Genomic DNA, 57,671 nt, shown 5'->3' with positions numbered 1-57,671 from the left:
GCACTTGGCGGCCCGAGCCGCCGGATCGGGCCGTCCGCGTGAGCAGCGCGCTGGCCTGCACCGGGACCTTCGCGCACCTGACCGGCGAGGCCCCGATCTCCCGCGCCCGGGCCGGCTCCTAGCCCTGCCCCCGGGCCAGTTTCGACGGCCACCAGATGCGGCGGCCGACGTCCACGGTCAGCGCCGGGACCAGCAGGGACCGCACCAGGAACGTGTCCAGCAGGACGCCGAACGCGACGATGAACGCGATCTGGGCGAGGAACAGGATCGGGATCACGGACAACGCGGAGAACGTCGCGGCCAGCACGACGCCGGCCGACGTGATCACGCCGCCCGTCAGCGACAACCCGCGTAGCGTGCCGGCGCGGGTGCCCCGGGTCAGCGCTTCTTCGCGGACGCGCGTCATCAGGAAGATGTTGTAGTCGATCCCCAGCGCCACCAGGAACACGAACCCGAACAACGGCACCACCGGGTCCGCGCCCGGGAAGCCGAAGATGTGGTTGAACACCAGCGCCGACACACCCATCGTCGCGGCGAACGACAGCACCACCGTCGCGATCAGCAGCAACGGCGCGAGCAGGGACCGCAGCAGCAGGGCCAGCACCAGGAAGATCACCAGCAGCACGATCGGGATGATCAGCTCCCGGTCGTGCACGGACGTCTGCTGCGTGTCGAGCTGGATCGCCGTCGGGCCACCCACCTTCGCGGCCGCACCGGGCACCGCGTGCACGGCGTCGCGCAGCCGGCCGACGGTCGCGACGGCGGCTTCGGAGTCCGCCGGGTCGTTCAGCACGGACAGGATCTGCACCCGGCCGCCGACCACCTTGGGCTGCCCGTCGGGGCCGGGCAGCGGGAGCGACTGGGCCACACCATCCACTTTGGACGCCGCGAGCACGGCGGGCAGCGCGCCGGCGTCGGCGATCGTGATCGCGGGCGCGCCGAGGCCGCCCGGGAAGTGCCGGCCGAGGATGTCCTGGCCGGTCCCGGACTCGACCTGGGTGAGGAAGACGTCCGACTGCGCGGTGCCGGACGCCTTGAGCTGCGGCAGGAACGCGACGCCGATGCCGAGCACGAGCGCCGTCACCACCCAGACCGTGCGCGGCCGCTTGCCGACCAGGCCGGCCACCCGGCCCCAGATCCCGGCGGTCTCCGGGTGCGGCGAGCCGAGCGCGGGCTTGAACGGCCAGAACGCGCCGCGGCCGCACAGCGCGAGCACGGCGGGCAGGAACGTCGTCGACGCCAGCAGCGCGGCGCCGATGCCGATCGCGGCGACCGGGCCGAGGCCCTTGTTGGAGTTCAGGTCGCTGAACAGCAGGCACAGCACACCGAGCACGACGGTGCCCGCCGACGCGGCGATCGGTTCGAGCGTGGCGCGCCAGGCGATCCGCAGCGCGTCGAACCGGCTCGGGGTGTCGCGCAGCTGCTCGCGGAACCGCGCGACCGTCAGCAGGGCGTAGTCGGTCGCCGCGCCGAACACGAGGATCGAGAGGATGCCCTGGCTCTGGCCGTTGAGCGCGAGGATGTCGTTCTTCGCCAGCAGGTAGACGACGAGGCTCGCGAGCCCGAGCGCGAACACCGCCGAGACCAGCACCAGGAACGGCAGCAGCGGGCTGCGGTAGACGACGATCAGGATCAGCGCGACCACACCGCCGGCGACGAGCAGCAGGATGCCGTCGATGCCGCCGAACGCCGTGACCAGGTCGGCGATCTGCCCGGCCGGGCCGGTAACCAGCACGGTCAGGCCGTCCGGTGCGCCGGCGAGCTGAGCGCGGACCTCCTTGACGACGTCGGCGGGGTTGCCGTCGGCGAGGATCGGCACGGCCAGCTGCACGGCCTGGTCGTCGCGCGGTGCGGGCTGCGGCGCGCCGAGCGGGCCGACGACGCCGGGCACGGTGCCCAGCTGCCGGGCCTTGTCCGCGAGGAACTGCCGGTCCGCGCCGGTCAGGCCGCTCGTGCGTTCGGCGACGACGGTGGCGGGCAGCACCTGGCGCGGGGTGAACGCCTTCTGCTCGTCGGAGACCTCGGTGGCTTCGGCCGACCGGGGCAGGAAGGCGGCGTTGTCGTTCTTCGCGACTTCGCTGAGCTTCCCGGCGAACGGCCCGCCGAACCCGCCGATCGCGAGCCAGCCGATCACCAGGAGGGCCGGGATCAGCCAGCGAAGACGGCGTGGGGTGGTCTCGTTCATGGTCGCTAAAGTCCTTCCGAGCGCGAACACGCCCAATTGTTCAGCAGGCTGAACATTCTGCACGACGACCGGGAGTGACGGTGAACACAGCCCCCGAACCGGACCTGAGCACGTGGCCGACCGGCCGGCTCCTGGCCGTGGCCGCGCGGCTGGTCGAGCAGCGCTGGGTCGCCGTGCTGGCCGGCATGGGCCTCACCCACGCGGGGCTGATCGCGCTGCACACCCTGCGCGAGGGGCCGCTCCCCCAGCGGGCGCTGGCCCAGCGCTGCCAGGTGACCGACCAGACGATGAGCCGCACCCTCGACCGGCTCGCCAAGGCCGGCTTCGTCACCCGCACGCCGGACCCGGCCGACGCCCGCCGTCACCTGACGCGGCTGACCGCGCGCGGCCGCACGGTCCACGAGCGCGCGGTGCGCGCCGAACGCGAAGACCCGGCCCTGCTCGGCGGCCTCGGGGACGACGACGCCTTCCGCGCGCGGTTGCTCTCTTTGATCGGCGGTCTGTCGGCGGCCGGTTGAGATCAACCGCGGCTGGGTAACTGAGCAGGCATGTGGATCGCGGTGAGCACCCCAGTCGCCCTGTTGATCGCAACCGTGCTGATGGAGCGGTTCGAGCGACGATGCACCCTCGTGCCCACCGCGAAAGCCGAACGACCACCGGTCGGCAACTGACCTGGATTTCCTTGCGGCCTGGCACTTTCCCGCGAAAGTGCCAGGCCTTTCGCGTTCACCCTTTCGAGTGATCCACACCTCTTCGAGAACCTCCGCTCTTCCCCTCACGACTTACGGGGTAGATCCGGCGACACCGGATCAAGGGAGGAGATCACCATGCGCGGCACCACGAAGCCGAAGCGGACGCTGCTCGGCCTGGCCCTCGCGGCCGGGCTGATCACGGCCACGAGCATCGGGATCGCCGGCGGGGCGTCGGCCGATTCCGGGACCACGGAGGGGAAAACCATGACCGAAGCACACCCGCAGCCGCCGAAGGGGGCGCGCGCCACCGTTCAGGTGAGCCCGAACCCCACGACCAAGCGCGGCGAAGAAGTGACCATCACCGGAAACTGCGGCGGCGGCACGGGCCTGAAGTCCGTGCTCGGCGGCTTTCCCGAGCATCCGATCCTGGAGAACATCCGGATCCTGAAGTCCGGACCGGACGAATTCGAGGCGAAAGCCACGCTGTCCGAACAAATCGGCAACGGCGTCGGCCCCGTTTTCGTCGACTGCGGCGGCGAAGCAGGGGTGACGTTGCTGGTCACGCACGTCTGAGCGAGCGGCCCGTCCACCGGTGCCGCCGGTGGGCGGGCCGGTCTCTCCAGCCGTCAGTGGCCGTCATCGCGCCGCAGCGAAAACGGGGGCGTCGCGCCCGCCAGCAACGCTTCCGCGTCCACTGTCACGGCCTTGCTCCCCCCGCTCACCGAACCGCCGGGCCACCAGGGCGCCCGGCTCGTCGACGCGGTCCGCGGCCGGCCAACGCCCGGCGCCCGCCAGAACCGCCTTCAGAACGGAGGTCATCACCGGCCCGCACCTATCGCACGCCGAAGCGAAGCGCGGTTCACCACTGGCCGGTATCGCCCCGCAGCGAAACGCAGGCCATCACTGGCCTGCGCCGTCATCGCGCCGCAGCGAAAACGGGCGCGTCGCGCCCGCGAGCAACGCTTCCGCGTCCACTGTCACGGCCTTGCTCCCCCGCTCATCGAACCGCCGGGCCACCAGGGCGCCCGGCTCGTCGACGCGGTCCGCGCGCCCGGAAAGGAACGCCCACTCGTGTTCGTCGGAGCCGAAGTACAGCACGGTGCCGAACACCTCGCGGAACCGCCGCCACGACGCGAGCAGCGTCTCGTTGCGCCACAGCGTCGGGCAGCCCGCCTGGCAGGTCACCACTCCGCCGGGCGCCAGCAGGCGGGCGCAGCGGCCGAGGAAGTCCGTGCCGTACAAGCGGTTGTGCTGCGCGTCCGGGTCGGTGTTCTCGTCCGGCAGGTCGATCACGACCACGTCGTAGGTGTCACCGCGCTCTTCCGCGGCGGCCAGGAACGCCCAGCCGTCCGCGAAGGACAGCCGGACCGGCCCGGACCCGCGTTCGGCTTCGGCGAGGTCGGCCGTCGTGTAGCCGTAGGGCAGGTGCTCGGCGCAGGCGCGGACGGCCTGCTCGTCGATGTCGACGTGGTCGACGACCTCGGCGCCGGCGGCCAGCGCCAGTGCGCAGGCGACTCCTTCGCTGGAACCGATCACGAGCACCCGGCGCACCTGCTCGGCCAGCAGCAGCGCGGGCACCATCAGCGCCTCGTGGTACAGCAGCTGGCTCGCCTCGGTGCTCTGGCGCTCGTTGTCGCAGAACAGCGAGACGCCCTGCGTGGTGCGCCCGATCAGCACCTCCTGGTAGGCCGTGCGCGCGCTGAACACGACGTCTTCGACCTCCCAGACGCGGGTCAGGCCGGGGCCGAGTGGTTCGTGGATCGCGGGCATCAGGCTTCTCCCCGGCGGACGACGGACAGGTGGACCGAAGCGGCGTCGAGCGACTTGGCCAGCAGCCGCACGGCGTGCTCGGGGTCGGCGCGCTCGCCGCAGGTGAACACGTCCGCGAACAGCGACCCGTGCTCGGGGTAGGTGTGCACGGACGCGTGCGACTCGGCGAGCAGCGCGATCACGGTGGCGCCCTGCGGCGCGAAGCTCTTGGCGACGACGTCGACGACCGTCGCGCCCGCCTCCGTCACCGCGGCGCGGAGCAGTTCCCCGAGCTTCGGGGCGTCGTCGAGCAGGCCCGGGTCGACGCCGTGCAGCTCGGCCAGGACGTGCCGTCCGGTGAACCGGCCGAATTCAGGCATCTCCCCACTTCCCCAGGCAGTAGGTGCGCAGCGGCTCGATCCCGTTGAACTCCACCGAGGCGTAGGACGCCGTGTAGGCGCCGGTCCCGGGCAGGTCGAGACGGTCACCGGCGCACAGCGACAGCGGCAGCTCGTACGGCGTCCGCTGGTAGAGCACGTCGTCGCCGTCGCAGGTCGGGCCGGCGAGCACCACCGGCCCGGCGGGTCCGGCGGGCGGCTCGACCGGCTCGAACCGGTAGGCGATCGCCTCGTTCTCGGCCTCGGCGAGGCCGTTGTAGCGGCCGATGTCGAGGTACACCCAGCGCCGCTCGCCCCGGGCCGCGACCAGCACGACCTCGGTGCGCAGCAGGCCGGCGTCGGCGACGAGCACCCGGCCCGGCTCGAGCAGCAGCTCCGGGCGCTCGTCGGGGAAGTGCGTATCGAGGGCCGACGCGATCGTCGCCGCGTAGGTGGCCAGCGGCGGGACACCGGTGCGGTGGGCCGTCGCGAAGCCGCCGCCCAGGTTGAGCCGCGTGATCGGCACGCCCTGGGCCGCGGCCTCGGCGGCCAGCTTCGCCGCCGTGGCGATGCCGATCTCCCAGGCGACGGGGTCGGGCTGCTGCGAGCCGACGTGGAACGCGATGCCGGGCCGCAGGCCCAGGCCGGCCGCCCGCAGCACCAGGTCGAGGGCCTCGGCCGGGTCGCAGCCGAACTTGCGGCCGAACGGCGTCACCGAGTCGGGCGCGTCGAGGACCACGCGGATCGACACGGCCGAGCCCGGCGCGTGGCGGCCCAGGTTCTCGACGTCGGCCGGCGCGTCCGAGGTGAACTCGCGGACCCCGCGCTCGTACGCGAAGGCGATGTCCCGGGCCTTCTTGATCGGGTTGCCGTAGGCGAGGTCCGCCGGGTCGGCGCCGCGCTCGAGGCACCGCGCGACCTCGGCGGGCCCGGCGACGTCGAAGCCGATCCCGGCCGCCACCAGCGCGTCGAGCACCGGCGGGGCCGGGTTGGCCTTGACCGCGTAGCGGATCAGCGCGGCGGGGAACACCGCGCGGAACTCCGCCGCCCGGGCCGCGACGACGTCGGTGTCGACGACGAGGCACGGGGTCGGCGGATCCCGCTCGTCGAGGAACCGGCGGATCCGGCTGAAGTCGGCGCACACCTCGCCAGTCTCGCAAACGGCGTCAGACGAACCGCCACAGGTGGTCCGGGGAGCCGTTGTCGTCCCACTGCGTCACCTGCGCGCCGTCGGCGGTGGACTGCTGGTCGACCGCCATGACCTTGCCGCTGCGGACGTTGACGATCTTCGACCAGCCGGCGCCGGCGTCGACGATCCGCCAGTTGTGGTCCGGGGTGCCGTTGTCCTGGTACTGCTGCACGTGCGCGCCGTTGTCGAGGCTCTGGTCGTGCACGGCCAGGATCTTGCCGCTGTTGCGGTTGACGATCCGGACCGTGCCGTCGCCGTTGTCGACCACCGCCCACAGGTGGTCGGCGCTGCCGTTGTCGCTCCACTGCGTGACCTCGGCGGTGTCGGCCAGGGACATGTTCGACACGGCGAGGACCTTGCCCGACCGCTGGTTCTGGAGCTTGCGCCACACCGTCGCCGAGCCGGCGGGGCGGGTCAGCAGCGCCAGGTAGCCGCCGGCGACCGGGCGGGCCTGGAAGCCGCGCTGGGTGGCGTCGGCGACGACGTACCAGTCGGTGAACGGCACGCGCTGCGGCGTGGTGTTCGCGAAGCTGTAGACGCCCTCGACCATGGTGTTCCGGATGTTCGGCTGGTCGGTGAGCCAGGCCGCCGTCCACAGCTCCCAGTCGGCCTTCGTGTAGTTGTTGCGCGGGTCGAGCAGCACGCCGTGGGCTCCCGCGCGGGCCTGGTACCAGGCCGCCTCCTGCGCGGCGACGCCCAGCGGGACCAGGTCGAGGCCGAGCACGCGGTCGGCGAAGCCGTTGTACTTGAGACTCCACGTGCCGGGCTGGTCGTAGGCGAGCTTCAGGTGCTGGCCGGACGTGTCCTGCGCGAGCGTCACCCACTGGCTGACGTAGCTGCGCGACACCGACCGGTAGCGCTGGGCGTCGGCGGTGTTGCCGGTGGCGCTCGCGATGACGCCCATCGCGCCGACACCGACGATGCCCTTGAGCGCGAGGTTGGCGCTGTGGGCGATGAACCCGGTGAAGTCGTCGGTCTGGTTCTGGAAGCCCGGGTCGAGGGTGTTGCCGACGAGGTACTCGGCCCACTGCCGCAGGATCCGGTAGTGCGTGGTGGCGAACGCGCTCGCCTCCGCCGCCGGCAGCCGCTGCACCAGCGCGGCGGCCATGATCAGCATGTTGGCCGACTCCTCGACCGGCATGCTCTCCTCGTTGCCGTCGTTGTGCCCGGTCGCGTCCGGGTAGTGCGTGCCGACGTCGTGCTCGGCGAACTGCATCGGCCAGCCGCCGTGTTCGGGGTAGTCGAGCAGCGGCTCCAGGATGAGCCGCAGGTAGGCCGGGGACAGGTAGAGGTAGGCCGGGAACGCCGGGTACGTGACGTCCACTGTGGACATGTTGCCGCTCGAGGAGATCTCCTTGAGGAACGCCCACGGCGCGCCACCGCGGTCGACCAGCTCGGTGCCGCCGAACGCCTGGCGCAGGGCGAGTGCGCAGATCCCGGCGTAGTGCTCGCCGGTGGTCCCGCCGCCGGCCGCGGCGACGGCGTCGTCGTGCAGCCGCTGGTCGATCGCCGTCGCGGCCGACAGCGCGGCCGCGTGGTCGGCCGCGAACCAGACGGCCATGTCCTGCCAGCTGCCCCAGTAGTGCGTCCACCAGGGCTTCAGCTCCGCGCCGAGGTAGCGCACCGCCGGGGTCCGGACGTGGCCGATCGAGAGCGTGAACGGCGCCGACGTGCCACCGGCCGCGACCGTGCCGAGGTTCTTGTTGAACGCGAGCACCGGCCAGCGGTCGTTGATCGCGCGCGGCTGCGCGGTGTCGCCGGTGTTCGGCAGGGTGCCTTGCCCGGCGGACGCGGCGCGCACGACGGTGTCCTGCCCGATCTGCCAGGTCGTCCCGGCGGTCGGTGCCGCCACGACGAGGGAGCCCCAGCTGGCCTGTTCGCCGTTCTCCTGGAGCACGCCCGGGCTCGCCGGGGTGCAGCTCAGCAGGGTCTGGCCGCCGGACTGCTGCTGCGTCCAGGTGACCGGGGTCGCGGTGTTGCCGTGCACCCACTCGGCCGAGGTGTCGAAGTGCAGGTCGACGGCGTGCGCGCGGCCGTCGGTGCTGGTGGCCTGGATGGTCACGTAGCCGAACGGCACGGACTGGCGTTGCAGGTTCGCCGGGTCGACGGGCGAGAAGAACGTGACGGTCAGGTTCACCCCGCCGCCGCCGAGGACGTAGGTCGAGCGAGTACCGGTGACCTGCAGGCTCACCTGCGTCATCGGGGTCAGCGCGGGCCCGGACGGCAGGGCGGGCGAGCCGGCGAAGACGTAGGCCACGCCGTCGATGCGGGCGAGGCCGCACAGCGCGGTGGTGTGTCCGTTCCAGAAGCTCGCCCAGGTGCCGGGCAGGTTGTCGGACGGCTGCCAGGTGGACAGGTACGGCGAGCGGACGATCAGCGGCGTGGCCGGCGGCCGGAGCGGGCTGAAGGTGCCGGCGGCGGCCACACCGGGCAGCCACAAGGCGGCGGCGACCGCGGCGGCCGTCCCGCCGGCGAGCCGCAGGAGGTCGCGGCGGGTCAGGTGATCGCGTGCACGGGAGGACATCGATGGCCCCTTCTACGGCGTGTGACCGGAGCGACGAACAACGCAGGGACACTTTTACATCGTTGATACAACGTTGTAAATCCGCCGATGGTCGGCGTCCGCGGTTGCGCCGGGTGCCGACCGGACCACGCTGCGCTCAGGTCCGGTGCCACCCGCGTCCGGCGCCCGGTCGGTGCTGACCTGGCCGAACAGTGGTTCGGGGTCGCCGCGGACCGCACGCCGGACAGCCCTCCTCAGGCCGCTCGGCGCGGGTCGGTGTCTGGCCGGTTCCTGTCCACTCCGGGCATAATCGGACCCTGCCCAGCCGGCCCGTGGCCGTCACCGGTGACCGGATCACGGCGCTCTGCCGCGGTCCGGAGCAGCGGATCGGCCTCGCCGCCTGCACTGCGGGTTCGGCGTACGTCAACCGCCTGGACGACACCGGCGCGGCCACCGCGCGGACCTGGTCGTGCTCGACCGGGATCCCTTCGACGGCCCCGAAAGCGGGATCGGGGCCGTCGAAGGTCGCGATGACGTTCACCGGCGGCCGGTGCGTCCACGAGGCGTGCGGACTCAGGGCGCGACGCTCACCCGCGGGTGCAGGGGCAGGCTTTCCAGCCCCTCGACGTCGAGCACCAGGAACCAGTGCGCGTTGGCCGGGATGTGGATCTTGAACATCGGTGCGGTGGCCACCCCGCCGTGCATCCGGTAGTACTGCCGGCGCCGGTAGGCCTCGAAGTTGACCGCCGTCAGGAGCCTGACGTTGGCCATGGCGGCCAGCCGGACGGTGACCACCGCATCTCTTCGTACCTTCCCCAGGTCGAACACCTTCGGTTGCATTCCGTCCCTCTTTCACGCGTGTGTTTTCACCCAGTTGTCCTACGTCGGCGCCTGCGGAGCGCCCGACGACGCGAGAGATCGGAAGCCACCTAACCGGGCCCGGCCCCCGGCTCGGACGGCCGCTGGAGCGTTGCGAAGTCCCCGATCGGTGGGGTGCAAGCACGGGGCTCGGCGGTCTGGCCATCCGAGGCGAGGAAGGCTGCCGGGGTGGCGGAACCGGAGCCGCCGGCGGAATCGGCCGGCGGTGGGACGCTGCCAGGGTGACCAGGCTTTTCGGCCGGGCGCGGGCGACGCTGCTGCTCTGGTCCGGCCGGTCGCGCCGAGGTGGCCGTTCGCGGCGTGGCTCGCTTCGGCGCCGCTGCCTTGGCCGACGGTCCGACGGACGCCGGTTCGAACGCGGACAGCGCGGGCGGGGCGGGATCGGCGACGGCCGGAGACGGCTTGGTGGGCACCGGCCCGGCCCGGGAACCGACCGGCCGGGCCGGGTCGCCGGCTACCGGCTCCTGCGCCGCGGGCGCCGGCGCACCTTGATCGCCGATCACCGGATCGAGTACCCCGGCAACCGGACGGACCAGGTCACCGACCACTGGTTCGACCGGCCCCGTCACCGGGCGCACGATCTCCGTGACGACCGGGCGCACGAGTGCCGAGACCGGCCTGGTCACGCCGGAGAGAACCGGCGCCACCAGGACCGAAACCGGCTCGGCCACGTTCGAAGCAACGGGCGTCACGACACCGGAACCGACCGCGGCGGCAACCGGCTTCGTCACCCGTGAAACGACCGGCTCCACGATGCCCACGGGCGGCAGCGATGCCGGAACTGCCTGCGTCACCGAAGTTTCCCGCGGATCGGAGCGCGGCTTTTCCGGCGCCACAACGGTTCCGGGCGCCGGCCGACCCGAGACCAGCTCCGCGACCACCCGCCGCGCGTCCGGCACCGTCGGGTCGCCGTCCGCCGAAACCGCCTGGGCGCGGCCCGGTACCAGCCACGACAACAGCCACAAGGCCGCCACGGCACCCGCCACGACCAGCACACGGCGTGCGGTCATGGCCGCACTGGCCGGTGGCGCAACGCTGCGTGCCCAGGTCACGGTCGGCGAACCTCCAGATGCGGGACCGAATCTGGACGTACCCAGCCACGCCGTACGCCACGCACCGCAGGCCGCTTCCACTCGTCCGGCCTAGTTCTTTCGGGCCGCTGGACCGGGTTAACCCGCCAGTCGGCCGAGCCCGATCCACCACCCGTCAGGGATCTTGGCGCCGGGACTCCGCCAGTGAACCGAGGGCCAGGACGCCGTGCTGGAGTCCTTCACGGAACGTCGTGCGCTGGCCCGGGCTCAGGTCGGCGAGCAGCTCCCGCTCGACCTCCCCCACCGCGGGCGCGCAGCCGGCGAGCAGGGCCCGCCCGGTGCCGGTGAGGCTGGCCAGCAGGACGCGCTTGTTGTCCGGCTTGGGCGTCCGCTCGATCAGGCCGCGCTTCTCCAGCGCCAGCACCATCTCGTGCATCGTCTGCGGCCGCAGGAACGACCGGCGCGCGAGCTGGGCCGACGACAGCGGGCCGCTCGCCTCCAGCACGGTGAGCGCGGTGTACTGCAGCGTGGTGAGCCCGAGCTCCCGCAGGGCGTCGTCCAGCAGCGCCCGGATGGCCAGCTCCAGCCGCTTGACCAGGTACAGGGTCAACGGCGCGCCGGTGGCGGGCTGCTCCGCGGAGGTGCTCACGCGCCCATCATGGCACCTCGGGGCGATGCCGGCCGGACGCTATGCTGCGATCATGGACCACGGTCGGCAGGCCCGCGTGCGCCAGGCGTTCGACACCTTCTTCACCGCACCCGGGCCGGCGCCCGCGGACCGGGTCCTCGACCTGTTCCGCCGGACCGCGGAGACCGTGCCCGCGTACCGGAAGTTCCTGGGGGACCACGGGATCACGCCGGAGTCGGTGACGACGCTCGAGGACTTCCGGCGACTGCCACTGGTCGACAAGGCGGGCTACCACCGGAAGTACCCGCTGCCCGAGCTGTGCCGCGACGGCACGTTCGCCGGCCTCGACATGATCGCCGTCTCCTCCGGCTCCAGCGGGCACCCGACCATCTGGCCGCGCGCGCTGGAAGACGAGCTGCACGTCGCCCGCCGCTTCGAGCAGGTCATGGTCGACGGCTTCCACGCCGACGAGCGCAGCACCCTCGCCGTCGTCTGCTTCCCGCTCGGCACCTGGGTCGGCGGCCTGTTCACGACGGCGTGCGTGCGCCACCTCGCGGCCAAGGGCAGCCCGATCACCGTCGTGGCGCCGGGCAACAACAAGGCCGAGATCCTGCGGGTGCTGCCCGAGCTGGCGCCGCACTTCGAGCAGGTCGTGCTGCTCGGCTACCCGCCGTTCGTCAAGGACGTCGTCGACACCGGCGTGGCCGAGGGCGTCGACTGGCCCGCGTACGCGATCAAGCTCGTGCTGGCGGGCGAGGTGTTCAGCGAGCAGTGGCGTGACCTCGTCGCGCAGCGGGCCGGGGTCGCCGACCCGGTCCGCGACATCGCGTCGCTCTACGGCACCGCCGACGCCGGTGTGCTCGGCACCGAAACCCCGGTCTCGGTGGGCATCCGCCGGTTCTTCGCGGACCGGCCCGAGCTGGCGCGCGAGGTCTTCGGCGACGCGCGGCTCCCGACGCTGGTGCAGTACGACCCGGCGAGCCGGTTCTTCGAGGTGCACGACGGCACGCTGGTCTTCACCGCGGACGGCGGGATCCCGCTGATCCGCTACCACATCGCCGACGACGGCGGCGTCCTGCCGCACGCCGGCCTGCTCGCCTACTGCGCCCGCCACGGCTTCACCCCGCCCGAGGGCCCGGAGCTGCCGTTCGTGTACGTCTTCGGCCGGTCGCTGTTCACGGTGTCGTTCTTCGGCGCGAACGTCTACCCGGAGAACGTCACGGTCGGGCTGGAGCAGCCGGGCATCAGCGCCACGGTGACCGGCAAGTTCGTCATCGAGTCGGTGGAAAACGAAGACCGCGACCGCCGGCTGCGCATCACCGTCGAGACGGCCCCGGGCGCGACGGCGGACGCGGGCCGCATCGCGGAGTCCGTGCGCGAGCAGCTGTTGCGGCTCAACAGCGAGTACGCGCACTACGTCCCGGCGGAGCGGCAGCTGCCCGACGTCGTCCTGCGACCGGCGGGCGACCCGGAGTACTTCCCGGCCGGGGTGAAGCACCGCTACACGCGGCCGTCCTGAGCCCAGGTGACACGATCGATGATCCGGAAGCCGGGCAGCTCGAAGCCGGGCGCCCCGCCGAGCACAAAGGTCCTGCCACACGCACCGGTGAACGTCGGTGCCGGCACCCGGCACCGCGCCGATCGTGGCTCGCCAAGTGAAGACCCGGTCCCCGATGCGAAGCCTCCGCAGCCTCGTCCGCACGCCGGCCGTCCTAGGGTTTGACGAGCTTGCGGAACCGCTCGCGGCGCTCGTCGGACGACGAGCCGTCGGCGATGTCGTCGTCGAACCACGAGCACAGCGCGCCCCACAGGTCCGCGCGGGCCGCGAAGTCGTCCTGGGTCTGCTCGACTTCGGCGATGTCGGCCACGAGCTGGTCGAGGCGCAGGTCGCAGAGGCGGACGTACTCGCGGACGACGATGTTCGCGTCCATGCCCGTCCGGCCCTTCGCGCCCGCCGCGCCGCGCAGCTGGGCGTGCAGGCGTTCCTCGTTGTAGAGCGGGAAACCGCTGATGGCGCCCGGGTAGGCGCAGTCGGCCGACCACTCGCGGAACGCGCTGATCGCCTGGTAACGGGTGTACCAGTCCTGCTTCCCGGTGGCCAGGTCCGCCAGCCGGCGCCAGGCGTCGCGGTCGGTGGCGCGCCAGCGGTCGAGCACCCGGCCGTCCTGCACCGGGTCGGGGTCGAGGGCCCGCAGCCGCCAGAAGTGCGCGCGGCAGCTGGCGATCTCGCAGACGAGCCGGCGGACGTAGCTGACCTGTTCCCAGACGTGCGCGCGCTGCGGGCGCAGCGGCGCGGCGCGGTCCGGTGAGAAGGTGACCATCTCGAACACGCGGAACAGCTCGTGCCCGCGCAACGCGGCGAGGTCGGGGTCCTCCCCCATCACCCACGACCGGCGCTCGGGCAACCGTCCACTGTGGCTGATCGTCGCGGCGTGGTAGAGCTCGCGGACGGCGCGGCGGGCCACCTCGTCGCGCGTTTCCCCGGTCAGGCGCGGGTTCCGGGCGCGGTCACGCAGGTCGCGCTCGCCGCGCGGGCCGACTTCGAGCATCGCGACGGCGTACACGCTCGCCGCGTTGTAGCACTCTTCCCACGACTTGCGCGGCCCCGCCGCCTCGACGGTGTCGTCGAGCGCCTGCGGGTCCGGGGGCCAGCGCCGGTCCGGGCAGACGTCGGCCAGCTTCACACGGCTGCCGGGGTAGGCCGGGCGGGGTTCGGGGACGGCGCCGGACATCGGCTCGACGTCCGCCATCGCCCGCCGCAGCACCGCCCAGACCAGCGAGAGGTCGAGCGCGCGGTTGGTGAGCTGCTCCCAGCTGCGGCGCCAGCGCCTGCCGAAGTTGCGGTAGTCCGCGACGAGCCGCTCGATCTCGTACTGCGACAGCGCGCAGAAGTACGACCGCATCTCGGCGGCGCGCTGGTTGTACTCCGCGAGTTGCTCGAGCGTGGCGTCCTGCACGACCAGCTCCGGCACCGACACGCGCATCACGCGCCGGTGCAGCTCCAGCCGCTTCTCCCGCGGGATCGCGTACGGCCGGGTCCGGACGTCGAGCTCGACGTAGCGGCGGAACCGCAGCTCCAGCGCGGCCCGCAGTTCCGCGCGGCGCAGCGCCCGGGCGTCACCGGGGACGCCCGCGGTGGTCCGGCGGACCCACCACGAGCCGGCGACCGAGTCGCCGTGGCCGAGGACCAGTGCGTGCCGGTAGCGGGCGATCAGCAGCGCGACGTCCCGGCTGCGGCCGGCGTGGCGCGGCTGGCGGGCGAAGTCCTCGCCGATCCACCACCGGGCCAGCTTCGGCTTTCCCCTGCTGCACAGGGTGATCACGTCGTCGTAGGTGGCGAGCGCGTCGAGGTGCAGGTCCAGTTGTTCCTGCAGGGCGGCGATCTCGAGTCTGATGTAGACGTTCGACGGGTCGAGGCTGAGCGCGCGGTAGTACTCGGCGAGGGCCTCGTCGTAGCGGCGGTAGGTGATGAAGTGGTTGGCGCGCTGGTAGGCGTCGAACAGCTCGTACGGGATCTTCGCGTCGCGCCAGGCGGCCCAGTGGATGTTCGTGCGGACGTAGGCGCTGCGCGGGATGACGAGCGCGGCGACGGCGTTGGCCGCGCGGTGCAGCACGCGCGGCCAGCTCTCGTCCTCGATCACCAGCGGGCTGGCGGCGAAGCGCGGGCACCGCACGAGCTCCAGGATCAGCTGGTAGCGGCCGGCGGTGTTGCCGGGCCGGACGGTGCCGGTGACGGTGAACGCGGCGGGCGGCTGCGCGAGCCGGATCAGCTTGGTCGCGGCCTTCCACCAGCCGTCCGCCGACTCGCCGGCGTGCTCGACGATCTGGATGAAGTCGTAGGAACCGCCGACGCCGGGCACGGAAGTCGGGGTGTAGAGCCGCGAATCGTTCAGGATCCGCTTGAAGGCGGCGGTCAGCTCGACAGCGGAGTCGATCTCGCGGTCGTGGCTGGCGTCCGGCCGCTCGTCGGCGAAGAGGCGGATGTCGATCTGGTTGGCCCGGAACGCCGCGGCTTCGAGCCGGGCCTTGCCGGTGAAGTACAGCGTGAGGACGGCCGAGATGACGACCACCGACGTCTGCAGGACGGTCCAGGTGATGACGCTCGCGACCTTCGGGTCGCGGATGAAGGTCAGCTCCTGGAAGAACGGGAGGTACGGCACGATCGCGAAACCGGCCGCGACGAGTCCCGCCGTCACCGCCGCGAGCCACCACCTGATCCGGTGTGCTTCCGGAAGCTCCGCTTGATCGAACCCGCCGTGTCGTTGCCCGGCCACCCGTCGACCACCCCCTCGTGTCAGATTACTCGCCCAGGGGGTGCGTTTCGTTACGGCCGGTGATCTGCGATTTCCGCGATGACCGGGGCGTGGCACCGTCTCATCGGGACGCCGACGCGTGGTCCGCCACCAGCTCGTCCAGCCGCCGTCGTGCCGCGGCCACCCGCACCGGATCCGGGCCGGTCAGCTCCGCCCGCGACGGCAGCACCGCGGTCAGGCCCAGCCGCGGCCGCGGGCCCACGTCGCGTCGTCGACGTCGAGGGCCTTGCGGAACTCCACGCGGCCGTCGGCGGACAGGACCGACCACGCGGCGATCAGGTCGCACGCCGGGTCGCCCACCGCCAGGGTGCCGAAGTCGATCACCGCGCTCAGGCGGCCGTTGCGGGACAGCAGGTTCGCCGGGGCCGGGTCACCGTGGACCCAGACCGGCGGGCCCGCCCACGGCGCGACCGCGCGGGCCGTTTCCCAGACCGCGGCCACCGCGTCGAGGTCCACCAGGTCCGCCAGGGCTTCGATGCGCGGTGCCAGCCGGGCCGGTGCGATCGCCGAGTCGCGCTCGTCGGTCATCGAGACGCCGCGGAAGCCGTTGCTCCACTGCGGCGGTGGGCCGCCGGTGGCGTCCGCGCCGCGCAACGCCGTGAAGAACGCGGCGAGGTCGGCCGCGAGGCCGTCGACGTGGTCCGGGTCGACGGCTTCGCCCGGCAGCCAGCGGTAGACCGACCACGGGAACGGGTAGCCCGCGCCCGGTTTCCCCTCGGCCAGCGGGACCGGGACCGGGAAGGGCAGGTGTGGCGCCAGTTTCGGCAGCCACTCCTGTTCGCGCGTCACCTGCCCGGTCCACCGCGCGAACCGCGGCAGCCGCACCGACATGTCCGGCCCGAGGCGGTAGGTCGCGTTGTCGACGCCCTGGGCCGGCGCCGGCTCCACCGCGAGTCCCGCCCACCGCGGGAACTGCGTCTCGACGAGGCGGCGGACCACGGCGGCCGTGATCGTCGCTTCGGCCGAGGAAAGATCACCGATGACCACGAAGGACGTCCCCCATTCGGCATGCCCGGCCGGGGTACGGCGGACACGGCCGATCACAGCGGGTACCCGTGCGCCCTGTCCAGCGAATTTGGCGGCAGTGGTTCACGAAGATCGAGTGCAGTACGATGAGGATTAACGGCTGAGCCGGGCCTTCACGGCTCTCCGCAGCCCCGAGGAAAGGTGTGCCGCGATGGTTCCCGAACCACGACCGGCCGACCACGAACTCGCCGCCGCCTGGGTGGACGCCCACGGCAGGCTCTCGATCGACGTCCGCCACCCCCGGCCGGGCACCGTGCTCGTGCGGGTGGCCGGCGAGATCGACCTGAGCACCGCACGCAAGCTCGACGAGGTCCTGCAGTCCCGCGTGGCCCCGGAGATCGACGAGGTGATCGTCGACCTCGGTGACATCACGTTCTTCTCCGTCGCCGGGCTGAACTCGCTCATGCGGGCCCAGCTCCTCGCCGACACCGCGGGCGCCCGCCTCACGATCGACGCCGAGGGCTCGCGCGCGGTCCGGCGGCTGTTCGCCCTGCTGCCGGCGGAAAGCCTCTCGTCCGCCCGGTGACTCACTCCTCGATCGCGCCGCCGACGGCCCGCAGGTGCGCGCGGAAGGTGAGCGCCGGGTCCGTTTCCCGCGCGGCCAGGAAATCCGCGAACCGGACCTGCTCGCGCAGCGACTCGCCCGCCCGGATCCGGTCGGCCTGACGGCGTTCGGTGTCGCGGATCCCTTCGGCGAGGGTGAACAGCTCCTCCGCCCGGTCCGCCGGAACGAACAGGACGCCGTCGTCGTCCCCCAGCACCAGGTCCGACGGCCCGATCCGCCACGCGCCGACGATCGCCTCGGCCAGCCCGCCGTCCACGCGGGGGCCGAGGCTCAGCGGCCCGGTCGGGAGCGAGCCGAGGCTGAACACGGGCAGGCCGATCTCGCGGATGTCGGCGGTGTCGCGGTGCAGGCCCCAGATCACCACCCCGGCGAGCCCGGCGGCGCGCGCTTCGAGGACCACGAGGTCGCCGACGCAGCTTTCGTCGACGCGGCCGCCGTTGTCGACGACCAGCACGCCGCCGGGGACGGCGTGCTCGAAGGCCTCCAGGAAGACGTCGACGCTGCCGACGTGCCGGGCCGGGACCGCCGGCCCGAGCAGGCGGCTGCCCGGCACCACCGCGCGGGTCGGCGCGGGGGCGCAGCGCACGGGCAGCCCGGCGCGGACGCAGGCGTCCGCGAGGTGGGCGGTGGTCAGCGTCGCGAAGCGCTGCCTGAGATCGTCCATTCCCTGACCCTAATCAGCGAAAGGCGCGCTCAGCCACGTGTTTCCGCGGTCAGCCAGGCCAGGTACGCCGCGCTGCCGCCCTCGATCGGCGTGGCGATCACCTCGGGCAGGTCGTAGCGGTGCAGCTGCGCGATCCGCGCGGTCAGCGCGGCCACCCGGTCGGTCGTCGTCTTGATCTCGACGCGCCACTCCTGATCGGTCTGGACCGCGCCCTCCCAGCGGTAGACGCTGGTCACCGGCCCGACGATCTGCGCGCACGCGCCCAGCCGCGCCTCGATCGCCTGCGCGGCCAGCTCGCGGGCCGCAGCCTCGGAGTCGGTCGTGGTCGTCACGATCACGTGCTCTGCCACCATGTCCGCGAGGTTACCGGCGCCGGCTCATCACCGGCGCGCCAAGCAGCGGCCGACCGTGCGTGGGCCGGCGGTTCGGGTGATCAGCACGCCGACACTCGTGATTGCGGGGTCGACTCGCGTGTTTGAAGGGACGACACGCCGCCCGGCCCGGAGCCTGGGCGCGGGCCGTGCCCCCCGACGGTGCACGGCCCGCGCCCCTTCCGGACTCCCCCTGGCTCAGGGCGTGGGCTTCGCGCTCGTCGTGGTCGTCCAGCTGGTGGTCGTCGTCGGAGTCGTGGTGTGCGTCGGGGTCGTGGTCCGCGGCGGGGTCTTGCGGTGCGTCGTGGCCGGCGGGTTCGTGTGCGGCGGGGCTACGGTCGCGTGGGTCGTCTCCGGTGTCTCCGACGGCGACGGGATACTGACCAGCGTCGGCGTCTCGCTCGTCGATGCCGGCGCCGACGTCGGGTCGCCGGCCGAGCCGCCACCGCCGGAGCTGCTCACCGCCACGGCCACCCCGCCGATCGCCACCACCGCGACCGCGCACAGCCCGACCACGACCCCGCGGCGCGACGCGCGACGTCCCGGGCTCGCGCCTTCGCCCTTGCCGCGACCGAGCGACGGCGGCGGCGCGCCCACACCGGGCGTGGCCATCGCGCGTGTCTCCTCACGCGGCGCGGGCGCCCGCCGGGCATCAGGTCGCGCCGGGACGCCGTTCGGCGGCGTCCGCGGCACCGCAAGGCCGTTCGGCGGCGTGCGCGGGGCCGGTGGCCGGGGCACCCCGGGGAGCGGCAGCTGGGCCTGCGTCGCCTGCACCAGCCCGGACCGGCCGGACGCCAGCGCCGCGGCACCGAGCGCGACGCCGTACTTCGGGTGGATGTCGACCGCGGTCGGGCGGCCGAGCTCGGCCGACACCAGCTGCGACACCAGCGGGATCCGCGACGACCCACCGACGAGCAGCACCGCGCCGAGGTCGACGGGCTGGAGGTTCGCCGAGCGCAGCGCACGGTGCAGTGAACCGATCGTCGCGGTGATCGACGGGCGGATCATCTCCTCGAACTCGCCGCGGGTGAGCCGCACCTCGGTCTGCACCGACGGCAGCAGCACCGGCACGGCCGTCTCGGTGTCGGCGGAGAGGGCTTCCTTGGCCAGCACGCATTCCTGGCGCAGCCGCACCACCGCGGCCACCGCGCCGGGGTCGTCCGGGTCGATCTGCGACAGCTTGCCGTCGAGCGCGCGGTCGACGTGGCCGAACACGGCCTCGTCGAAGTCGACGCCGCCGAGGCCTTCGATGCCCTCGGGGGTGCCGAGGATCTCGAAGCCGCCGCCGCGCTTGCGCAGCACGGTCGCGTCGAACGTGCCGCCGCCGAGGTCGTACACCGCGACGACGGCGCCGTCCTCCAGCCGTTCCTGCGCCGCGTAGTGCGCGGCCGCGGCCTCGGGTTCGGTGATCAGGCCGACACGGTCGATCCCGGTCAGCTTGGGCACCTGCTCGAACAGCTCCCGCTTGTACGGGCCCCAGTTCGCCGGGTGCGTCAGCGTGATCCGGTCCGGCCGCCCGCCTTCCTGCCCGGCGACCGTCCGCACGACGTGGCCGAGCAGGTGCGCCATCAGCGACGCCACCGAGTGCGGCGCGCCGCCGAGCAGCACCGGCGTCGGGTCGCCGAGGCGCCGCTTGAACTCCCGCGCCACCCGGTCCGGCTCGATGGCCGCCCGCCGGTTCGCCGCGTCGCCGACCAGCACGCTGCCGTCCGCCCGCAGCAGCACCACCGACGGGATGGCCGCCGTGCGGTCGCCGAGCGACACCATCTCGACGTGGCCGGCACTGTCGACGGCGGCGGCCGTGAAGGTCGTGCCGAGGTCGATGCCCAGTCCGTAGCCCATTGTTGTCAGCCTCCGCCGTCCGCGTGCGCATGGTGATCGAAGTGGTGGTGCTCGTCCGCGTCCGGAACCGGCTGCGGCTCCTCGGGCGGTTCCTCGTGGTCCGGCGGGCCGGGTGGCTCCGGCGGCCGCGGGTCGTGCTGGTCGTGCACGTCGCGCGGTTCCGGTGGCTCGTCGGCCGTGTCCGCCGGCTCCGGCTCGTGGTGGTGGTCCTTCGGCGGCTCGAACGGGTGCTCTTCCCGGGGTTCGGGCCGCGACCCGGTCACTTCCCCGGCGTCGTGGTGCGCCCGCTCGGGCTCGGTCGCGAAGCTCGGCTTTTCCGTCGCGAAGCTCAGCGGCTTCGACGCCGGGTGCTCGGCGAGCGCGGACGACGTCGCCAGCGTCGTCGTCTCGACCGCGACCGGCGCGGCGGCCGGAGCGTCTGCTGTGGACGGCGGACGGCTGAAGGTGACGACCGGCGCCGACGGCGGACCGGGCACCGACGGCGCGGGAGCGGTGACCGACGTCGTCACGGATGTGCCGCGGGCCCGGTCGCCGACCGTCTCGGTCTGGTGGATGGTCGGCCCGGCCGGCTCGCCGAAGGGATCCTCGGCGGTCGCCTTCTCGTCGGCGGTGATGCCGACTTCGATGCCCGGCGGGCCGGTCTCGGCCGCGTCGAGCACGACCGTCTCCTCCTGGAAGACCTCGATGTCGCCGTGTCCCGGCGCGTCGGGCGTCAGCGCGTAGCTCAGCGAACCCTGGTGCTCGACGCTGATCGTGCCGTCCGGGTTCTCGTGCACCACGACGTCGGCGTCCTGGAAGATGTCGATGTCCGTGTCGCCCGGGGTGCCGTCGCCGGGCACGACCAGGTGCTGGTGGTCGACGTAGACCTCGTCGTGGCCGTGGTTGTGGACGACGAACCGTTCGGTGGCGTCGATGACGAAGTTGCCGAACGCGTCCTCGTGGACGTCGATCTGCTCGAACTCCTCGACCGTGGGCAGGTCCGCCAGCGGCGTGCCGTCGGTGGTCTCCGGGTGCCAGGTCGTGCCGGTCTGCGCTTCGACGGAACCGTCTTCGCCGCGGGTGACGGTGGTCGTCTCGACGTGCGGCACGTACTCGTGGCCGGACGCGTCTTGCGCTGTCCCGGCCGCGGCCGGTTCCGGCTGTGGCGGCGGCGCGCTCGGTGACCCCGGCGTGAGCGCGTTGCCCAGCACCTCGGAGACGGTGGCGCCGGCGACGGCCGTGACCGCCTTCTTGATCTTCCCCGGTACGTGGTCGCTCACGACAAGACCTCCGCCCGGGCTTCGCTGAGCAGGATTCCTTCGCAGGTCCGCACGAGGACGCGGGCCGCGTCGCGGACGTCGCGGGGTGAGGCCGGGTGCTCGGCGCGCCGCTGCCACCTCAGCAGCTGCGCGCCGAGCGCCTGCCGGATCGCCGCGCGGCCGGCGTCGGCCGGCAGGCCCAGCCGGCTCGGCACGTCCACCCCGGCCGCGCCGAGCAGCCGTTCCGCGTCGCGGGCCTCATCGGTGGTGAGCAGCACGACGCCGAGCCGGATCGAGTCGATCAGCTGGATCTCGGCGAACTCGTGCGCGCCGGCGACGATGCGTTCCCATTCGTGCAACAGCCCGCCGGTGCGGTCCGGGTAGGCCCGCAGCACCAGTTCCACCGCCTGCAGCGCCGAACGGGCTTTGAGGACGTCGGCCCGCGCGGCGAACTGGGTGGTCAGCAGCGACCGGAGGCGGTGCAGGCCGCTGCGGGCCAGCAGCTCCCCCGACAGCGCCCGCGCGCCGGTCACCAGGCCGCCGCCGGTCAGCTCGACGGCCAGGCGGACGCCGAAGAGGCCGTAGCGGTTGAGCAGGTCCGCGCGCTGCATCGCCGGAACGTCCACTGTGGACTCCGCGCGGGCGAACCGGTCCGCCGACGTCAGCAGCCGCGCCAGCTCGTCTGGTGGCGCGGCGGCCAGCAGCCCGAACGCGCGGTACTCGGCTTCCTTCAGCGTCGCGGCGGAGCCGGCCAGCAGGCCGGCCACCGGCACGACGGTCTGGCAGAGCCCGCGCACGCGGGGGTCCCGGGCGTAGCGGGCGGCGACCTTCGCCGCGGAGTCCAGCGCGTCCGTGCGGGCGTGCCCGACCTCGTCGGCCCGCGACAGCACACCGATCGTGTTGACCGGGCGCCGTTCGGCGGGGTCGTCGTGGAAGGCTTCGAGGAACCGGACGTCGTCGCCGTGCACGTGCCGCATCAGGTAGATCACAGCGTCCGCGGTGCCGACGCCGTCGCGGTCCGGCACCAGCGCGACCTCGGTGCGCTCGGAGACCGACGGTCGCGCCGAGCCCAGCCCGGGCGTGTCGATCAGCGTCATGGCCCGCAGCGCGGCGGACGGCCAGTCGACGACCAGGCGGTCGACGTCGTCCGGCGCCATGCCGAGCTCGAGGCCGAGGGTGCCGCTGAGCCGGCCGAACGGCAGCTGGCGCGGCATCCCGCGGACCGGGTGCAGCATGATCCGGTAGGTCGGGCCGTTGCGGTACCAGGTGACGACGCGGGTGCACTCCCCCGCGTCCGTCGCGGCCAGTTCCTGCCCGACCAGCGCGTTGAGCAGAGTGGACTTCCCGGCCTTGACCCGGCCGGCGATGGCGACGCGCAGCGGCTCGGCCAGCCGGCCGGCGATCTGGCGCAGCGCCGGCTCGGCGGGCGTGCCGGCGTACCCGGCGCACGCGCGGGCGACGAAGCCGCGGACCTGGACGTACAGCGTGGTCATCGCGTCACCGCCGCGACCGGTTTGGGCGTGCTACGCAGGGTGAGTTCGTCGGCGCGGCGGCCGAGCACCTCGAGGGCTTCGATGTCGGCCTCCAGCCGGTTCAGCTCGCCTGTCTCCGATTCGTCTTCGACCACGGCCTTCTTCGCCGCGGCCAGCGCCTCGGTCAGGGAGCGCTGCAGTTCTTCGACGCGTGCGCTGTAGGCGTCGCGGAGTTCTCGCTGGACGGTCCGCATCGCGTCGCGGGAGTCCTTGCCCACCTGGAGGTTGAACTCGTCGACGAACCGGCGGACCGCGGTCTTGGCCAGGCCGCGGCGCTTCTCCAGCTGCCGCTTGCGCTCGTCGAGGAACCCGGAGCGGCCCATCAGCAGGCCGGCCGCGATGCCGAACGGGGTCGGGATGGCCAGCGCGGCCATCTTCGTGAGCATGGAGAACATCAGGAACCCGCTGTAGGCCTTCTGGAACGCGGCCATCCCGGTGGTGCCGCGGGTCTTGACGCCGGTGAACGACGAGTCGATGTCGATCTCTTCGACCACGGTGACGGGCGCCTGCACCTCGCGCGGCAGCACGGCCTGCGACTCGGCGAGCTCGAAGTGCTCGGCGACCCGGCCGGCCAGGCCGCGGGCCTGCTTGATGAACGTCGCGTAGTTTTCGAGGGTCTCGTTCGCCAGGCGCTGCCGCAGCCACTTCTCGAACTCGGGCCAGTTCTTGGCCGGGTCGCCCTCTTCGATGGCCTCTTCTGCTTCGTGCAGCACACCGCGTGAACGGGCGCGCAGGTCGTAGTCCACATCGGACGAAATGTCGGCGAACCCGTCGAAAAGCAGCTGCTGCCACTTGGAAGACTGGCTGCGCAGGGCGTCGACGCGGTCGTTGACGCGGGTCAGCTCGGCGATGAGCGCGGCGGACTGCTCGGGGTGCGCCAGCGAGGTGCGGCGCGACCGCAGCGCGGCGTGCAGCTGGCCGACGGCGGACCCGACGTGCAGGCCGACGGCGTTGAGCGCCGAGCGTTCGGCGTCACCGACCACGCCTTGCAGGTGCTTGACCAGCTGCGGGAAGCCGGACTCGACGTTCATCTCCTGGTCGGCCGAGCGGGCCGCAACGGTCCGCAGCTCCGAGGACACCGCGATGGTGTCGATGGTGATGCCGCAGGCGTCGAGGTGGCCGGCGTTGAGCTCGAGGATCCGGCGCCAGTGCGGGTAGAGGTCGGTTTTGGTGAGGACGAAGAACACCGACGGGCAGAGCTCTTTCACCGTCCGGAGAAACCGCAGCTCGGCGGCGGTCAGCTCCTGCGAGGCGTCGGAGAGGAACAGGACGGCGTGCGCCCGCGGCAGCGAGCTGACGGTGACGGCGTTGTGCAGCGAGCCGAGGCCGCCGACGCCGGGGGTGTCGACCAGCACCAGCCCGCCGGAGAGCAGCTGGCGGCTGATCGACGCCGTGACGGACTTGAGCTTGCGGACGTTGCCGGGGTTCCCGGCTTCACTCACGTGTGACGGCAGGTCTTCGAGGGAGATCCGCTCGGTCCACGGCGGCGACGACGGATCGGCCGGCTCGTAGGTCGCCAGGGCCCCGGACTCCGGCGCGAACCGGACGGCCGTCGGCACCGCGGTCGCGATGTCGTCGTCGACCGGGCAGATCTTGGCGGTGAGCAGGGCGTTGATGAGAGAACTCTTGCCCTGCTTGAACTCCCCGACGACGTAGACGGTGATGTCGGGCTCGGACAGCAGGCGCCGGGCGTCGGTGAGGCGCTGGACGAGGTCTTCCCGTCCGTAGGCCTTGGCGCCCTTGACCGCGAGGTCGAGGGTGTCGAGGGCGATGCGCCCCCCGCCGCTCGGCTCCTGCATGACCGCTCCCTTTCCCTCAAGCCGGCTCAGATGTGGTGGTCGACGTCGTGGTGGTGATCGACGTGGTGATCGTGCTGCGCGGCGTCGTGGTGCTGCTCGTGTTCGTGACTGTGGTGCTCGGTGGCCGCCTGCTCGTTGAACTGGCTGCCGCCGCCGTGCCCCTGCTCGTTCTGGAAGATGTTGCCGTGGCCGCCGGACGAGGCCTGCTCGTTGAACTGGTTCCCACCGTGCCCGCCCGAGCCCTGCTCGTTCTGGAAGATGCCGCCGCCGTGACCACCCGTGGAAGCCTGCTCGTTGAACTGGTTCCCGCCGTGGCCACCGGAACCCTGCTCGTTCTGGAAGATGCTCCCGCCGTGACCACCGGTCGACGCCTGCTCGTTGAACTGATTGCCCCCGTGGCCGCCCGAGCCCTGCTCGTTCTGGAAGATGCCACCGTGGCCACCGTTCGAGGCCTGCTCGTTGAACTGGTTGCCCCCGTGCCCACCGGAACCCTGCTCGTTCTGGAAGATGCCACCGCCGTGACCACCGGTCGAGGCCTGCTCGTTGAACTGGTTCCCACCGTGGCCACCGGAACCCTGCTCGTTCTGGAAGATGCCGCCGCCGTGACCACCCGTGGAAGCCTGCTCGTTGAACTGATTGCCGCCGTGGCCTGAACCCTGCTGGTTCTGGAAGATGCTGCCCGAGCCGCCCGTCGACGCCTGCTCGTTGAACTGGTTGCCCCCGTGACCGCCCGCGCCCTGCTCGTTCTGGAACACGTCGCCGCCGTGACCACCCGTGGAGGCCTGCTCGTTGAACTGGTTCCCACCGTGCCCACCGGAACCCTGCTCGTTCTGGAAGATGTCCCCGCGGCCACCGTTCGACGCCTGCTCGTTGAACTGATCGCCCCCGTGCCCACCCGAACCCTGCTCGTTCTGGAAGATCGCGCCGCCGACGCCGCCGCCGGAGGAGGCCTGCTCGTTGAACTGGTTCCCACCGTGCCCGCCCGAACCCTGCTCGTTCTGGAAGACGTCCCCGCCGTGGCCGGCCGAAGCCTGCTCGTTGAACTGGTTGCCACGTCCGGCACCTTGCTCGTTCTGGAAGATGTCCCCGCGGCCACCGTTGGACGCCTGCTCGTTGAACTGGTCGCCCCCGTGCCCACCCGAACCCTGCTCGTTCTGGAAGATGTCCCCGCGGCCACCGTTCGACGCCTGCTCGTTGAACTGATCGCCGCCGTGCCCACCCGAACCCTGCTCGTTCTGGAAGATGCTGCCCGAGCCACCGGCCGAGGCCTGCTCGTTGAACTGGTTGCCGCCACCGGAACCCTGCTCGTTCTGGAAAACGTCGCCCGACGAAGTCGTCATCTCGTGCACTCCTGACATTCGGATCGGTGAAGCCCGTGCCCCTCCGTTGTCACCAGTCTTGGGGCGAACCGGCCGCCGGTCATGAGTAGCGGGCTACTCGGCTTCCCGGCCGGGAACCGTGCGGACTACCTACGGGGCGTCGGCGGGACTACTCCCCACCTCGGGCCGGCCCACCACCGAAGCCAGCTCGCGGCGCCCGGAGATACCCAGCTTCGCGTAGACGCCGTGCAGCACGTTGTCGACCGTCCGCACCGACACCACGAGCCGGTCGGCCACGGCACGGCTCGTCAGGCCCGTCGCCACCAAGCGCGCGATCTCCAGCTCCCGGTCCGTCAGGTCCAGCGGCGTCTCCAGCAACGCCAACGCCGGCGTCGCGGCGTCCTCACAGGACGCCAGCCACGACCGCGCCCGCTGCGCCGACGTCCCCGCGCTGCCGAGCTTCCCCTCCGCCCGGTACACCCGCGCCGCCTGCGCCGCGGCCTCCGCGGCGAGCAACCGGGCCCCGGAGTCGGCGAAGCCAGTCGCGACTTCGTCCAAGGAAGCCGCGTCCGCAGCGCGCGCGTGCTCCGCGTACAACGACGGAAGGCGCCCCTCCAGATCCACCGGAACCACCTCGGCGCCGAACCGGAGCACGTCGTGGCGCATCTCCGCCGCGAGCGCGAGCCGGCCTTCGGCGACAGCCGAGGCGGCCGCCGAAGCAGCGAGTTCGGCCGCCCGCGTCAGCTCGCCCCGCGCGGCCGCGACCCAGGCGTGGGCCCACGTGCCGAGCGGCCCCGGAACATCGGGCGCGTTCGCGACCTTGCCGGTCATCGCCGTCGCCCGGGCCAAGGCCGCGACCACTGCGGGGCGGAACGCGTGCGGCTGGTCGTGCGCCTCCGTCGCGAGGGCTTCACGCAGCCAGCGGATCGCGCCGCGGAGGTTGCCGTAGGCGAGCGCGACCGTGCCCAGCGACGCCGACGCGCCGGCGAGCGCCGGGCCCCAGCGGTCGCGGATCGCGTCGCGGTAGCCGTCGCCCGCCAGGTCCTCGGCCTCTTCGACGCGCCCCGCCCCGCACAGCGCGACGATCCGCGCGTGCTCCAGCCGGGCCCGCGCGCCGGGAGCGTCGGCGTCGGAGATCCGCCCGGCGAGCGCCAGGCCCTCTTCGACGACGCCGAGGCACGCCTCGACCCGCCCGCTCTCCGCCAGGGCTCCGGCCGCGACGACCAGCGCCGCCAGCCGGAGCGGGTCGCCGCGACGGTTGCGGTCCAGCACCGGTCCGAGCAGGTCGAGCGCGGCGCCGGCCGCACCTGACGCCGCCCGTAGGGCCGCGCGCGCCGTCGCCAGCTCGTCCACGCCGGACGAAACGGCCGTCTCCGCCGTGTCCAGCACCGCTTCGGCCTGCTCGGCGCGGCCCAGGCCGAACGCCAGGTTCCGGGCCCGGGTCGCGGCGACGCGGGCGTGCTGCACGTCCGACACCGTCTCGCCCGCCAGCTCGGCCAGGAGGGTGTCGGCGTCGGCGTGCCGGCCGCCGGCGATCCGCACCTGGGCCAGCAGGAACTTCGCGGCGAACCCGCCGCCCAGCCGGACGGCCTCCTTCGCCAGCTGCTCGGCTTGGGGGAAGTCCTTGCGCAGCAACGTCTCCGCCGCCGCGCGGACCAGCTGCGGGTCGGTCGGCAGCCCGGCCGCGAGCCGCCACCGGACCAGCCTCGGCTTGTCCTCGGCCCGGCGCGCGCCGGTCATGTCGAGCGTCTGGGCGAGGATCCGGAACGTCTCCCGCTGGCGCAGCGGCGACGTCCGCCGCCGGATCACCTCGGCGTAGAGCGGGTGCGCGAGCCGGACCTCGAGACGTCGCCCGGTGCGTTCGGACACGACCAGCCCGGCCTGCTCGGTCGAGGCGAGAACGCGCCCGGCGCCGAGCCGCACCAGCGGGTCGCTGCCCAGCGTCTCGCCGAAGGCCAGCAGTTCCAGCAGCCGCCGCTCGTCGGCGTCGACGCGGTCGGTGCGGGTCTCGATCAGCTCGACCAGGCGTGGGGTGGCACGCAGCGCCCCGCTCCAGCGCCAGACGCCGTCCTCGGCCGACAGCGAACCGCTGTCGAGGCCGCCCTGCACGAGCTCGCGCAGGAACAGCGGGTTGCCGAGGGTGAGGTGCCACAGCCGGTGCTCCGCGCCGTCGTCGAGCCGCCCGCCCAGCGCCGCGGTGAACAGTTCCCGCGTTTCCTGGCGGGTGAGTTCCCCGATGTCGAGCCGTTCCGCGACGCGGTCCTTCCACATCGCGAACACCGGATCGGGCACGCTCACCCCGTGTGGCGCGATCACCAGCACGAATGCGGCCGCCGTCGCCGCCAATTGGTGGACGAGAGTGGCGGACAAATCGTCGAGCAGGTGCGCGTCGTCGACGCAGAGCACCAGCCGTCTGCCTTCCGCGCCGCGGGTGAGATGCGCGGCGACCTGGTTGAGCCGGTGCGCCCGGTCGGCGGTACCGGTCGCGCCGCCGGGCAGCAGGTGGGCGAACGCCCCGAAGGGGATCGTCGAGGCCGACGACATCGCCCGCACCCAGTGCGTGCGGGCGCCCCCGGCCTCGAGTTCGGCCAGCAAAGCCTTGGCCAGCCGGGTCTTCCCGGCCCCGGCCCGCCCGGTCAGCAGCAGCCCGCACACCTCGGCGTCACCCAGCGCCCGGCGTGCGAACGCCAGCTCCCGTTCTCGGCCGACCAGCGGCCAGTCCATGCCCACGCGTGTTGCCTCCCCACCCCTCGCGCGGCTTTCCGGTGTCCGCGCACACCTCTTCTCCGGATAATGACGACGCCGGGGGCGCCCAAGTACCGGATTCGCACGACAATTTCGCATTAATCGCCGAGCGGCCCGGCAAATGCGACAGAACGGACAACGGATCCGCTATTCCGTGAGCATTTCCCGAGCATTCTCCCGACATCGTGATCAATGGTTTCCCGGTGATTCTTTTTCCCGGCACACCATGATCCCAACGACCCGTGGCAGGACGACGGCGTTCCAGCCCGCCATCCCCGTGACGAGCCCGGGTTCCGGGCCACCGGTCCACACGCGCACCTGCCCCGCCCGCAGGTCGCTGCCCAGGACCCGGCCCCACGGCACCTTCCCGGCGAAGAACCGGTGCCCGCGCAGCCCGCCGGCGTCGGCGTCGATCCGCGGCTGCCCGCCTCCCCCGAAACGGGCCGTCCCGCCGGCCGTGATGACCTCGGCCATGGTCGACGCGATCCGCGGGCAAGCCGCCGACTCCACCAGCTCGACCAGCCGCCGCCAGGTTTCGCGCGCGTCGTCCAGCTCACCCGGCGCGGCGTCGAACCCGAACCGGCACCGCGCGAGGCCGCTGGCCAGGCCGATCGAGTAGCTGGCCCGGTGCGGCCGGGCCGCCGCGTGGTAGGCGACCCGGTCCACCTCGCCCAGCCGGAAGACCCGGTCACCGATCGCGATCTCGTCGCCCGCGGCGGCGAGCGTGCGCCCGCCGCTGCAGATCCGCAGCTCGCCGGAGCCGGTGAACGCGAACTTCCCGGCCGCCATCGCGCTACTTACCGGTCTTCGCCAGGCACAGCACGACCCCGGTCTCGCCCTCCTTGCCCTCCCAGAACACCTGGTCGGCGTCGGGGTAGGCGCTGCACGCGCTGACCTGCGCCTCGGTCTGGGTCTTGTCCTCGACGCGGGCGACGACCTTCAGCGTCGCGGTGCTGTCGCCGCAGTCGACGATCTTCACGTAGTTCTCGCCGCTTTCGGTGACGCAGTTGCCGACCTGCGCGTTCTCGCCGTTGGACCGGGTGGCCACCCAGACCAGCGCGAGGATCGCGGCGACCACGATCAAGAAGATGGTGAGCACGATCTTCTGGCGCCGCTTCGGGTTCTTCGCCTTGGGCTGGGGTGCGCCGCCGGGCGGCGGCGGGCCGGGCATCCCGGCCTGCGGCGGCACCGGCCCGGTCGGCTCCGGGTATTGGGGTCCGTTTGCCTGGGTCATGACGTTTCCTCCCTCGGGAACCTGCTGTCACCTCCTGGGCGTTCCATTCCGTTCCACCACGTTCCACCCGAAGTTCGAGACAGCGCCCGCACCGGCCCGCCAGGATGGGACGGCTCCCCGTACCCGAGGTGAGGACCCGAGGATGACCCGTCTGCCCGCTCTGGCCGTCTCCGTTCTGACGGCTTCCGCGCTCCTGACCGGCGGAACGGCGCACGCCGCGAGCCCGCCGTTCACCGGTTCGGTCTTCCGGGCCACGCACAACAGCTACTCGGGCAACGTCGACGGCGCCAAGAACGCCCTGGCCTACCAGCTCGACCACGGCGTCCGGTTCATCGAGCTCGACATCCACGACAACGGCTACGCCACCTCGCACGACTACGGCGTCGGGCACGACTCGCCCGGCAACCTCGTCGACCACAGCGGCGGCAACCCGGCGTCGAACAACCTGCGCGACTGGCTGGCCACGGTGAACACGTGGTCGGCGGCGCACCCGGCCGCCGCGCCGATCGTCGTCATGCTCGACCTGAAGGACAACCTGACCGACAACGCGAACTTCGCCGCGGGCAACCTGACCGCGCTGAACCAGGAGCTGGAGTCGGTGTTCGGCAGCCGGATGCTGCGGGCGAAGGACTACCCCGCGGGCCAGCCGACCGTGGACGCGCTGCGCGGCCGCGTGCTGCCGCTGCTCTCCGGCGACGCCGGGACGCGCGCGGAGTACAAGCGCGACGTCGGTTACCACCCGGCGGTCGCGCTGAACGGCCGCGGCCAGGTCGTCGAGGTGCACGACTCCGGCGGCGGCGGGCTCTGGTACTGGACCGGGACCTACGGCGCCGACGGGCGGATCACCTGGCTGCGCCACGGGAAGTACGACAACGGGCAGACCCCAGCCGTCGCGCTGAACGACAACGGCGACCTCGTCGAGGTCCACCAGTCGCAGACCGCGACCACGCTCTGGTACCGCGTCGGCAAGCTGGGTGCGGACGGCGAGATCACCTGGCAGGCCAGCCACCAGTACGACAACGGCGTGCTGCCGAGCGTCTCATTCACCAGTGGCACGCAGCTGCGGGAGATCCACCGGAGCCAGGGCAGCAGCCAGAACTGGAGCTGGAACGGCACGCTCTCGGGCACGACGGTCGCGTGGTCCGGCAACGCCAAGACGTCCGACGCGCGGTTCCCGATCGCGACGGCCACCAGCGGCGGCCGGACGGTGACGGTCCGGACCGCGGCCGACGGCCCGACCCCGGCGCAGACGCTGCGGGCGGACACGCCCGGCGTGACCGGCGACCGGATCCGCTACCGCCAGGTCGCCTTCGACGAGTTCCAGAAGGGCGACAGCGCGGAACTGCAGGACGGCGCGCTGTTCTACGGCGCGCCCGCGACGGAGTCGGCGTTCATCACCGCGGCCCGCCAGTCGGGCAAGCTGGTCCGCGGCTGGGACTTCGACTCGGCGGGCGACGCGACGACACCCCTGGCGAGCTATCCGGCGTCGAACCACCCGTACGACGCCTGGTACGACACCCTGCTCACCCAGAACGGCGCGGTCCAGTAGCGAAAAGCCGTGAAGGCCTCCTTACCGGCTCTTATGGCCGGGAAGGAGGCCTTCACGGCTTTCCGGGACCCGCTCAGCCGGGGCGGTAGCAGCAGCGGTTGCCGGTTTGGACGCCGTCGCGCAGGACGTCGCCGATCACCGCGTCGGCCGTCGCGATCCGGGTCAGGGCGCGGCGGATCGCCTTGCCCACCGCGATCCGCGCCTTCTCTTCGGCGCCGGCGAACTCGCGGACGCGGCCGGCCAGCCCGGCCGCCGCCGAGAGTTCGCCGACCAGCCAGTCACGCTCGGAGCGCACCCGCTCGGCGCGGCCGTCGTCGTGGTTGGCCTCGTGCTCGTCGAGCTCGGCTTCCAAGGTGGCCAGCCACTTGCGGTAGTGGCTGGTCGCCGCCGGGTCCAGCACCGGCTGCCCGGACGTCGCCGCGGCCGTCACGCCGGGACCGGCGGCCAGGTCGGCGGCCGACAGCTCGTAGCCCGGGTTGTCCAGCAGCGTGGCGAGGTAACCCATGCCGACGCTGTGCTCGACCAGCACCGACCGGCCACCCAGCGCGAACAGCCACTGCCGGCCCTGCCGGCGGCAGGTGACCCGCCCGGCCGGGCGCGCCGGTGCAGCGGGCAGCGTCATCCCGAGTTCCGTCGCCTCCCGGGTCGCCGTCGCCAGTTCCCGGGCGGCATCGGGTACACCGAGCAACGCCAAAGCCTGCGCGAGCCGGGCCCGCGAGAGCGCGACGGCCGGCCAGTGCGCCAGCGCCAGGTTGTCCCGCACCGCCGCCCGGAAGTGGGTGACGGCCCGCTCGGGCTCGCCCGCGGTCAGCATCGCGACGCCCAGCGCGTGCTGCACCGAACCGAAGCAGGCGACGGCGAGGCTGGCCGTCATCGGCAGCCGCGCGAACGGCGTCAGCAGCGCGTACGCGGCGAGCGCGGACTCGACGTCCGAGACCAGGCACGCGGACTCGACGATGCCGTACATCGACACCAGCCAGCTGCTCGACCGCGGCAGCAGCGCCAGGTCGCGGCCACGCAGCCGCGCCAGCGCCCCGGCGGCCTCGCGCTCGTCCCCGGCCGAAGCGGCGGCGACGGCCAGCCCGGCGACGAGCGCGTTGTCGACCGCGCTGAGCGTCGGCGAATGCACCGTCTCACGCAGCACCGGCAGCAGCTCGGCGACCCGGCCCTGGTACCAGCGGATGGCACCGAGCTGCGCGGTGTACCAGCCGGTCGCGTCGGCGTCGCCCGCCAGCTCACCGCGCCGGGCGCAGGCCGCGGCCCGCTGCTCGGCCTCGGCGAACCGGCCGGCCCGGATGCAGAGCATGACGTCGATCGCGTCGAGCACGAACCCGACCGCGAGGTGGTCCTGCTCGGCCAGCAGGCTCCGCAGGTCGGCGAGCCCGCGCTGGGCGTGCGCGTCACCGTCGAGGAACAGGTCGACGGTCCGCCACAGCAGGCCCATCAGCAGGTCGCTGCGCCGCGACGTCCGGAAGCCCTCGGTGATCAGCTCCTGGGCCAGCGCCCGGCGCTGCCCGCCGTGGTCCGGCCCGAGCAGGCAGTGGTGGGCCAGGCTGGCGGCTTCGGCCCAGGCGACCGGGTCGCCCGCGCGCTTGGCCTCCTCCAGCACGGCGAGGATCTCGTTGCTCTCCCCCGCCACGTAGTCCGCTTCGCCGGCCAGCCGGGCCTTCAGCCGCAACGCGAGCGAAGAACCCGGGTCGACGGCGGACCGCGCGCTGCGCAACCGTGCCTGCAGCAACGCCGCCGCGGGCGCGCCGCGGTGCTCGTGCACCCACAACCCGGCCAGGCCCAGCGCCGCGCGGGCCATCCCGGCGCCGTCGCACTCCTGATCCGCCGCGCGGTAGGCCCGGTCGAACCACTCCCGGCCCGCGCGCAGGTCCCCGTCGGCTTCCAGCGCGCGTTCACCGCGGCTCAGCAGCTCGCCGACCCCGGTCGTCACCGGCTGCGTTTCCATCCCCAGCACCGTGCGCCCCCTCTCCCCCGCGAGAATGGTCCTCCCGGACCCGAGGCTGGTCAACAAGCGAAAACCACCGGGAAAACCGGCCTCCCCGCCGGGAATTTTCCGTCGTCACCGTCCACTCTCGACGGTGACGCACCGGGTGCTGACGGTGGCCGTCAGCGCTTCGCCAGCGACCGGTAAGGCCCGGCGGCGAAGCTCTGCCCCATGACCAACGACGCCATGAAGAACCTCAAGGTCCTGATCTCCGGGGCGAGCATCGCCGGCCCGGCCCTCGCCCACTGGCTGCACCGCTACGGCTGCAGCGTCACCGTTGTCGAGCGCGCCGCGTCCGTGCGCCCCGGCGGCCAGGCCGTCGACTTCAAGGGCCCCACCCACCGGACCGTGCTGGAGCGGATGGGGATCCTGGAGGAGGTCCGGAAGCGGGCGACCGGCGGGCAGGACCAGACGGTCGTCGACGCCGCCGGGCGGCCCCAGGCGGTGATCCCGGGCGAGTTCACCGGCGGCGAGATCGAGATCCGCCGCGGCGACCTGGCGGAACTGCTGTACGAGCGCACGGCCGCGGACTGCGAGTACGTCTTCGGCGACACGATCACGTCGCTGACCGAGACGGCCGACGGCGTCGACGTCACCTTCGCGAACGCCGCGCCGCGCCGCTTCGACCTCGTCGTCGGCGCGGACGGCATCCACTCGAACGTCCGGCGGCTGGCCTTCGGCCCGGAGCACGACTACGTCAAGTTCCTCGGTCACTACTACGCCTTGGCCGAGCTCGGCGAGCAGGTCGCCGACGGCGAGGCCGTGATGTACAACGAGCCGGGCCGGATGGCCGCGGTCGGCGGGCCGAAGGCGTCGGCGTTCTTCGTCTTCGCTTCACCGGAGCTCGACTTCGACCGCACGGACACCGAGCGGCAGCGCGCACTGCTGATCGACGCCTACCGCGGCGTCGGCTGGCGGGTGCCCGACCTGCTGACAAAGGTGCCGCGGGCGCGCGAGTTCTACCTGGACTCGCTCGCCCGGGTCACGATCGAGCACTACTCGCGCGGCCGGGTCGTGCTGCTCGGCGACTCCGCCTACGGCAACACCCTCGGCGGCTTCGGCACCGGCCTCGCGATCGTCGGCGCGTACGTGCTGGCGGGCGAGCTGCTCGCGGCCGGCGGCGACCACCGCACCGCCTTCGCCCGCTACGAGGAGCAGTTCCGGGGCTACGCCAAGATCTCGCAGCGCGGCAGCGCGGGCCCGTTCCTCGCGCCGCCGTCCCCGCTGCGGATCAGGATGCGGGACTGGACGTTCAAGTCCCGCTTCCTGCTCCGCATGATGCTCAAGGCCACCGACAAGTTCGCCACCGACATCGAGCTGAAGGACTACTCGAGCTGACCGGCTACGCCTTGGGCTCGTAGGCCAGGTTCGGCCGCAGCCACTGCTCGACCTCGGCGACCTCGACGCCCTTGCGGCGCGCGTAGTCCTCGATCTGGTCGCGGTTGAGCCGTCCGATGGTGAAGTACTTCGAGTCCGGGTGGGCGAAGATCAGCCCGGACACGCTCGCCGCCGGCGTCATCGCGAACGACTCGGTCAGGGCCATGCCCAGCTCGTCGGCCTCCAGGAGCTCGAACAGCTCGCGCTTCTGGCTGTGGTCGGGGCTCGCCGGGTAGCCGAGCGCCGGGCGGATGCCGCGGAAGCGCTCCGCGTGCAGGTCCTCCAGCTTCGGGTCGGCGTCCGGCTCGAACCAGCCGCGCCGCGCCTTGAGGTGGATGTACTCGGCGAAGGCCTCGGCGAGCCGGTCGGCCAGCGCCTTGACCATGATCGCGCGGTAGTCGTCCTGCTCGGCCTCGTACTTGGCCGCGAGCTTTTCGGCCCCGTGGATGGCGACCGCGAAGCCGCCGAGGTGGTCGCCCTCCGGGGCGATGTAGTCGGCCAGCGAGCGGTTCGCGCGGCCCTCCGGCTTCGACGTCTGCTGCCGCAGCATCGGGAACCCGATGTGCGAGAACTCGCCGTCGAGCAGGATGTCGTCGCCCTCGGTGTGCGCCGGCCAGTACGCGTACGCGCCCTTCGCGGTGAAGCCGCCCTCGGCGATGATCTGGTCGAGCAGCGTGTTCGCGTCGTCGAACAGCTCACGCGCGACCGGCTGGTCCAGGATCGCCGGGTACTTGCCCTTGAGCTCCCAGGCCAGGAACAGGAACTGCCAGTCGACCATCTCGCGCAGCTCGGTGATGCTCGGCTCCACGACCCGGACGCCGGTGAACTCCGGGGTCGGCAGGTCGGCGAACGACACCGTCTCCGGGTTCGCGCGCGCCTGCTCGAGGCTGAGCATCGGCCGGCGCTGCTTGTTGGCGTGCTGCTCGCGCAGCACCTCCTGGTCGGCCCGGTTCTTCTCGGCCAGCACGATCGAGCGGTCCGGGTCGAGCAGGTCGGACACCACGCCGACCACGCGCGACGCGTCGAGCACGTGCACCGTCGCGTTGTCGTAGACCGGGGCGATGCGGACCGCGGTGTGCTGGCGGGACGTCGTCGCGCCGCCGATGAGCAGCGGCATCTTCAGGCCCCGGCGCTGCATCTCGGTGGCGACGTTGACCATCTCGTCGAGCGACGGCGTGATCAGCCCGGACAGCCCGACCGCGTCGGCGCCCTCGGTGACCGCGATGTCGAGGATCTTCGCCGCCGGCACCATCACGCCGAGGTCGATCACCTCGTAGTTGTTGCAGCCGAGCACCACGCCGACGATGTTCTTGCCGATGTCGTGGACGTCGCCCTTGACCGTGGCGAGCACGACCTTGCCCTGGCCGTTCGACACGGCCGCCTTGCCCGCCAGCCGGGCCGCTTCCTTCTCGGCCTCCATGAACGGCTCGAGGTAGGCGACCGAGCGCTTCATCACGCGCGCGCTCTTGACCACCTGCGGCAGGAACATCTTGCCCGCGCCGAACAGGTCGCCGACGATCTTCATGCCGTCCATCAGCGGGCCTTCGATCACCTCGAGGGGCCGGGCCTTGAGCCGGCGCGCCTCTTCGGTGTCGTCCTCGATGTAGTCGACGATGCCGTGCACGAGCGCGTGCGACAGCCGCTCCTCGACCGTGCCTTCGCGCCAGGACAGGTCGACGACGCGCTTGGTGCCGCTGCCCTTGACGTTCTCGGCGAAGCTCACCAGCCGGTCGGTGGCGTCCTCGCGGCGGTCGAACAGCACGTCCTCGACCAGTTCGAGCAGGTCAGGCGGGATGTCCTGGTAGACCGCGAGCTGGCCGGCGTTGACGATGCCCATGTCGAGGCCGACCTGGACGGCGTGGAACAGGAACGCCGAGTGCATCGCCTCGCGGACGATGTCGTTACCGCGGAAGGAGAACGACAGGTTCGAGATGCCGCCGCTGATGTGGACGCCGGGGCAGCGCTCCTTGATCCGGGGCAGCGCGTCGATGAACGCCTTGGCGTAGCCGTTGTGCTCGCTGATGCCGGTGGCCACGGCCAGCACGTTCGGGTCGAAGATGATGTCCTCGCCCGCGAACCCGGCCTTCTGCGTCAGCAGGTCGTACGCGCGGCCGCAGATCGAGACCTTGCGGTCGGCGGTGTCGGCCTGGCCCTGCTCGTCGAAGGCCATCACGACGACGCCGGCGCCGTAGTTGCGGATGATCCGGGCCTGGGCGAGGAACGGCTCCTCGCCCTCCTTCAGGCTGATCGAGTTGACGACACCCTTGCCCTGGATGCAGCGCAGGCCGGCTTCGAGCACGGTCCACTTCGAGCTGTCCACCATCACCGGGATGCGGGCGACCTCGGGCTCGGTGGCGATGAGGTTGAGGAACGTCGTCATCGCCTCCTCGCTGTCGAGCAGGTCGGCGTCCATGTTGACGTCCAGCAGGTTCGCCCCGCCGCGGACCTGCTCCAGCGCGACGTCGACGGCGGCCTGGTGGTCGTCGGACTCGATGAGCCGGCGGAACCGCTTGGAGCCGGTGACGTTGGTGCGCTCGCCGATCATCACGAACCCGGTGTCGGCGTTGATGCCGAACGGCTCGAGGCCGCTGAACCGGGTGAACGCGGGCGGCGCGGGGACCTCGCGCGGGGTGACGCCCTTCGCGGCGGCGGCGATCTTCTCGATGTGCGCCGGGCTGGTGCCGCAGCAGCCGCCGACCAGGTTGACCAGGCCGTCGCGGGCGAAGCCGCCGATCAGCCCGGCGGTCTCGTCCGGCGTCTGGTCGTACCCGCCGAACGCGTTCGGGAGCCCGGCGTTCGGGTGGCAGGCGACGTAGGTGTCGGCGATCCGCGACAGTTCCTCGACGTGCGGGCGCATCTCCTCGGCGCCCAGCGAGCAGTTGACGCCCACGACCAGCGGCTTCGCGTGCTCGATCGAGCTCCAGAACGCCTCGACGGTCTGCCCCGAGAGCGTCCGCCCGCTCAGGTCGACGATGGTGACCGAGATCCACAGCGGCAGCTCCGGCGCGACGTCGCGCGCGGCGGCGATGGCGGCCTTGCAGTTGAGCGTGTCGAAGATGGTCTCGATCATCAGCAGGTCGACGCCGCCCTCGACGAGACCGGCGATCTGCTCCGCGTAAGCGGCCTTGACCTGCTCGAACGAGACGGCGCGGTACGCCGGGTCGTCGACCTTCGGCGACAGGCTGAGGGTGACGTTGAGCGGGCCGATCGACCCGGCGACGAACTTGCCGCCGAACTCGTCGGCGGCCTGGCGGGCCAGCTGCGCGCCGCGGACGTTCATCTCGTGGACGTGGGCCTGCAGGCCGTAGTCCGCCTGGCCGATGCTGGTGGCGGTGAAGGTGTTCGTCGTGGTGATGTCCGCGCCGGCCGCGAGGTACTGGCGGTGCACGTCGAGGATGACGTCCGGCCGGGTGATGTTGAGCAGGTCGGGGTCACCGGTGACGTCGTGGGTGTGGTCGCCGAAGCGGTCACCCGTGTAGTCGGCCGGGGTGAGCCCGGCGCCCTGCAGCATCGTGCCCCAAGCGCCGTCGAGAACCGCCACCCGCTGGCTGAGCAGCTCGCGCAGCCGCGCGGTGGCCTCGGACTCGTGCGGGGTGATCGGGTTCACCGGCAGCCTCCCTCAATCGGGAGGCGCCCTTGGGTGGTTGGTCCCGGCCGAGCGTGGCGGGCCCCCTGGCCCGTTGCAGCGCCTCTCGGCCTTCGAACCAGGGTACTGGAACCCCGGCCCGGCACACCATCCCGCCCCACGGGGCCGTCCACTGGCTGGGACGCCACCCACGCGCGTCCACAATGGATCGTCGGCTCCACTTTGCCACCACCCCGTTCCGTCCGGCCGTTCCCGGGCTCACCCACTATGACCCGGCAAACGTCGGCGCTCTGCTCCCTGCCTGCTTACCCGAGCGGCATCCATCAACACTCGATCGACGCTCGATCCGGTCACGCACAGCACGCACAGGTATACCGAAAGCGAGATCCGCCACCCGCACCGGTCCCGCGATGCGGGACGACGGCCGCTTGAAAACTGAAACACGTTCTAATACAGTCCGTCGCGTGGACTACGGAATCGTGCTGTTCACCAGCGACCGAGGCATCACCCCGGCGGCCGCGGCACAGGCCGCGGAAGCCGCGGGGTTCGCCACCTTCTACGTGCCCGAGCACACGCACATCCCGGTGAAACGCGAGTCACCGCACCCGCGCACCGGGGACGCGTCCCTGCCCGACGACCGGTACAGCCGCACGCTCGACCCGTGGGTGGCGCTGGCGACGGCCGCGGCGGTCACCGAGCGGATCCGCCTCTCGACGGCGGTGGCCCTGCCGGTCGAGAGCGACCCGATCACGCTCGCCAAGACGATCGCCAGCCTCGACCACCTCTCCGGCGGGCGCGTCACGCTCGGCACCGGGTTCGGCTGGAACGTCGACGAGCTGACCGACCACGGCGTGCCCGGCAACCGCCGCCGCACGGCCCTGCGCGAGTACCTCGAGGCGATGAGTGCACTGTGGACGGAGGAAGAAGCCGCCTACGACGGGGAGTTCGTGTCGTTCGGTCCTAGCTGGGCGTGGCCGAAACCGGTCCAGGCGCACATCCCGGTCCTGCTCGGCGCGGGCCCGACGGAGAAGACGTTCCGCTGGATCGCCCGCCACGCGGACGGCTGGATCACGACACCGGCGGACACCGACCTCGACGGCCACGTCGCGCTGCTGAAGGAGATCTGGCGCGACGAGGGCCGTTCCGGGGCGCCGTCGATCCACGCGCTGGGCGAGCGCCCGGACCCGCCGCGGCTGGCGCACCTGGACTCGCTCGGCGTCACCGAGGTGATCTTCGGACTCCCGGACCGCTCCCCCGACGAGGTCTCGGCCTGGATCGGCCGGCTGGCGGGAAAACTCGGCCTGGCCACGGCCCCTGTCGCCTGACCACCAACCCGGCCACCCCGGTCACCGTGTTGGCCACCCCGGTCACCGTGTTGGCCACCCCGGTCACCGTGTTGGCCACCCCGGTCACCGTGTTGGCCACCCCGGTCACCGTGTTGGCCACCCCGGTCACCGTGTTGGCCACTCCGGTCACCGTGTTGGCCACTCCGGTCAGCTTCGGCCGCCGACGGAAACCGCCGAGGCTTGCGTGGCTGCCGGGTTTTGTGGGGCGCGGGCTGGCGGTGCAGGTAGCCGAACGCTGGCTGGAACCCGACTGCGGCGCGAGGACTCGGGAACGGAAACGGCGGGGGTGCGGTCTTCCCGCACCCCCGCCGTTCGGACTTCCGGAATCAGCTCTTGACGGCCACGCCCTGACGCGCTCGCAGATCCAGCTCGATCTGCTCCAGCGAACGGCCCTTCGTCTCCGGGACGATCCACTTGGTGAGCACGAACAGCACCACGTTGATCCCGGCGAACAGGAACATCGAACCGCCAATGCCGAGCGAGCCCACGGCGGAGATGAGCGGGAACACCGCGCTCACGATGCCCGTCGCCGCCCAGAGGATGACGCTGCTGACGCCCATGCCCGCCGCCCGGTACTTGAGCGGGAACACCTCGGCCATCATCACCCAGACGACCGCGCCCCAGCCGAGCTCGTAGCCGACCAGGTACAGCACCATCATCACCAGCATCAGGATGCCGCGGGTGCCGGTGTCGTGGACGTTCAGCACCACGAGCCCGGCCGCCACCAGCGTGATCACCATGATCACGTTGCCGATGAGCAGCAGCGGCTTGCGACCCCAGCGGTCCACCACGAACACGACCCACGCGGTGAACAGGAACTTCGTCACGCCCAGCAGCACGCCGGACAGCAGCGCGGCCTGCGTGGCGAACCCGAGGCCGATCAGCATCGTCGGGAAGTACGCGTTGATCGCGTTGACCCCGCTGAACTGCTGCCCGATCGCGAGCAGCGCGGCGACGATCATCATCGGCCGCACGAAACCGGAGAACAGGTCGCGGAACCGCGGCTTGCCCTCGGTGTCCATCTGGATGACGTCGCGGATGGTCGCGATCTCCTCGTCGAGGTTCACGGTGTTGCCGTGCGCACTCGCCAGCACCCGCCGCGCCTCTTCCTCCTGGCCGTTCTTGACCAGCCAGCGCGGCGTCTCCGGCAGGAACGCGAGCCCGACGAGCAGGATCGCCGCGGGCACGATCGCACCGGCGAACATCCAGCGCCAGGCCGAGATCGGGCCGAGGAAGTAGCTGGTCAGGAACGCGATCAGGATGCCGAGCACGATGAAGATCTGGTTCAGCGCGCCCATCGCGCCGCGCAGCCGCGCCGGTGCCAGCTCGGAGAGGTAGGTCGGGACGGTCGAGGACGACAGCCCGATCCCTAGCCCGATGACCAGCCGCGAAATCACCAGGAACGCGAACGTCGGCGAGAAGGTCGCCGCCAGCGTGCCCACGATGACGATCGCCGCGGCGACCATGATGGTGCGCCGCCGGCCGAGTGCTTCGTTGATGCGGCTGGAGAACAGCGCGCCCACGATGGCACCGACCGAGAGACTGGCGGTGATCACGCCCTTGTCCCAGGCGGTCAGCGACCACGCTTTCCCGATGAACGGGAGCACCCCGGAGATCACCCCGAGGTCGTATCCGAACAGGATTCCGCCGAGTGCGCCGAAGAAGTACAAAGTTGTTCGGCTGATATGCCGTGGCGGGGCCGTCTGCGTCATTGCCGGGTCGCCTCTTTCATAGGTCCAGTCCAGCCAGCGGCCACCACACTCACACGCCGGAAAAAACCGGGCAAGACAGTCCTTGATAACGATTCAGAAACGTGATCGCCATTCACATATGTGACAGGGTAAGGCGCACGTCATTGCTCCGTACGCCGACTCTTCATTCACAACCTCGAATGGGTACGCAGTGGACACGGATCAGCCCGGAAGACGGTGCAAAGATCCACAATGGACAAAATGCGGGGCGCGATTCGTGAAAGCGCTCCCGGAACCGGCGGGCGGCAACCGGACGTATTCGGCGTTATACGCCGAGCGGGGGAAGAGGAGGTCCGGACGCAGCAGGAGGGGGTTCAACCCACCCCCAGGTGGTTGAACCCCCTCCGCGCCCCCAGACCGGACCGCCGTGCCGAGCAGCCGCAGCCTGCTCGGACGATGTCCGATGTCTGTCGAGTACCACTTTCCTCGGTACCGGCATCCGCCGCCATTCCTGCCCGGAGGGCAGTTTTTCGGCCCCGCGCACCCCGCTTGAGCTGCGGAAATCGTAGATCGAGGTGCAGAACTACCCAGCCGGGGCGGCAAAAATTACCCGGTCACGCGCTTTCCAGCACGACCTTGCCGACGTGGGCGCCGGACTCCAGGTGCTTGAAGGCGGCCGCGACGTCGTCGAAGGCGAACCGGCGGTCGATGACGGGCCGCAGGCCGGTGCGTTCGATCGCGCGGTTCATGGTCTGGAACGACTCGCGGGAGGCGTTGGTGAGCCCGCGCAGGGTCAGCTGCTTGACCAGCACGAGCACCGGGTCGGCCGCACCTTCGTGGGTGAGGACGCCGGCGACGCTGACGTGCCCGCCGACGCGCGCGGCGAGCATCGACTGGCCGATCGTGCCGCCCCCGCCGACGTCGACGACGTGGTCGACGCCGCCGCCGGCCAGCTCCGCCGCGGCGAGACCCCACTCCGGGGTGGTCGTGTAGTTGAGGGTGTCGGCCGCGCCGAGCTCACGCAGCCGCGCCAGCTTCTCGTCGGAACTCGACGTCGCGATGACGCGGGCGCCGGCGAGCGCGGCGAACTGCAGGGTGAACGTCGACAGGCCGCCGCTGCCCAGGGTGAGCACCGTCTGGCCGGGGAACACCCCGCCCTCCTCGACGACCGCGCGCCACGCCGTCACGCCGGCGCTGGGCAGCGTCGCGGCCTCGGCGTAGTCCAGGTGCGCGGGAATGGCCACCAGCGCGTCCTCCGGGAAGACGGCGTACTCGGCCAGCGTCCCGTCGAGCGAGCCGAACAGGTCGTCCGCGGTCTTCTCCGGGGTGCCGGGGCCCGCGAGCCAGTTCGGGAAGTACGTCGCGGCCACCCGGTCGCCCGCCGACCACGCGCGCACGCCGTCGCCGACTCCGACGACCTCGCCCGCGCCGTCGGACAGCGCGACGACGTCCGGCTTGACCGGCTTCGGGTAGAAGCCCTTGAGGATCATCAGGTCGCGGGCGTTGACCGCCCAGCCGTGCAGCCGGACCAGGACCTGGCCGGGGCCGGGTTCGGGGGCGTCACGCTCGCCGAGGACGAGTCCGGCGCCGGGACGCGGCAGGGAAAAGTACTTCACAGCGGCTCCAAGGAGGTGGGAAACCCATCAACAGGGCCAGTGTGTCGAAGTCGCCAGCTCTTCGTCGACCATCGCGAGAAGATCCGGGGTCAGTTCGGCGAGTGTCGCCGGGAAGTGCCGGACGCCGAGCCCGGCCATGAACTCCCGCTGCCGCGCGTGCGCCGGGCTCGACGGGAAGCCGAGGAAGCCGGCGCCGTGCTCGCGGGCGTCGGCGGCCACCCGGCTCACGTCGTCGACGAACACGATCTCGTCGAACGCGACGTCGAAGACCGTGCGGGCGATGTGCTCGACACCCGGCCGGTGCTCGTTGATGCTCACGTACGGCACTTCGGCGTCGAGCAGCGCGGTGAAGTCGCCGAGGTACCGGTCGAACGTGTGCTCCCGGGTGCGCCCGCCATAACAGACCAGCCGCACGGGCAGGCCGCTCAACGCCGTCAGGCAGTCCTGGACGCCCTCGGCCACCCGGATCGGATGCTCCCGCAGGTACTCCTGCCGCGCGGCCCAGAGCTGCTTCAGCGTCTCCTCGGCCGGTTGGTCCAGGGCACAGAGCCGGGTGACCTTCTCGGCGACGACGAGGTCGCGCAGCCCGATCACATCCCGCTCGGCTTCGGCGTCGTACACCCCGCCGTGGTCGGTGACGAACCGGGCGATCATGTCCAGGTAGGTGTCGTCGATGAGCACGCCGTCGCAGTCGAGGGCGACCACGCGGAGCTTGCGCAGGGCGCTCACCGCTGCGCGAACACTTCCCGCGCGGCCGCGATCGCGTTGAGCGCGGCCGGGAAGCCGCAGTAGAACGCCAGGTGCAGAATCGTCTCGACGATCTCCTTCTCGGTGCCGCCGACGTTGAGCGTGGCGTGCAGGTGCACCTTCAGCTGCGGGGTCGCGGTGCCGAGCGCCACGCACGCGGCGATCGTGACGATCTCGCGCAGCCGCAGGGTCAGGTGCGGCCGGGTGTAGATCTCGCCGAAGGTGAACTCGACGATGTACCGGGCCAGGTCGGGCGCGATGTCTTGGAGCGCCTGGGCGACCTTCTCCCCCGCGTCGCCGTCGACGGCCTTCATCGCGGCCAGGCCGCGCTCGTAGCGGTCCTCGATGCCGGCCCACGGCACGTCGGCCGCCTCACCCGTCGGCGGTTCTTCGGCCGGCAGAGCGGCGAACACGGTCTTCAGCTCCCCCAGCGCGTTCAGCGTCGCCGGGAACCCTGCGAACGAGCTGATCTGGATGGCCGTCTCGACCAGCTGACGGCGGGTGCAGCCGACGTTCAGAGCGGCCTTGGCGTGGAACTGCAGCTGCGAACCCGCGTAGCCCAGCGCGATGAGCGCGGCGACCGTCGCCAGCTGCCGGTCCGGGAGCGGGAGGCCGGGCCGGTGGTAGACGTCGCCGTAGATGAACCCGACGCACTGTTCGCCGAACTCCGCCTCGCCGATGCTCTCGAACAGGTCCAGCACGGCCGGGCGGTCCACCCCGCCGAGCTGCTGGATCAGTTCCAATCCCTGGGCGAAGGACGCGGCAGCGCGGTCCTGCTCCGGCACGTCGGACATCGTCGTGAGGTTCCTTCCGCAGTGGTGTTTTCGTCGGGCGGTGGTGCCTTGCTCAGCCCAGGTAGGCCCGGGTGGCCTGGTCGGCCTTGCGGCGTTCCAGGGTGTCGATGCGTTCCAGCCGGATCATCGCGTAGTCGATGCCGGCGGTGGCGACGGTGCGCCCGTGCTGGCGCACCGTCGCGGTGGCCCGGAACTTCAGGTGGTGCGCCCGCTCGAGGTCGGACTCCTCGATGCGCGACTCGACCGTGGCCGGGAGCGGGAACAGGAAGTCCTCGAAGGACATGTCGATCCGCTTCCACACCCCCGCGTAACCGGCCGAGGTCAAGGCGGGGCGGACCGCGGTCTCGAACTGCGCGATGCAGATCTGGCGCATCGCCTCGATGATCACGATGCCCTGCACGTGTTCGCCGGTGTGGTGGTCGAGGACGAGCTCGTTGTCCCGGTGGACGCGCAGGTCGGCCCGGCAGAGCGTGACCTCCGGGCTGTGCACGCCGGCGAGGAGGACGTTCTCCGCGCGGTGCTTGTGGACGATCGCCGGGGCCACCGGCAGCGGCCGGAACGCGTCCGGGTCCGCCAGGAAGACGGTGGCGCCGCTCTTCTCGGCGGCGGCTTCCAGCAGGTCGCAGTCCGTCCCGTCGATGCCCTGGCCGGGGTGGACGACCCAGCTGCAGCCGGCCACGTCCGGGCCGTCGGACGTCATCAGGGCCAGCAGCCCCGACACCGTGAACACCTGGTCACCGCGGGCGAACCGGGCGAAGCGGTCGGCGACCACCACGACCTGCCGGCGTGTCCGGCCGTGCAACGCCCAGTCGGGGGCGGCGTCGGCCGGTTCGGCAGGACTGTCGTGGGGTGCCCGGCACGCAGAACCATCAGGTCCTGCCATCGGCACCTCCATCCGGGATCGGGTCGAGCGTCACTCCCGCGTGGACGCCTGCGCGTCCACAAGGGCCTCCGCGAGGTTCCTGGCCGTCGGGACCGAGCGCCAGCGCGGACCGGACAGCTCGGCGGCGAGGACCTTGAGCATGGCACGCACCATGTCCGGCTGTCTGCTCACATCCGCGATCAAGAGCGGTTCCACTTGCGCGGCGGCGCCCTCGAGATCGTCGAGCAGCAGGTGCGCGCGGCCCATGTCGATCCGGATCATCGGGTCCATCGCTTCCCAGCGGTTCTCGAGCGACAGCCTCTCGTAGGCCTCGCGCGCGGTCCCGAACTCGCGCAACGCCGCCGAAGCCTGCCCGACCGAGAGCAGCGACGTGCCGGCCATGTAGTGCCGGCGGTCCTTCGTGATGTTGAAGAACTGGTCCTCGCCGCCGGCCCCGAGCTCCGGGTCCTCGATGCTGGTCCAGCGCGCGATCGCGTCCAGCACCTGCGGCTCGGCCCGCACGGACGACCACCCGCGCGCCTCGGCGAGGATCAGCGGCGCGTCGGTGAGCCGGCCGCCGACCTGGTAGTTGAGCCCGTCGGCGGCGAGCTTCGCGGACTCCACGCCGTTGCCGGCCCAGAACGCCACCCGCGCCTGCGACGTGCGGACCCAGCGCCGGGCGAGGAAGTCGTCGGCGTACTGCGTGTAGAGCCAGGCGGCGGAGTTCAGCTCGCGCGAAAGCCGGTACCGCCCGAGGTCCCCCGCGATCCACGCCATCATCGCGGCGCACTTCGCCCCGACCATGAGCAGGTCCTGGGTCTGCTTCGGCCGCTGCCGGCCCTTCAGGAGCGCGGCCGTGCGTTCCTCGACGACGGCGAGCTGGCCCAGCACCGAGTCGGGGGCGGTCCGCGTGTACGCGCTGCCCAGGAAGTTGAGGTCCGACCACAGGTCGTCGAGCTGGACCTCGTCCACGTTGGTCGTGGTGAGCAGGATGGCGTCGTCGAGCGAGGTCACCCCGACCTCGATGGCCGCGCCGGGGTCGACGTGGACGATCGAGCGGATCGGGTAGGTCAGCGCGGGCGCCGCGGCCTTGGCGGCGACCGGGACGACGGCCACGGGCGCGACCGGCGCAACCTGCTCCACCGGCTCCACGTCGGCGTGGTACTCGGCGAGGTCCTTCGGCGGGAGCTGCTCGAGGTCACGCAGCCCGAGCAGGGACTTCCAGCTCGTGCCGTAGACCTGGGCCAGCACCCGCAGCGCCGCGAACGTGGGCCGGACGCCGCGGTCGGGCCACTGCTCGTACTCCCAGATACGGGTCCCGCGCATACCCGCGCGGGGGTCACCCGTAAGGGTGTTGTACTGGTGCGCCGCCACGTCGAGCGACAACTCGGACGCCAGCCGCCACGCCGTGCGGGGCGGGACCCGGCATTCGACGATCAGGTTCTCCGCCACGCGCGCCGGGATCACCTCGTCAGGAAACCCCAGGGCGGCCAAGCGATCGCGCAGCTGTGCACGGTAGGGCTTACTCCCTGGCTTGACCTGTCGACTCATCGTTCATCCAACGATTTCCGGAGTACTGGTGCACCGGTCGACAGTACCGCAGCGTGACCGTTACGGCCCACGATGTGACAAAGGTGCGGCTCACGTCCGGAAATCGCCGTCAGGGGCGGAACGAGGCCGGAAAAGGGTGGTGCCGGCCGACCTGGGGGTCATCGGCCGGCACCACGGGGCGGGCGAACCCGCCTCCGCCATTATGCATGTGCGGACGCCCGCGCGCAGCGCCGGACGAACTTCTCACACTTCGGTGGACGCGGGTCAGCCCGCGGCGAGGAAGTGCTGCCGGACGCCGGCGCCGAACGCCGTCGGCGTGCCGTCGTAGGCCGAGATCAGCGCGGGCCCGGTCGAGCAGTTCCAGGTGTTCCAGGTCCAGCCGAGGTAGGACGCCTGGTGGCGGTCGAGCCAGTCCATCAGGCCGGTGACGTACCCGCTCCCGCAGTCGTTCTCGCCGATCTCGCCGGCGACCAGGGGCGCGGCCGCCGCGACCGGCGCGAGCTGGGCGTCCCAGCAGGAGGACGAGCTGCAGGTGTTGAAGTTGTACGAGTGCCACGACGCGACCAGGTTGCCCGCCGGGTCGCTCGGCTTGTACTGCAGCCACTGCGTGAGGTCGTTGGAGTAGGCCAGGCCGCCGAGCATGAGCACGTTGGTGGCGCCGGTCGCGCGGACGGCGTTCACCAGCGTCTGCATGCCCGCCACCGCGTAGCCGATGCCGGTGCACGCGGACCCGCCGTCGCGCCAGCACGTCCAGGCCGCCGCCGAGCCGGCGACCGCGCGGTCGAGGTAGGGCTCGTTGAACAGGTCCAGGATCGTGGCGTCGTCACCCTTGAACGCGGTCGCGACCGACGTCCACAGGTCCACCGCGTGCGCGGCGTCGGTCATCGGCTTCTGGCACGTCGAGTTGACGTCGGTGCACGCCGAGGAGTTTCCGGTGTAGACGCCCTGGGTCCAGTGGAGATCGAGGATCGCGACGAGACCGTTCCGGTGCAGCAGGTCCACATAGGACTTGAGCGCGGCGCGGTAGGTCGCGCCGGCGTAGGCGGGCTCGACGTTCGGCAGGCCGAGCCAGCAGTCCTCGTTGAACGGCACGCGCACGACGTTCGCGTGCCAGCTCTTGATGGCGGCCACGGAGGCGGCGTCCATCGGGCCGTCGAAGATGCCGTTGCCCTGCACGCAGGCGAACTCGCCGCCGGAGCGGTTCACGCCGCGCAGGGTGACCGACGCGCCCGCGGAGTCGGCCAGCCGGTTGCCGGCGACGTGCAGCGCGGGTGCGCCCCCGGCCGGCGGCGGGGTGGTGGTGACGGTCGTCGGCGGCGGGGTGGTCGTCGGGGGTGGCGTGCCGCCGCAGGGCGCGCCGTTGACGCTGATCGACGCCGGCGCGGTGTTGGTACCGCTGTAGCCGAAGTTGGCCCCGGCGGTGATCGACGAGCCGGGGGCGACGGTGCCGTTCCAGCCCGCCGGGGTGACGGTGACCGTCTTGCCCGTCTGGGCCCAGGTGGCGTTCCAGCCCTGCTGGAGCTGCTGGTTCCCGGCGTAGGCGTAGCTGATCTGCCAGCCGGACAGCGGCGCCGTCCCGAGGTTCTTCAGGGTGAGGTTGGCGGTGAAGCCGCTCCCCCAGTCGTTGACCGTGTAGCCGACTTCGCAGGCCGTCGCCGCCGAAGCGGGCGAAGGCGTGCCGAGGGTGAAGGCCGTCGTCGCGCCGACGACGGCGAGCGCGCTGAGGGCGCCGAGCAGTGCTGGTCCGGAACGCATCGATCACTCCTTTGTGCACGACCTGGATATGAGAGCGCTCCCAGCACCGGTGGACGCTACCGCGCGGCCCGGCGGCTGTAAACCTCGTGGCGAACGCCCGCGAACAACCCGGAATCCACTCCAACGGCGGCATCCGCCCGCTCCTGCCGGTGGCGCAGCGCGACCGGGACATTTCTTTGCCGCCAACGGGTTCGGCCGTTCAGGAGTGTTCAGTGGCCGATCCCGGGGAAACGGCCCCGGAAAGCCGTCCACCGGATCGAGCCGCGTCCGGGTCGCGCTTTACAACGACGATACGGCGGGGTTACCTTCTCGTCGGCTGGAAGCGCTCCCATGCCAGGTCACGATCACCAGACCGTGACCACGAAACACCAGGGGCGCCGTGGCTTCCGCTACGGCGCCCCTGCTCGTGTCCGGTGTCCCGGTTACCGGGAAAGGAAGCCCGATGAAGAGGTTCGCCGGTGCCCTGGCCGGGCTCTGCCTCGCCGCGGCGGGCACCACCGCGGTCCTCGCCGCGGGTCCGGCCGCCGCCGCCCCCGCCTGCGGCGTCGACTACCGCGTCGACCAGTGGGCGACCGGGTTCACCGCCCAGGTCACCGTCACCAACGGCGCCACCGCGCTCTCGTCGTGGACCCTCTCCTGGCACTACGCGGGCACCCAGGCCGTGACGTCGGCCTGGAACGCCACCGTCCGCCAGTCCGGCACGGCGGTGACCGCGGAGAGCCTGGCCTACAACGCGTCCCTGCCCGCCGGCGGCACCGTGACGTTCGGCCTGCAGGGCACCTATTCCGGCACCAATCCCGCACCGGGCGACTTCGCGCTCAACGGCGTCTCGTGCGGTGGCGACGCCCCACCCACCCCGACCACCACCACCACTTCTTCGCCGCCGCCCGCGGGGTGCGCCGACGTCTGCGACGACTTCGAGCAGCAGACCGGCACGACACCGGGCGGCCGGTGGACCGGCGGCGCGGCGAACTGCCAGGGCACCGGCACGGTCACCGTCGACAACACGGTCGCGCACTCGGGCACCCGCTCGGTCAAGGTCACCGGGCAGGGCGGGTACTGCAACCACGCCTTCCTCGGCACGACCCTGGCCGCCGGGAGCGTGCGGTACGGCCGGTTCTGGGTCCGCCACACGACGCCGCTGCCGGCCGGGCACGTCGCGTTCCTGGCGCTGCGGGACACCGCCGACGGTGGCCGCGACCTGCGGGCCGGCGGCCAGAACCGGGCGCTGCAGTGGAACCGCGAGTCCGACGACGCGACCCTGCCCGCGCAGAGCCCGGCCGGCGTCGCCCAGAGCGTGCCGCTGGCCACCGGGACCTGGTCGTGCTTCGAGTTCGAGGTCGACGGCCCCGGCGGGCAGCTGCGGACCTGGCTGAACGGCGCCGAGGTGCCCGGCCTGGTCGTCGACGGCGTGCCGACCCCCGACGTCGACCAGCAGTGGCTCGCCCGCGCGTGGCACCCGTCGCTCACCGACCTGCGCCTGGGCTGGGAGAGCTACGGCACCGACCCGGACACCCTGTGGTTCGACGACGTCGCCACCGGCCCCGCCCGGATCGGCTGCTAAGCCACGACGCGGTCGATCTCCGCCAGCTCCTCGTCCGTGAAGTCCAGGTTCGCCACCGCCGCGACCGTGTTCTCCAGCTGCGCGACACTGCTCGCCCCGATCAGCGCCGACGTCACCCGGCCGCGCCGCAGGATCCAGGCGATCGCCAGCTGCGCCAGCGACTGGTCACGCCGCTGGGCGACGTCGTTCAGCGCGCGGATCCGGCCCAGGGTCTCCTCGGTGATCCGGTCCTGGGTCAGGAACGGGCTGGCCCCCGCGGCGCGGGAGTCGGCCGGGATGCCGTCCAGGTAGCGGTCGGTCAGCAGGCCCTGGCTCAGCGGCGAATACGCGATCGAGCCGACGCCGTGCTCGGCCAGGGTGTCCAGCAGGCCGTCCTCGACCCAGCGGTTCAGGATCGAGTACGACGGCTGGTGGATCAGCAACGGCGTGCCGAGCTCGCCCAACGCCCGCAGCGCGGCTTCCGTCTGCTCGGGCGAGTAGTTGGAGATGCCCGCGTAGAGCGCTTTCCCCGACCGGACCGCCGTGTCCAGGGCACCCATGGTCTCCTCGATCGGGGTGTCCGGGTCCGGGCGGTGCGAGTAGAAGATGTCGAAGTGGTCCAGACCGGTGCGGGCCAAGCTCTGATCCAGGCTCGCGAGGACGCTCTTGCGCGAACCCCACTCACCGTACGGGCCGTCCCACATCAGGTAACCCGCCTTGGACGAGACCAGGATCTCGTCGCGGTACGGCCGGAAGTCGGCCGCGTAGTGCTTGCCGAAGTTCGCCTCGGCCGCGCCCGGCGGCGGGCCGTAGTTGTTGGCCAGGTCGAAGTGCGTCACCCCGAGGTCGAACGCCCGCCGCAGCACCGCCCGCTGGACGTCGAGGGGCTTGTCGTCCCCGAAGTTGTGCCACAGGCCGAGCGACACGGCGGGCAGCTTGAGCCCGCTGCGCCCGGCCCGTCGGTACGGCATGCCCGCGTAGCGGTCTCCGGCGGCGGCGAAAGGCGACATGATTCTCCTTGTCGGGAGGGAAAAGGCCCCCGCAGTCTACGGGCGTGATCAGCTTCCTTCGGTGACCGCGCCCCGGTCGAGGGACAGAGCCCCGGCGAACGACACCGCCGGCGCCAGCACGGGCAGCAGCGTCGCCTGGTAGGCGTGGTAGACGTCCGGCTTCCCCGCCCAGACCGTCGCGGCGGGGCGGTTGCGCGGGTCCAGCTCGTGGTGCCAGGACCCGCGTTCGCGGTCGACGAAGCACGCTTCGGTGTGCTCGCACCACTCTTCGAACCGGGCCAGGTACTCCGGGTCGCCGGTCTCCTGGTGCAGCGTCCAGGCGGCGGCGATCGCCTCGGCCACCACCCAGTGGAGGCGGTTGCGCACCACCGGGACGCCGTCGAAGTCCGTGGTGTAGACGAAGCCCGGGTGGCCGTCGACGGCCCAGCCGTCCCGCACCGCCGTGGCGAACAACGCCTCCGCGTCCGGCAGCAGCCACCCGGGTGCCGCGGCGCCGAGCGCGCGCTTCAGGTGAACCGCCAGCCGGGACCACTCGAGCAGGTGCCCGATGGTGACCCCGAACGGGCGGAACGGGTGCGCGGGCTCGTCCCGGTTGAACTCCAGCCGCACGTGCCAGTCCGCGTCGTAGTGCTCCGGCAGGCGCCAGCCGTGCGCGCGGGCTTCGCCGTGCACCAGGTGCTCCACAATGGACAACGCGCGGGCGGCCCAGACCGGGTCGCCGGTGACATCGTTGACAGCGAGCAGCGCTTCGACGGTGTGCATGTTGGCGTTGGCGCCGCGGTAGGTCTCCAGGCGCGTCCAGCCGCGGTCCCAGACGTCGGCGACCCGGCCCGGCCCCGCCTCCCAGAACCGGCGGTCGACGACGTCGAGGGCTTCGGCCAGCAGCGCGTCCGCTCCGTCGGCTCCGGCGGCCACCGCGCTCGTGGCCGCCAGCACGACGAACGCGTGCTCGTACGCGCGCTTCCCGTCGTCCACCGGGCCGGCCGCGGTCGCCGTGGCGAACCAGCCGCCGTGCTCGGGGTCCCGCAGCAGGCCGGTCAGCGCCGCGACGCCGTGCGCGACCTGCTCGGCCGCCCCCGGTACTCCTTGCAGCGCGGCGAGCGCGAAGACGTGCGTCATCCGGCAGGTGATCCACGTTTCGACGGGCCGGTCGAGGACCGGTCGCCCGGTCTCGTCGAGCCAGGCGAAGCCGCCCGCGGGGTGGGCCGCCGGAGCGGCGAAACCGAGCAGCCGGGCGGGTTCGGCCCGCACCCAGGCGGGAACCGAAGACGGAATGTCCACTTTCCGACAACCTTGCCTTTCTCGACCGGCCGGCCCGGGTGATCGGCCGGCTTTCCCAAGGTATGCCAGAGCTCGGACGCGGGTCACCCGCCCCCTCACCGGATGTTCCGCGAGCCGCCGCCACCGCGTACCCTGTAATGGGAGCGCTCCCAGTCTTCGACGCACGTACCCGACGAAGGGACCGACGTGACCAGGAGACGAAGTACGATCCTCGCCGCCGTCACCGTGTTGCTGGCGAGCCTGACCGCCGTGCTGCTGACCACGGGCACCGCCGAAGCGCACGGCGCCCTGATGAAACCGGGCAGTCGGACGTTCCTGTGCTGGCAGGACGGGCTGAGCTCGACCGGCCAGATCATCCCGCAGAACCCCGCCTGCTCGGCCGCGGTGGCCACCAGCGGCGCCAACTCGCTGTACAACTGGTTCGCCGTGCTGCGCTCCGACGGCGCCGGCCGCACCCGCGGCTTCATCCCGGACGGGAAACTGTGCTCCGGCGGGAACCCGAACTACGCCGGGTTCGACCAGGTCGGCGACTGGCCGCTGACCCACCTCACCGCCGGGGCGACGTTCGACTTCTCCTACAACGCGTGGGCCGCCCACCCGGGCTGGTTCTACACCTACGTGACCAAGGACGGCTGGGACCCGAGCCTGCCGCTGACCTGGGACTCGCTGGAGGACCAGCCGTTCCTGACCGTCGACCACCCGCCGGTGACCGGCCAGGTGGGGACCGTCGACGGCCAGTACAAGTGGACCGGCGCGCTGCCGGCGGGCAAGTCGGGACGGCACGTCATCTACTCGGTCTGGAAGCGCTCCGACAGCGCCGAGACGTTCTACGGCTGCTCGGACGTCACCTTCGACGGCGGGCACGGCGAGGTCACCGGGGTGCACGACCCGGGCACCCCGCCCACCACGCCGACGACCCCGACGTCTCCCCCGCCCACCGGCGGCTCGTGCATGGCGATGTACGAGATCACCAACACCTGGAGCGGCGGCTACCAGGCCACGGTGACGATCATGAACCACAGCACCACGGCGTACTCCGGCTGGCAGGCGGGCTGGACGCTGCCCACGGGCCAGACGGTCGGCAGCGTCTGGAACGGCACGCTGAGCCAGTCCGGCTCGGTGGTCACGGTCCGCGACGCGGACTGGAACGGCCGGATCCCGCCGGACGGCGAGACGACGTTCGGCCTGGTCGTGAACACCACCGGCACCAACCCGGCCCAGCCGTCGCCCACCTGCCAGGGCACCTGACCCTGAAGGTCCGTGAATGGCCCATCGAGGGACTTCAAGTCCCTCGATGTGCCATTCACGGAGCTGGGCGCGCGGGGCCGGTGCTGCCGCGGGTGATCAGCGCCGGCGGGGCCGTACGGACGTCGCCCGCGTCGCCGCCCGTCAGCAGGTCCCGCAGCACCGACACCGCGAGCGCGCCGAACTCCGCGACCGGGCGCCGCACCGCCGTCAGCGCCGGGCGGACCAGGCGGCAGAGCACCGAGTCGTCCCACGCCACCACCGAGACGTCGCCCGGCACGGCCAGGCCCCGTTCGCGCAGCGCGGCGAGCCCGGCGACGGCGAGGACGTCGGTGTCGAACAGCAGCGCGGTCGGCGGCCGGGCCGCGGCCAGCAGCCGGGTGGTGGCACCCGCGCCGGCCTCGGCCGAGTGGTCCGTGTGGACGGTCCGGGCGGCGGGCAGCCCCAGCCGCTCCGCCGCCGCGGCGAACGCCTCGGCCCGCACCCGCGTCTGCACCAGCACCGCCGGCCCGGCGACCCACGCGACCCGGCGGTGCCCGAGTGCGGCGAGGTAGCCGAGGACCTCGCCGACCGCGGCGGCGTCGTCCACCCGCACCGACGGGACGCCCGGGCGGCCGAGCGGGCCGCCCAGCGCCACCGCCGGCAGGCCGATCCGCAGCAGCTCGGCGATCCGGTCGTCGTCGCGGCGCGGGCCGGTCAGCAGCACGCCGTCGGCCCGGCGCTCGCCGTGCCAGCGCCGGTAGACCTCCAGCTCGGTGGCGTGGTCCGGCGCGACCTGCAGGATCAGCGACGCCGGCCCGAGCTCGCGCTGGATCCCGGTGAGCAGGGCCAGGAAGAGCGGTTCGACGCCGAGGACGTCCGCGGGGCGGTCCAGCACCATCCCGACCGCACCGGCCCGGCCGCCGGACAAGGCCCGCGCGGTCTCGTTCGGCGCCCAGCCCAGCTCCCGGGCGATCGCGGTGATCCGGTGCCGGGTCGCCTCGGAGACGCCGGGGCGGCCGTTGAGGGCGTAGGAAACGGCCCCTTTGGACACCCCGGCCTCGCGGGCGATGTCGGTGATCGTCGGACGCTTCATCGCGCTCCTCCACTGGACCCGTTGCGCCACAAGAACTCGACCCCAGGGCTTGACCGATTCATCGCGTGCCCGTGTCCGTCCGGACACCCGCAGTCGCCCACCTTGACACCCGTCGGCCGCGGAAACAAGACTCCCTCCCCGGGAGCGCTCCCACCCTCGTGTGCGAGCGCGAGTCGCGAACCGGGAGTGCGCACACGTGAGGAAGATCCGAAGAACACTGGCGGCCGCCGTCCTGCTGGTCCTGACCGGGGGCTGCGGCCCCGCCACGCCCGAGCGCTTCACGCTCACGCTGGCGACGTTCGGGCAGTTCGGCTACGACGACCTGATCCCGGGGTACGAGTTCACCCACCCCGGGCTCACCATCAACCAGGTCCGGACCGAGCAGGGCGGTCCGTACCACCAGGACCTGCTGGCCAAGCTGCAGAGCGGGCAGGGCCTCGCCGACGTCCAGGCCGTCGAGGAAGGCCACCTCGCCGACGTGCTCGCGCAGTCGGCGAAGTTCGCCGACCTGGCCGCGATCGGCCCGCCCGACGTCAAGCCCGGGCGCTGGCTGGAGTGGAAGTACGAGGCCGGGCTCGGCAAGGACGGCAAGCTCGTCGGTTACGGGACCGACATCGGCCCGCTCGCCATGTGCTACCGCAAGGACCTCCTCGAGGCCGCCGGCCTGCCGACCGACCCCGGCTCGGTGAAGACGATGTTCGCGACCTGGGACAGCTACTTCAAGGCGGGCGAGCGGTACGTCAAGCGCTCGAAGGGCAAGGCGTGGTTCGACTCCGCCGCGCAGAACTTCAACGCCATGGTCAACCAGCTCCCGGTCGGCTACCTCGACCGGCAGGACCGCCCGACGTTCGAGACGAACACCGCGCTCGCGGCCGCCTGGAACCAGGTCACCACCGCCGTCGAGCAGGGCCAGTCGGCCGGGCTGACGGCCTTCGCCGACGACGGGAACGCCGGCCTGCGCGCCGGGACGTTCGCGACGAAGGTCTGTCCTTCGTGGATGCTCGGCGCCATCGAGCAGCAGGCCGGGCTGGCCAATGCGGGCAAGTGGGCGATCACCGACGCCTTCCCGGACGGCGGCGGCAACTGGGGCGGCTCCTACCTGACCGTGCCGGCGACCAGCCCGCACCAGAAGGAGGCCGCCGCGCTGGCCGCCTGGCTCACCGCGCCGGAGCAGCAGCTGCACGCGTTCCGGGCCAGCGGGAACTTCCCCAGCCAGGTCGACGCCTTCACCTCGCCCGACCTGCTCAGCGAGATGAACGGCTACTTCGGCGGCGCGTTGAGCGGGCAGGTCTTCGTCGCGCAGGCCCGCAAGGTCGGGAAGCCGCAGTACAAGGGCCCCGGCGACGGGAAGATCCAGGAGACGGTCGTCGCGCCGGCGCTCAAGGCCATCGAGCAGGGTGCGGACCCCGCCGCCGTCTGGCAGCAGGTGAAGCTGGGCGCGGCCCAGGTCGTGCCCTGACCGGAAATCCGGTGGAACGGACGCACCGGAGCGGGCAGGGTGCCGGGTATGACGACTCCCCTGCCCGCGCCTTGGCCGCACCTCGGGATCCGGCGTCCCGGCCCGGCCGACCACCTGCCCGTCCTGGGCGTCCTCGACGACTGGTGGGGCGGCCTCGGCGGCGAGGAGGGCATGCGGCAACGGGCCCTCCTCCTGCCGAGGCTGATGTTCCAGCACTTCGGCGACAGCAATTTCCTGGTGACGGCCGACGAGCGGATCGTCGCGTTCCTGATCGGGTTCCTGTCGCAGTCGCGGCCGGACGAGAGCTACATCCACTTCGTCGGCGTCGACCCCGCGGAGCGCGGGAGCGGGCTGGGCGCGGAACTCTACGAGCGGTTCTTCGCCCACAGCCGGGCGCACGGGCGTTCGGTGGTACGGGCGATCACGTCGCCGCAGAACAGTGGTTCGCACGCGTTCCACACCAGGATGGGGTTCGTCACCGAACCCGGGCCGGAGGAGTTCGAAGGGCGGCCGGTCCAGCCCGACTACGACGGGCCCGGGCTGGACCGGATGACGTTCCGGAAGGACCTCAGCCCGACAGGCTGAACGTCTTCACACCCAGCCCGGTCTGGCCCTGCCACGGCTCGAAGCCGAACTGGACACTCGTCAGGTACCAGGCGTCGCTGATCTTGCCCCGGTTCACGGCGTCCCGCGTGAAGTCGGTGAGATTGACGCCGAGGCTGTCGGTGCCGCTGGTCCGGACGTAGGAGATGACGTTCCAGCCGATGTTGCCGAACCAGACGTTCCAGGTCGCGCCGGCCAGCTGCGCGGTGCCGATGACGCTGCCGACCGGCTGCGGGGCCCCGCGGTGGTTGCCCCAGATCATCACCTCGGCGCCGGTGTTCTGCCCGGCCGGGTTGGGCGCCGGGTCGTACCAGACGTCGTAGGAGGCGTCCCACTGTCCGGCTTGGACGGTCGCGTAGTCCACCCGGGACGTCAGCGAGCCGAGCGAGCGGACCTGGCGCGGCAGGCCGCTGCCGGTGCTGCAGTTGCCGTAGTGGCAGCCGGCGTAGACCGACGGGTAGCTGCCCGGGGCGCCGTTCGTCGGCCGGTTGTGCGACGCCGTCGTCACGCTGAAGCCGGTGGCCGACACCGAGAGGCACTGGGTCGTGTCGTCACCCCAGTTGTTGTTCTGCACGATGTAGCGGCCACCTTGGATGCGCAGCGAGCCGTACTTGTCGCACAGCTGCGTGTCCGCGGCCGCCGGTGGCGCGGTGAGCACGACACCGCCGGACAGCAGCACGGCCGTGGCTCCGAACGACGCCATTGTG

At 72.1% G+C, this 57,671-nt stretch carries 46 protein-coding genes and 1 riboswitch (2 of these 47 only partly in view); of the genes, 12 read left to right on the top strand and 34 right to left on the bottom strand.

What is annotated here, in order from left to right; genetic code table 11:
- A protein-coding gene (locus ACLJQZ_RS38845) for a hypothetical protein (protein WP_410625517.1) crosses the window boundary here: on the top strand, positions 1 to 122 show its 3' portion. It extends 115 nt beyond the left edge of the window; 122 of the gene's 237 nt are visible here — the last part of the coding sequence; the start codon falls outside the window, past its left edge; the stop codon is at positions 120 to 122.
- On the opposite strand, the gene ACLJQZ_RS38840 is transcribed toward ACLJQZ_RS38845, so the two are convergent.
- Positions 119 to 2,185 carry an MMPL family transporter gene (locus ACLJQZ_RS38840; RefSeq protein WP_410625516.1) on the bottom strand — a complete coding sequence of 689 codons (2,067 nt, stop codon included), beginning with the start codon at positions 2,183 to 2,185 and terminating at the stop codon, positions 119 to 121. The genes ACLJQZ_RS38845 and ACLJQZ_RS38840 overlap by 4 nt on opposite strands.
- Before the next feature lie 74 nt (positions 2,186 to 2,259).
- On the opposite strand from ACLJQZ_RS38840, the gene ACLJQZ_RS38835 reads away from it, so the two are divergent.
- Together ACLJQZ_RS38835 and ACLJQZ_RS38830 are read left to right on the top strand one after the other, a co-directional pair.
- Entirely contained in the window at positions 2,260 to 2,703 is a 444-nt protein-coding gene (locus tag ACLJQZ_RS38835) for a MarR family winged helix-turn-helix transcriptional regulator (RefSeq protein ID WP_410625514.1), read from the top strand.
- Between the two features lie 309 nt (positions 2,704 to 3,012).
- Positions 3,013 to 3,450 (top strand): hypothetical protein, encoded by a 438-nt coding sequence (locus ACLJQZ_RS38830; RefSeq protein WP_410625512.1) that lies wholly within the window; start codon positions 3,013 to 3,015, stop codon positions 3,448 to 3,450.
- A gap of 327 nt (positions 3,451 to 3,777) precedes the next feature.
- On the opposite strand, the gene ACLJQZ_RS38825 is transcribed toward ACLJQZ_RS38830, so the two are convergent.
- The 7 genes from ACLJQZ_RS38825 to ACLJQZ_RS38795 form a co-directional block, all read right to left on the bottom strand.
- Positions 3,778 to 4,647, bottom strand: coding sequence for a spermidine synthase (locus ACLJQZ_RS38825; RefSeq protein ID WP_410625510.1), 870 nt, complete (start codon positions 4,645 to 4,647; stop codon positions 3,778 to 3,780).
- Positions 4,647 to 5,006 (bottom strand): adenosylmethionine decarboxylase, encoded by a 360-nt coding sequence (gene speD / locus ACLJQZ_RS38820; RefSeq protein WP_410625508.1) that lies wholly within the window; start codon positions 5,004 to 5,006, stop codon positions 4,647 to 4,649. The genes ACLJQZ_RS38825 and speD overlap by 1 nt, the downstream gene beginning before the upstream one ends.
- Positions 4,999 to 6,147: a type III PLP-dependent enzyme gene (locus ACLJQZ_RS38815; RefSeq protein ID WP_410625506.1), complete on the bottom strand. Its 1,149-nt coding sequence runs from the start codon at positions 6,145 to 6,147 to the stop codon at positions 4,999 to 5,001. Before ACLJQZ_RS38815 ends, speD begins: the two co-directional genes overlap by 8 nt.
- Before the next feature lie 22 nt (positions 6,148 to 6,169).
- Entirely contained in the window at positions 6,170 to 8,716 is a 2,547-nt protein-coding gene (locus ACLJQZ_RS38810; RefSeq protein WP_410625504.1) for a glutaminase domain-containing protein, read from the bottom strand.
- Positions 8,717 to 9,268: 552 nt separating this feature from the next.
- Positions 9,269 to 9,535: a DUF1883 domain-containing protein gene (locus tag ACLJQZ_RS38805; protein ID WP_410625503.1), complete on the bottom strand. Its 267-nt coding sequence runs from the start codon at positions 9,533 to 9,535 to the stop codon at positions 9,269 to 9,271.
- Between the two features lie 89 nt (positions 9,536 to 9,624).
- On the bottom strand, positions 9,625 to 10,707 hold the full coding sequence (locus ACLJQZ_RS38800; RefSeq protein ID WP_410625501.1) for a hypothetical protein: 1,083 nt from the start codon (positions 10,705 to 10,707) through the stop codon (positions 9,625 to 9,627).
- Between the two features lie 73 nt (positions 10,708 to 10,780).
- Complete coding sequence (locus ACLJQZ_RS38795) at positions 10,781 to 11,254, bottom strand: MarR family transcriptional regulator (protein ID WP_326953063.1); 474 nt, start codon at positions 11,252 to 11,254, stop codon at positions 10,781 to 10,783.
- A gap of 52 nt (positions 11,255 to 11,306) precedes the next feature.
- Here ACLJQZ_RS38795 and ACLJQZ_RS38790 point away from each other — a divergent pair, with 52 nt between their 5' ends.
- Positions 11,307 to 12,752, top strand: coding sequence for a phenylacetate--CoA ligase family protein (locus tag ACLJQZ_RS38790; RefSeq protein WP_410625499.1), 1,446 nt, complete (start codon positions 11,307 to 11,309; stop codon positions 12,750 to 12,752).
- Positions 12,753 to 12,945: 193 nt separating this feature from the next.
- Here the strand turns inward: ACLJQZ_RS38790 and ACLJQZ_RS38785 are convergent, their stop codons facing one another.
- From ACLJQZ_RS38785 to ACLJQZ_RS38775, 3 genes are all read right to left on the bottom strand, one after another.
- Positions 12,946 to 15,429 (bottom strand): hypothetical protein, encoded by a 2,484-nt coding sequence (locus ACLJQZ_RS38785; RefSeq protein ID WP_410625497.1) that lies wholly within the window; start codon positions 15,427 to 15,429, stop codon positions 12,946 to 12,948.
- A 178-nt stretch (positions 15,430 to 15,607) separates the two neighbouring features.
- Entirely contained in the window at positions 15,608 to 15,748 is a 141-nt protein-coding gene (locus tag ACLJQZ_RS38780; RefSeq protein WP_410625496.1) for a hypothetical protein, read from the bottom strand.
- Positions 15,721 to 16,590: an aminoglycoside phosphotransferase family protein gene (locus tag ACLJQZ_RS38775; RefSeq protein WP_410625494.1), complete on the bottom strand. Its 870-nt coding sequence runs from the start codon at positions 16,588 to 16,590 to the stop codon at positions 15,721 to 15,723. The genes ACLJQZ_RS38780 and ACLJQZ_RS38775 overlap by 28 nt, the downstream gene beginning before the upstream one ends.
- A gap of 133 nt (positions 16,591 to 16,723) precedes the next feature.
- Between ACLJQZ_RS38775 and ACLJQZ_RS38770 the strand changes: the two genes are divergently transcribed.
- Positions 16,724 to 17,098: an STAS domain-containing protein gene (locus ACLJQZ_RS38770; protein WP_410625492.1), complete on the top strand. Its 375-nt coding sequence runs from the start codon at positions 16,724 to 16,726 to the stop codon at positions 17,096 to 17,098.
- Between the two features lies 1 nt (position 17,099).
- Here ACLJQZ_RS38770 and ACLJQZ_RS38765 read toward each other — a convergent pair whose 3' ends face one another.
- From ACLJQZ_RS38765 to ACLJQZ_RS38720, 10 genes are all read right to left on the bottom strand, one after another.
- Entirely contained in the window at positions 17,100 to 17,801 is a 702-nt protein-coding gene (locus tag ACLJQZ_RS38765; protein WP_410625490.1) for an RraA family protein, read from the bottom strand.
- A 29-nt stretch (positions 17,802 to 17,830) separates the two neighbouring features.
- On the bottom strand, positions 17,831 to 18,154 hold the full coding sequence (cutA, locus tag ACLJQZ_RS38760; protein WP_410625486.1) for a divalent-cation tolerance protein CutA: 324 nt from the start codon (positions 18,152 to 18,154) through the stop codon (positions 17,831 to 17,833).
- A 216-nt stretch (positions 18,155 to 18,370) separates the two neighbouring features.
- Entirely contained in the window at positions 18,371 to 20,014 is a 1,644-nt protein-coding gene (locus ACLJQZ_RS38755) for an Hsp70 family protein (RefSeq protein WP_410625484.1), read from the bottom strand.
- Positions 20,015 to 20,019: 5 nt separating this feature from the next.
- Positions 20,020 to 21,273 carry a hypothetical protein gene (locus ACLJQZ_RS38750; RefSeq protein ID WP_410625482.1) on the bottom strand — a complete coding sequence of 418 codons (1,254 nt, stop codon included), beginning with the start codon at positions 21,271 to 21,273 and terminating at the stop codon, positions 20,020 to 20,022.
- A complete protein-coding gene (locus tag ACLJQZ_RS38745) occupies positions 21,270 to 22,745 on the bottom strand; it encodes a dynamin family protein (RefSeq protein WP_410625481.1) in 1,476 nt (491 codons plus the stop codon). Before ACLJQZ_RS38745 ends, ACLJQZ_RS38750 begins: the two co-directional genes overlap by 4 nt.
- Positions 22,742 to 24,583, bottom strand: a complete 1,842-nt coding sequence (locus tag ACLJQZ_RS38740) for a dynamin family protein (RefSeq protein WP_326949921.1) — start codon at positions 24,581 to 24,583, stop codon at positions 22,742 to 22,744. The genes ACLJQZ_RS38745 and ACLJQZ_RS38740 overlap by 4 nt, the downstream gene beginning before the upstream one ends.
- A gap of 26 nt (positions 24,584 to 24,609) precedes the next feature.
- A complete protein-coding gene (locus ACLJQZ_RS38735; RefSeq protein ID WP_410625479.1) occupies positions 24,610 to 25,923 on the bottom strand; it encodes a glycoprotein in 1,314 nt (437 codons plus the stop codon).
- Positions 25,924 to 26,052: 129 nt separating this feature from the next.
- The gene (locus ACLJQZ_RS38730) at positions 26,053 to 28,626 is read right to left on the bottom strand and encodes an AAA family ATPase (RefSeq protein WP_410625540.1); all 2,574 of its coding nucleotides are present in this window, start codon (positions 28,624 to 28,626) and stop codon (positions 26,053 to 26,055) included.
- Positions 28,627 to 28,836: 210 nt separating this feature from the next.
- Positions 28,837 to 29,436, bottom strand: coding sequence for a hypothetical protein (locus ACLJQZ_RS38725; RefSeq protein ID WP_410625478.1), 600 nt, complete (start codon positions 29,434 to 29,436; stop codon positions 28,837 to 28,839).
- Between the two features lie 4 nt (positions 29,437 to 29,440).
- Positions 29,441 to 29,881, bottom strand: a complete 441-nt coding sequence (locus ACLJQZ_RS38720; RefSeq protein ID WP_326953051.1) for a hypothetical protein — start codon at positions 29,879 to 29,881, stop codon at positions 29,441 to 29,443.
- A 142-nt stretch (positions 29,882 to 30,023) separates the two neighbouring features.
- Here ACLJQZ_RS38720 and ACLJQZ_RS38715 point away from each other — a divergent pair, with 142 nt between their 5' ends.
- The gene (locus tag ACLJQZ_RS38715; protein ID WP_410625477.1) at positions 30,024 to 31,430 is read left to right on the top strand and encodes a hypothetical protein; all 1,407 of its coding nucleotides are present in this window, start codon (positions 30,024 to 30,026) and stop codon (positions 31,428 to 31,430) included.
- 73 nt (positions 31,431 to 31,503) lie between these two features.
- Here ACLJQZ_RS38715 and ACLJQZ_RS38710 read toward each other — a convergent pair whose 3' ends face one another.
- Positions 31,504 to 33,384 (bottom strand): hypothetical protein, encoded by a 1,881-nt coding sequence (locus ACLJQZ_RS38710; protein ID WP_410625475.1) that lies wholly within the window; start codon positions 33,382 to 33,384, stop codon positions 31,504 to 31,506.
- Positions 33,385 to 33,609: 225 nt separating this feature from the next.
- Between ACLJQZ_RS38710 and ACLJQZ_RS38705 the strand changes: the two genes are divergently transcribed.
- Positions 33,610 to 34,761 (top strand): FAD-dependent monooxygenase, encoded by a 1,152-nt coding sequence (locus tag ACLJQZ_RS38705; protein WP_410625538.1) that lies wholly within the window; start codon positions 33,610 to 33,612, stop codon positions 34,759 to 34,761.
- 4 nt (positions 34,762 to 34,765) lie between these two features.
- On the opposite strand, the gene metH is transcribed toward ACLJQZ_RS38705, so the two are convergent.
- Entirely contained in the window at positions 34,766 to 38,407 is a 3,642-nt protein-coding gene (gene metH, locus ACLJQZ_RS38700; protein WP_410625473.1) for a methionine synthase, read from the bottom strand.
- Positions 38,408 to 38,421: 14 nt separating this feature from the next.
- A riboswitch (S-adenosyl-L-homocysteine riboswitch) is annotated at positions 38,422 to 38,500 on the bottom strand.
- A gap of 350 nt (positions 38,501 to 38,850) precedes the next feature.
- Between metH and ACLJQZ_RS38695 the strand changes: the two genes are divergently transcribed.
- Positions 38,851 to 39,711, top strand: a complete 861-nt coding sequence (locus ACLJQZ_RS38695; protein ID WP_410625472.1) for a TIGR03619 family F420-dependent LLM class oxidoreductase — start codon at positions 38,851 to 38,853, stop codon at positions 39,709 to 39,711.
- Between the two features lie 347 nt (positions 39,712 to 40,058).
- On the opposite strand, the gene ACLJQZ_RS38690 is transcribed toward ACLJQZ_RS38695, so the two are convergent.
- From ACLJQZ_RS38690 to ACLJQZ_RS38660, 7 genes are all read right to left on the bottom strand, one after another.
- Complete coding sequence (locus tag ACLJQZ_RS38690; protein ID WP_410625470.1) at positions 40,059 to 41,444, bottom strand: sugar porter family MFS transporter; 1,386 nt, start codon at positions 41,442 to 41,444, stop codon at positions 40,059 to 40,061.
- 593 nt (positions 41,445 to 42,037) lie between these two features.
- The gene (locus ACLJQZ_RS38685; RefSeq protein ID WP_410625468.1) at positions 42,038 to 43,039 is read right to left on the bottom strand and encodes a zinc-dependent alcohol dehydrogenase family protein; all 1,002 of its coding nucleotides are present in this window, start codon (positions 43,037 to 43,039) and stop codon (positions 42,038 to 42,040) included.
- Between the two features lie 27 nt (positions 43,040 to 43,066).
- Positions 43,067 to 43,768 carry an HAD family hydrolase gene (locus ACLJQZ_RS38680; RefSeq protein WP_410625466.1) on the bottom strand — a complete coding sequence of 234 codons (702 nt, stop codon included), beginning with the start codon at positions 43,766 to 43,768 and terminating at the stop codon, positions 43,067 to 43,069.
- On the bottom strand, positions 43,765 to 44,580 hold the full coding sequence (locus ACLJQZ_RS38675; protein ID WP_410625464.1) for a carboxymuconolactone decarboxylase family protein: 816 nt from the start codon (positions 44,578 to 44,580) through the stop codon (positions 43,765 to 43,767). Before ACLJQZ_RS38675 ends, ACLJQZ_RS38680 begins: the two co-directional genes overlap by 4 nt.
- 52 nt (positions 44,581 to 44,632) lie before the next feature.
- A complete protein-coding gene (locus tag ACLJQZ_RS38670) occupies positions 44,633 to 45,463 on the bottom strand; it encodes an AfsA-related hotdog domain-containing protein (RefSeq protein ID WP_410625463.1) in 831 nt (276 codons plus the stop codon).
- Positions 45,464 to 45,493: 30 nt separating this feature from the next.
- Complete coding sequence (locus ACLJQZ_RS38665; RefSeq protein WP_410625461.1) at positions 45,494 to 46,909, bottom strand: hypothetical protein; 1,416 nt, start codon at positions 46,907 to 46,909, stop codon at positions 45,494 to 45,496.
- Positions 46,910 to 47,257: 348 nt separating this feature from the next.
- Positions 47,258 to 48,748 carry a cellulase family glycosylhydrolase gene (locus ACLJQZ_RS38660; RefSeq protein WP_410625460.1) on the bottom strand — a complete coding sequence of 497 codons (1,491 nt, stop codon included), beginning with the start codon at positions 48,746 to 48,748 and terminating at the stop codon, positions 47,258 to 47,260.
- A gap of 442 nt (positions 48,749 to 49,190) precedes the next feature.
- Between ACLJQZ_RS38660 and ACLJQZ_RS38655 the strand changes: the two genes are divergently transcribed.
- Positions 49,191 to 50,312 (top strand): cellulose-binding domain-containing protein, encoded by a 1,122-nt coding sequence (locus ACLJQZ_RS38655; protein WP_410625458.1) that lies wholly within the window; start codon positions 49,191 to 49,193, stop codon positions 50,310 to 50,312.
- On the opposite strand, the gene mgrA is transcribed toward ACLJQZ_RS38655, so the two are convergent.
- Entirely contained in the window at positions 50,309 to 51,301 is a 993-nt protein-coding gene (mgrA, locus tag ACLJQZ_RS38650) for an L-glyceraldehyde 3-phosphate reductase (RefSeq protein ID WP_410625456.1), read from the bottom strand. The genes ACLJQZ_RS38655 and mgrA overlap by 4 nt on opposite strands.
- Before the next feature lie 48 nt (positions 51,302 to 51,349).
- A complete protein-coding gene (locus ACLJQZ_RS38645; RefSeq protein WP_410625455.1) occupies positions 51,350 to 52,582 on the bottom strand; it encodes an AGE family epimerase/isomerase in 1,233 nt (410 codons plus the stop codon).
- Between the two features lie 186 nt (positions 52,583 to 52,768).
- Between ACLJQZ_RS38645 and ACLJQZ_RS38640 the strand changes: the two genes are divergently transcribed.
- Positions 52,769 to 53,830: a lytic polysaccharide monooxygenase gene (locus ACLJQZ_RS38640; protein WP_410625453.1), complete on the top strand. Its 1,062-nt coding sequence runs from the start codon at positions 52,769 to 52,771 to the stop codon at positions 53,828 to 53,830.
- Between the two features lie 55 nt (positions 53,831 to 53,885).
- On the opposite strand, the gene ACLJQZ_RS38635 is transcribed toward ACLJQZ_RS38640, so the two are convergent.
- Complete coding sequence (locus ACLJQZ_RS38635; protein WP_410625452.1) at positions 53,886 to 54,902, bottom strand: LacI family DNA-binding transcriptional regulator; 1,017 nt, start codon at positions 54,900 to 54,902, stop codon at positions 53,886 to 53,888.
- Between the two features lie 196 nt (positions 54,903 to 55,098).
- Between ACLJQZ_RS38635 and ACLJQZ_RS38630 the strand changes: the two genes are divergently transcribed.
- Together ACLJQZ_RS38630 and ACLJQZ_RS38625 are read left to right on the top strand one after the other, a co-directional pair.
- Positions 55,099 to 56,361: an ABC transporter substrate-binding protein gene (locus ACLJQZ_RS38630; RefSeq protein WP_410625450.1), complete on the top strand. Its 1,263-nt coding sequence runs from the start codon at positions 55,099 to 55,101 to the stop codon at positions 56,359 to 56,361.
- A gap of 48 nt (positions 56,362 to 56,409) precedes the next feature.
- Positions 56,410 to 56,946 (top strand): GNAT family N-acetyltransferase, encoded by a 537-nt coding sequence (locus ACLJQZ_RS38625; protein WP_410625448.1) that lies wholly within the window; start codon positions 56,410 to 56,412, stop codon positions 56,944 to 56,946.
- Here ACLJQZ_RS38625 and ACLJQZ_RS38620 read toward each other — a convergent pair.
- A protein-coding gene (locus ACLJQZ_RS38620; RefSeq protein ID WP_410625446.1) for a GH12 family glycosyl hydrolase domain-containing protein crosses the window boundary here: on the bottom strand, positions 56,930 to 57,671 show its 3' portion. Its footprint extends 20 nt past the window's final position; only the last 742 of its 762 coding nucleotides appear in the window; the start codon falls outside the window, past its right edge — the gene reads right to left on this strand; the stop codon is at positions 56,930 to 56,932. The genes ACLJQZ_RS38625 and ACLJQZ_RS38620 overlap by 17 nt on opposite strands.

Source organism: Amycolatopsis sp. cmx-8-4 (assembly GCF_046548675.1).
Taxonomy (GTDB): Bacteria; Actinomycetota; Actinomycetes; order Mycobacteriales; family Pseudonocardiaceae; genus Amycolatopsis.
Note: the sequence above shows the minus strand (reverse complement) of the source record. Positions and strands in the feature narration are given on the sequence as shown.

Excerpts from the sequence above, each read along its gene's own strand:
- ACLJQZ_RS38840 (WP_410625516.1), bottom strand. The coding sequence starts at position 2,185 with ATGAACGAGACCACCCCACGCCGTCTTCGCTGGCTGATCCCGGCCCTC.
- ACLJQZ_RS38830 (WP_410625512.1), top strand. The coding sequence starts at position 3,013 with ATGCGCGGCACCACGAAGCCGAAGCGGACGCTGCTCGGCCTGGCCCTC.
- ACLJQZ_RS38825 (WP_410625510.1), bottom strand. The coding sequence starts at position 4,647 with ATGCCCGCGATCCACGAACCACTCGGCCCCGGCCTGACCCGCGTCTGG.
- speD (WP_410625508.1), bottom strand. The coding sequence starts at position 5,006 with ATGCCTGAATTCGGCCGGTTCACCGGACGGCACGTCCTGGCCGAGCTG.
- ACLJQZ_RS38810 (WP_410625504.1), bottom strand. The coding sequence starts at position 8,716 with ATGTCCTCCCGTGCACGCGATCACCTGACCCGCCGCGACCTCCTGCGG.
- ACLJQZ_RS38805 (WP_410625503.1), bottom strand. The coding sequence starts at position 9,535 with ATGCAACCGAAGGTGTTCGACCTGGGGAAGGTACGAAGAGATGCGGTG.
- ACLJQZ_RS38790 (WP_410625499.1), top strand. The coding sequence starts at position 11,307 with ATGGACCACGGTCGGCAGGCCCGCGTGCGCCAGGCGTTCGACACCTTC.
- ACLJQZ_RS38770 (WP_410625492.1), top strand. The coding sequence starts at position 16,724 with ATGGTTCCCGAACCACGACCGGCCGACCACGAACTCGCCGCCGCCTGG.
- ACLJQZ_RS38765 (WP_410625490.1), bottom strand. The coding sequence starts at position 17,801 with ATGGACGATCTCAGGCAGCGCTTCGCGACGCTGACCACCGCCCACCTC.
- cutA (WP_410625486.1), bottom strand. The coding sequence starts at position 18,154 with ATGGTGGCAGAGCACGTGATCGTGACGACCACGACCGACTCCGAGGCT.
- ACLJQZ_RS38755 (WP_410625484.1), bottom strand. The coding sequence starts at position 20,014 with ATGGGCTACGGACTGGGCATCGACCTCGGCACGACCTTCACGGCCGCC.
- ACLJQZ_RS38745 (WP_410625481.1), bottom strand. The coding sequence starts at position 22,745 with ATGACCACGCTGTACGTCCAGGTCCGCGGCTTCGTCGCCCGCGCGTGC.
- ACLJQZ_RS38740 (WP_326949921.1), bottom strand. The coding sequence starts at position 24,583 with ATGCAGGAGCCGAGCGGCGGGGGGCGCATCGCCCTCGACACCCTCGAC.
- ACLJQZ_RS38735 (WP_410625479.1), bottom strand. The coding sequence starts at position 25,923 with ATGACGACTTCGTCGGGCGACGTTTTCCAGAACGAGCAGGGTTCCGGT.
- ACLJQZ_RS38730 (WP_410625540.1), bottom strand. The coding sequence starts at position 28,626 with ATGGACTGGCCGCTGGTCGGCCGAGAACGGGAGCTGGCGTTCGCACGC.
- ACLJQZ_RS38725 (WP_410625478.1), bottom strand. The coding sequence starts at position 29,436 with ATGGCGGCCGGGAAGTTCGCGTTCACCGGCTCCGGCGAGCTGCGGATC.
- ACLJQZ_RS38720 (WP_326953051.1), bottom strand. The coding sequence starts at position 29,881 with ATGACCCAGGCAAACGGACCCCAATACCCGGAGCCGACCGGGCCGGTG.
- ACLJQZ_RS38715 (WP_410625477.1), top strand. The coding sequence starts at position 30,024 with ATGACCCGTCTGCCCGCTCTGGCCGTCTCCGTTCTGACGGCTTCCGCG.
- ACLJQZ_RS38710 (WP_410625475.1), bottom strand. The coding sequence starts at position 33,384 with ATGGAAACGCAGCCGGTGACGACCGGGGTCGGCGAGCTGCTGAGCCGC.
- ACLJQZ_RS38705 (WP_410625538.1), top strand. The coding sequence starts at position 33,610 with ATGAAGAACCTCAAGGTCCTGATCTCCGGGGCGAGCATCGCCGGCCCG.
- ACLJQZ_RS38690 (WP_410625470.1), bottom strand. The coding sequence starts at position 41,444 with ATGACGCAGACGGCCCCGCCACGGCATATCAGCCGAACAACTTTGTAC.
- ACLJQZ_RS38675 (WP_410625464.1), bottom strand. The coding sequence starts at position 44,580 with ATGTCCGACGTGCCGGAGCAGGACCGCGCTGCCGCGTCCTTCGCCCAG.
- ACLJQZ_RS38670 (WP_410625463.1), bottom strand. The coding sequence starts at position 45,463 with ATGGCAGGACCTGATGGTTCTGCGTGCCGGGCACCCCACGACAGTCCT.
- ACLJQZ_RS38660 (WP_410625460.1), bottom strand. The coding sequence starts at position 48,748 with ATGCGTTCCGGACCAGCACTGCTCGGCGCCCTCAGCGCGCTCGCCGTC.
- ACLJQZ_RS38655 (WP_410625458.1), top strand. The coding sequence starts at position 49,191 with ATGAAGAGGTTCGCCGGTGCCCTGGCCGGGCTCTGCCTCGCCGCGGCG.
- mgrA (WP_410625456.1), bottom strand. The coding sequence starts at position 51,301 with ATGTCGCCTTTCGCCGCCGCCGGAGACCGCTACGCGGGCATGCCGTAC.
- ACLJQZ_RS38635 (WP_410625452.1), bottom strand. The coding sequence starts at position 54,902 with ATGAAGCGTCCGACGATCACCGACATCGCCCGCGAGGCCGGGGTGTCC.
- ACLJQZ_RS38625 (WP_410625448.1), top strand. The coding sequence starts at position 56,410 with ATGACGACTCCCCTGCCCGCGCCTTGGCCGCACCTCGGGATCCGGCGT.